The organism is Pseudomonas sp. PDM27 (genome assembly GCF_019219205.1).
GTDB classification, from domain to species: Bacteria; Pseudomonadota; Gammaproteobacteria; order Pseudomonadales; family Pseudomonadaceae; genus Aquipseudomonas; species Aquipseudomonas laurylsulfatiphila.
Window position 1 is genome coordinate 1 of sequence record NZ_JAHUWF010000015.1, and the last position, 57,671, is coordinate 57,671.

A 57,671-nucleotide genomic window follows, 5' to 3' on the forward strand; every position below is an offset into this window, starting at 1 on the left:
GTGTATTTGTGCAGTTACCTTTTAGGGCGTTTGAAAAGCGGTGAAAACCGCCTTTCAAACCCACAAAAACGTAAAGGATGTCCCCGGTTTCGTTTGTAAAGGATGTATCCGTTTCTACATCGCGAAGGCGGTATTCCTGTCACATGGATGTTGACAGTGCCGACGCCTTCGCGAGCAAGCCCGCTCCCACAGGAGGTTGGGTTATGGCAGCAGGATCACTTTGTCGCCGCTGCCCTGATTCACTTCGGCATAACGCTCCAGCCCTTCGGCCAATGGCGACTCGAACAAGCCCTGTGGCAACGGCAACAGGTCCTGGTCGAAGAACTTGCCGAACTGGTCAAGCATCGCCGCACAGGCCTGCACGCCGTACAGCAGCGAGTTGATCCCCACGACAGAGCCACCCTTGCGATACAACGCCAGGGCTGGCAGTTGCACGTGACCGTCCACGGGCGCGGCGATGATCGCAATGCGACCGAACGCGGCCAGGGCTGGCACCGAGGCCGGCAGCCAGAATCCGGTGGTGTCGAAAATCACCTCGGCACCGCCGGCATAGACCGTGTTGACCTGGGCCGCGAGCTCCTCGGGTTTATCCAGTTGCAGGGTTTGATAGCCCTGGTCCTGCAAGTCCTTGACCTGCTCCGGACGCCGCGCGGCCGCCAGTACCCGGGCTCCGCGCACCTTGGCCAAGGCCAGCGCGGCACTGCCGACCGCCCCGCCACCGATGACCAGCACACGGGTTTGGGCCGTCACCAGGCTGCGCTCCAGCGCATCCCACGCCGTGGTGTACGGCACACCGAGGCTGGCAGCCTGGGCGAAGCTCAGGTGCGCAGGTTTGAGCGCCACGCCATTGGCCGGCAGCTTGACGAACTGGGCATGGGAACCGTCGGCGAAAAAGCCCAGTTCGCGGCCCGTGCCCCAGACTTCCTGCCCCATCAGCGCCTGCGGGCCGGCCACCACCACCCCGGCAAAATCCCGACCGGGAATCCGCGGCAAGGTGGTGTAGGGAAAACGTCCCAGCACGTTCTTCACATCGCTGGGGTTGAGACCTGCGGCCTTGATCTCGACCAGCACTTCATCGGCGCCGGGAACAGGCGTAGGCACCTCCACGTAGCGCAGGGCCGAGAGATCACCGGTTTTATCGAATTGCAGAGCTTTCATGGGCGTATCCATCGAGTCGAAAAGGGTTCAGGAAATCCAGCCAGCCACCAGCTGGCGGCCCATCGGCCAGAGCTTTTCGCCGGCGAGCATGCCGAGCAGGCCCACCAGCGCGATGGCCGGGGGTGCGGGGGAACGAAAATCCAGGGCGCCGTAGAGCAGACCGACACCCAGGCCGATAGCCAGTGACAGGAGGTAGTTCATGGCAGATTCCGCAGCCATTGAGGTATGCGCCGAGTCTAGAGGCCGACGCCTTCGAGCATCGGCCAAGTGCTTCTGAATGTCGGCCAAAGCATGGCGTCGGCGAATTCAGTCCTGGCGTTGCGCCACAGGAAACTGCGAAGGGGCAACCCCCAGTTCACGACGAAACATGTCACTGAAGCTGCTCGGCGAATAGCCCAGCTCCCGGGCAATCGCGCTGACCGCAACGCCCTGGATCAACCCGGCCGCCGCCGTCGCCAGTTGCACCTGACGCCGCCACTCGGCGAAGCCCATGCCCAGACCGTCCTTGAACAGCCGCGCCAGGGTCCGCACGCTGGCACCGGCGTTATCGGCATGGTGTTCGAAAGGAATATCCAGTGAAGGCGAGGCCATGACCGCCTGACACACATTCATCAATCGCCGGTCGGAATCGTCCGGCAACGGGATTTTCAGCAGCGAGCGCCTGGCCCGCTTGAGTTCCAGCAGCGCCAGGCCCACCAGCGCGTCGTAATACTCGGGCGCTCCGTCGTTACCCTGCTCCACCAGCCCGACGATCAGCTCGCGCAGCAAACCGCCGACTTCGATGACTTGCACACTGTCATCCAGGGTCGCTGCCAGGGACGGCCGCAGGTAGATATTGCGCATTTGCAGGTCAGACACCACGCGAATCCCGTGGGGCACGCCCGGCGGCAGCCACACCGCCCGCTGCGGCGGCACCACCAACGCCTCATGCGGCGTCTCGACCCACATCACCCCGCTCATCGCATACAGCAACTGGCCCCAGACGTGCTCGTGAGGCTCGATGTACAACCCGCGCGGATAGGTGCGAGCCAGCGGTTGCACCGGCACATCGGTGTCACTCAGGTCAGGCGGTGCAGCGAGGGCCATGGTCTATGTTCATTGGGGTTCGGGAGGATTCCATGGTAACGGGGTGCCGAACTTGTCGCCAGCAACCCGCGGCATCCGACAATCCGAGTGAATTTTCCTGATGGCACGCGATCCTTTTATGTACAACAGGGAGGAACCGGGGCTTTATGAACAGTGCAAAATTATTCGTCATCGAGTACACACTCCATGGCACTCCGAAATCATTCATTATCCGACTGGATAAAATGGATAACGCAGAAGCCTGGCATTGGGCGAGCTGTGACGCGGGGGTGGGGCGAATTCCCCGCTTTGGACGCGAGAAGGTGCAAAAGACCAGCAAGCCGATGGCTGAAAAATTCGGCGTGGAAAACGTCAAGTGGCGGCCGGCGAACTGATCACTGGCAACCGTCAGGTCCGGGGGAAGCGATATGAGTGCGACATCCGTCAACAGCCCTGCACAGCTGGACTGCGGCCTGGACACACAGTCCGGCCGCATCACCAAAAGCGCGGAATGCCGGATCGGACTGGAAGCGGTCGAAAATGACCCGTTCTGTTTCGCCGTACGCGTCCCGGCGCCACTGCCGGAAGGTCTGGAGCAAGCCAGGACCCTGGTGCTGCGGGTTGAAGGGCGGCGCTTGCAGGGCACCGTTCGCCACAGCGAACGCCTGGAGGATGACAGCCTCAGACTGGAAGTGGAGCCGGACTAGGCTCCACTTTTACGTGTGCCGTGGTGTTCAGTGGGCACACTTGCAGCCTTGGGAAGCGCACTCCTCGCCATGCTCGTGATGCTTGGCGCAGGCTTCACAGCAATAGTGCTTGCCGTGACGCACGATCGGGTGCTCACCGAGTTTGCAGGAACACTTCGGACAATCGCATGTACGCTCAGTCATGGGTTTGACTCCTGTGAGTGGTGGTCGTCGGGGGGATGAAATACAACCCGTGCTGTTCAGTGTAGGGCTCGACTGCCACAGCGCAATGAACGCCGCTCAATGCAAGCGCCGCGCCGCTGCAGGAACTGATGGTTACTTATTGGGGGGAGGTGTTGCCGTCGACTCTTTACTGAACGATCGATCGCTCACTTGAGTCCTTGATAAATTATCCGTTTGTTAACAACAGGGAATGACGCGTAAGAGGCAATTCCACACTGATTATCTTTATTCCTGGACATCTTTATATAACCACCCTCCCCCCACTCCGGCCCCCGGCTATTTTTCACCAGCCAATAATCCTCGCCATCTTCGGTGCCATAACCAACAATAAGCACGGCGTAATTCAAGTCCTTCTCATTGCAACTGTCATCATTCAATACCCCGCCGGAGTAACTTCGAAAGTTGTCAGAGGCGTCAATCGCCGCCGCTACAGGCGCCTTGGCAACGGCCTGACGCAGTGCCTCCTCATCGCCCGCGGGTATATTCGTATAGGTCACCGTATTGGCCGCGACAGCCTTGATTACGCCAGCATTACAGTGCCCCCCACCGCCGCCCGCGTAGGGGTAATACTCTTCCGACTGAATATCGTTCTGCTTGACATAGTCATAGGTGTAATCCATCAGCCCGCCATCACAACCCTGATTACCTTGCTTACTACTGCAATCGAGGATTTGCTCCGCGGAAAGATCAACCAGTCTTTCCGTTTCCAAAAACAATGCGCCCTCCAGGGCACCCACGGCTGAAAAAGCATAACTGGAACCACAAGCCCCCAATTGCTTCACGCTGGTAACCGCTCCCCTGGTACGCCAGTCCACTGAGCTGGGTATGTCCATAGCCTGTGCCGTAACAACACAGCCGCCAACCAGGATGAAACATGAGAGTTGCCAAAACCTCATTCTTAGCCCCTGCTTTTTATAAATTTTTTCAGTTACCTCGCTACGTCAGTGAAATGAAAGATCAATCAGCCAAACCCAACAACTGTCAAATCTGACAGTTAATCAATACTGTTTAGCTATAAAAACCAGAGCAATTCGCATTGAAAAATATAACCGGGAGCAGGCTCGCTCCCGACGTTGCAAACCCGTCAGATTCGGAACTGCCCGACCAGGCTGCCCAGGCGCCGACCGAGCTCGGCCAGGCTGCGGGAAGTCTGCGCGCCGAGCTGGGTTTCGTCGGCGACGTTGTCCACCGCCACGGCAATCTGATGCACGCTGCGGTTGATCTCTTCGGCCACGGCGGTCTGTTCTTCAGCGGCGCTGGCGATCTGCGCGTTCATCGAATTGATGGTCGCGATCAACTGGGCCATGGTGTCCAGCGAAGCCCCCGCCTCGTTGGCCTGGGCCGAGGTACCGTCGCCCGCCTCGCTGGAGCGACGCATCGCCTCCACCGCCGACTGGGTGCCGGCCTGCAGGCGGTCGATCATGCCCTGGATTTCCTGGGTGCTGATTTGCGTGCGGCTGGCCAGCGCCCGCACTTCATCGGCCACCACCGCAAAACCGCGCCCGGCCTCGCCGGCACGGGCAGCTTCGATGGCCGCGTTGAGCGCCAGCAGGTTGGTCTGATCGGCAATCGAACGGATCACCCCCAGCACGCTGACAATCGATGACACGTCTTTTTGCAGGCTGTCGAGGGACACACCGCTGCTGCGGATGTCGTCCACCAGCGCATGGATCTTCTCGATGCTGCCAGCCACCACCCGCTTGGCCGCCTGGCCTTCTTCATCCGTCTGTTGGGCTGCCACCGCGGCGTTCTGCGCGCTCTTGGCCACTTCCTGGGCCGCCGCCGACATCTCGTTGATTGCCGTGGCTACCTGATCGGTTTCATGGCGCTGACGCTCCATGGCCTGATCAGAGCGATTGGCCTGGTCGGACACCTGGTTCACCAGCCCGGTCAGTTGCGTGGTCATTTCGCTGATCTGGCGTACCAGCCCGTGGATCTTGTCGACGAACCGGTTGAACGAGCCGGCCAATTCGCCCAGTTCGTCCTGGCTGGTGATGGTCAGGCGGCGGGTCAGATCGCCCTCGCCCGCCGCGATGTCGTCGAGGTTGGCTTTCATCAAATGCAACGGACGCAGAATGGTGTTGGCCAGCAACATCCCGGCAGCGGCGATCACCAGCAACACCACGACCGCCACGCCGACGATGCTCAGCACCATGCCTTGCATGCGCTCCTGGACCTTGGCTTCGACCACCGCCACTTGTGCTTCGATGCCGTCGAGGTTGACCGAGGTGCCGACCGCCATGTCCCACTTGGGCAGGTATTCGGTGTAGCCGAGCTTGGGCACCAGCACCTGGGTGTTGCCGGGCAATGGCGAGCTGTATTGCAGGTAATGCGTACCGTCCTTGGCCACTTTCACCAGGTCGCGGTTGACGTAGACACCGTTCGGGTCGCGGTTGTCCTTGAAGCTCTGGCCTACGCCTTCGGGGCTGTTGGCCTTGAACAGGCGCACGGTGTTGGAGTCGTAGCCGAAGAAGTAGCCGTCCTTGCCATAGGTGATGCTCGACAGCAACTTGATCACCTGGGCCCGCGCCGCCTCGTCGCCGGGGGTGGCCGCGTCATAAAGCGGCTTGATCGTGGTCATGGCCACGGCCACGTAGCTTTGCAGGGTCGCCTTGGCATCGCTGAGCAGGCGTTCGCGGGTCTGCTCGACCTCCTTGCGGGCCTGCTCCTGAAGAATGAACAGCGTGGTCAGGCTGATGACCAGCGCAAACAGCAGCACCGGGAGGACGGCAAGGGACAGGACTTTGGCCTTGAGGCTCATGCGCATGACGTTCACTCTTTTGTTTTTGTTGGCGTGGTTAAAAGCTTTAACGGCATGCCAGGTCAAAAGTTGAACGCGGTCATCAGCTCCGCAGAAGATCCCTGTGGGAGCGAGCTTGCTCGCGATGGCGGTGTGTCAGCCACATGGATGCTGACTGTTTCACCGCCATCGCGAGCAAGCTCGCTCCCACACTTTGATCCAGGGTGATCAGAAGGGAATTGGTTACAGAACCATCGCCGCAACCCAGCCAAACGCCAGCAGCGGCAGGTTGTAGTGCAGGAAGGTCGGGACCACGGTGTCCCAGATGTGATGGTGCTGGCCGTCGATGTTCAGGCCGGAGGTCGGGCCGAGGGTCGAGTCCGAGGCCGGCGAACCGGCGTCGCCCAGGGCACCGGCCGTGCCGACGATGCACACGATCGCCAACGGGCTGAAGCCCAGTTGCACGCACAGCGGCACGAAGATCGCCGCCAGGATCGGCACGGTGGAGAACGACGAGCCGATGCCCATGGTCACCAGCAACCCCACCAGCAACATCAGCAAGGCACCAATGCCTTTGCTGTGATCGATGTACGACGCCGACGACTCGACCAGCGTCTGCACTTGACCGGTGGCCTTCATCACTTCGGCAAAGCCCGAGGCGGCGATCATGATGAAACCGATCATCGCCATCATTTTCATGCCTTCGGTGAACAGGTCATCGGTGTCGCGCCATTTGACGATGCCCGACACCGAGAAAATCAGGAAGCCGACCAGTGCACCGATAATCATCGAATCGAGCAGCAGCTGAATGATGAACGCCGCGGCGATGGCCACGCCGGCCACCAACAGGCTCAGCGGGTTGTATTGCACCGCCACTTGCTCGACTTGCTCGATTTTCGCCAGGTCGTAGACCCGCTTCTTGCGGTAGCTGACAAACGCGATCAGCAGGCCCGCCACCATGCCCAGCGCCGGAATGCCCATGGCGTGGGTCACGTTGATGCCGCTGATGTCCACACCGCTGCGGGCGACGTTGGCCAGCAGGATCTCATTGAGGAAGATATTGCCGAAGCCCACCGGCAGGAACATGTAGGGCGTGATCAGGCCGAAGGTCATGACACAGGCGATCAGTCGACGGTCCAGTTGCAGCTTGGTCAGCACATAAAGCAGCGGTGGCACCAGCAACGGAATGAACGCGATATGGATCGGCAGGATGTTCTGCGAGGCGATGGCCACGACCCAGAGCAGGCCAATCAGCAGCCATTTGACCTGGCCGCCGCCGCTGGCGTGCTGGCGATCGACCATCGCCAGCGCCTTGTCGGCCAGCGCATGGGCCATGCCGGATTTGGCAATGGCCACGGCGAAAGCACCGAGCAACGCGTAGGACAACGCCACCGTCGCCCCGCCACCCAGGCCGCTGTTGAAAGCCTTGAGCGTCGCCTCGATGCCCAGGCCACCGGTCAGGCCACCTACCAGCGCACCGACGATCAGGGCGATCACCACATGCACGCGGGACAGGCTGAGCACCAGCATGATGCCGACCGCGGCAATGACTGCATTCATTTCGTAACCTCGTGACAAACGGAAAGAGTCCGCCCGGCAGTCTGCGTGAGCCGCCAGCGGATAACAGGAATGGGTTTTATTAGAGGGCGCGCACTTTGAATGAAGCAGCGGCAAGCTGCAAGCCTCAAGCCGCAAGCTTTTGTGTTTTCGGCTTGCAGCTTGAAGCTTGTCGCTCAAGAAAGCTGCTTTTATGCCGCTACAGTGCAAAGTCTCAGATATTTATCGAATAAGGACGCCTCCATGTCGCTCAGACAACTTTCCATTCAATGGAAAATCACCCTGCTGGCCGGGCTGTGCCTGGCGGGCATCGTGACCCTGCTGGTGGGTCTTTCGCTGTACCGCATGGAGCACAGCTCCGAGTTGGTGAAAGCCTCGAGCATGGAGATGCTGACCGAATCGGCCCAGGCCCGTATCGAGTCCCAGGGCGAGAACCAGGCACTGGGGATTCGCCAGCAGTTCATGGACGCCTATCAGTACGGCCACGGTTTCTCCCGGCAGGTGCTGTTTTTGCGCGAGCAGGCCGAAAAGCGCTTCCTCGATGCCTTCGACCTGCGCGAAGACCTGACCCGCCAGGTCAAGTCGGCCCTGCAGGCCAATCCGGACCTGCTCGGCCTGTCCCTGGTGTTCGAACCCAACGGGCTGGACGGCAAGGACGACCTGTTCGCCGGCCAGGCGGAACTGGGCAGCAACGACAAGGGCCGTTTCGCCCTCTACTGGTCGCAGCCGACGCCGGGCAAGCTGACGTCCATGGCGCTGCCGGAAAAGGACATGGCCGACACCAGCACCGGCCCCAGCGGCGAAGCGGCCAACGCCTGGTTCACCTGCCCGCGCTCCACGCTCAAGCCGTGCGTGATCGAACCCTACTTCTATGAGATCGACGGCCAGAACGTGCTGATGACCAGCATCGTTTTCCCGCTGATGGTCAACGGCAAGGTGATCGCCTCGCTGTCGGTGGACATCAACCTCAACAGCCTGCAAGCGGTCAGCCTGGGGGCCAGCAAGAAACTCTACGACGGCCAGACCAGTGTCAGCATCATCAGCCCGGCGGGCCTGCTCGCCGGCTACAGCCCGGACGCCAGCAAACTCAGCCAGCGCCTGGATACCGTCGACAAGGCCAGCGGTACCGAACTGCTGCGCATGCTGGCCGCCAGCAACAAAACCGCCAGCCTGCACAGCCATCAGCAATTGAAAGTGCTGGCCCCCTTCCAGCCGATTCCCGACGGCAAGTCCTGGGGCGTCCTGCTCGACGTGCCGGAGAAAGTCCTGGTCGGCCCCGCCGAAGCCCTGAAAAAGCAACTGGACGACAGCAACACCGCCGGCACACTGGTCGAGCTCGGCCTGGGCGTGCTCGCCGCGCTGCTGGGCCTGGTGCTGGTGTGGCTGATGGCCCGCAGCGTGACCCGACCGATTCTCGGCGTGGCGCACATGCTCGAAGACATCGCCAGCGGCGAAGGTGACCTGACCCGCCGGTTGGCCTACGACAAAAAGGATGAGCTGGGCCAGTTGGCCGGCTGGTTCAACCGCTTCCTCGACAAGCTGCAACCGATCATTGCCGAAGTGAAACGCTCGGTGCAGGACGCCCGCAGCACGGCGGACCAATCGTCCGCCATCGCCACCCAGACCAGCGCCGGCATGGAGCAGCAGTACCGCCAGGTTGATCAGGTCGCGACCGCCTCCCACGAGATGAGCGCCACCGCCCAGGACGTCGCCCGCAGCGCCGCGCAAGCGGCACACGCCGCCCGCGATGCCGATCAGGCGACCCGTCAGGGCCTGACCGTGATCGACCGCACCACCGCCAGCATCGACAACCTCGCCGCCGACATGAGCGCGGCCATGGTTCAGGTCGAAGGCCTGGCCGCCAACAGCGAGAAGATCGGCACGGTGCTGGAAGTGATCCGCGCGATTGCCGAGCAGACCAACCTGCTGGCCCTCAACGCGGCGATCGAAGCGGCCCGTGCCGGTGAAGCCGGGCGCGGTTTTGCCGTGGTCGCCGATGAGGTGCGCAACCTGGCGCGGCGTACCCAGGAGTCGGTGGAAGAAACCCGTCTGGTGATCGAACAACTGCAAAGCGGCACACAGGAAGTAGTGGGTTCGATGAACAACAGCCATCGCCAGGCCCAGGGCAGTGTCGAGCAAGTCGGCCAGGCCGTGACCGCGCTGCGCCAGATCGGCGACGCGGTGACCGTGATCAACGACATGAACATGCAGATCGCCAGCGCCGCCGAAGAGCAAAGCGCGGTGGCCGAGGAGATCAACAACAACGTGGCGACCATTCGCGACGTGACCGAGTCGCTGTCGGGCCAGGCCAATGAGTCGGCACGGGTCAGCCAGTCGCTCAACAGCCTGGCGAACCAGCAGCAGAGTCTGATGGACCAGTTCCGCGTTTAAGCCTCGCAAAATCCCCATGTGGGAGCGGGCTTGCTCGCGAATGCGGTGGGTCAATCAACAAAGATGTTGTCTGATCCACCGCATTCGCGAGCAAGCCCGCTCCCACATTTTTTCTGCGCGCTGGTCAATGAAATGGTGGCAAGTGGATATCTGCCGCAAGCCGATTATGCTTCATGGAACCTTGCAGCTTTTTCTGGCGTCAACTTGAATGCAAGCCACGTAATCCGATGACTTCAGCCCCAGGGCCTGGGTACGGCAAGTGTTGGTGAGAACTCCGGCCTACAACAAGAGCACGACGGAGAATACTCATGGCAGCAATCGACAATACAACCACGGGCAGCGCGCCCAACCACGGGATCACCAAGGAGGAACGCAAGGTCATCTTCGCGTCATCCCTGGGCACCGTGTTCGAATGGTATGACTTCTACCTGTACGGCTCCCTCGCGGCGATTATCGCCAAGCACTTCTTCGCCGGCGTCAACGAAACGACTTCCTTCATCTTCGCCCTGCTCGCCTTCGCCGCCGGCTTCGCCGTCCGGCCGTTCGGCGCCATCGTATTCGGCCGCCTGGGCGACATGATCGGACGCAAGCACACCTTCCTCATCACCATCGTGATCATGGGTGTCTCGACGGCCGTGGTGGGCTTGCTGCCCGGCTACGCGAGCATAGGCGTGGCCGCGCCGATCATCCTGATCAGCCTGCGTTTGCTGCAGGGCCTGGCGCTGGGCGGTGAGTACGGCGGCGCAGCCACCTACGTGGCCGAACATGCGCCCAAGGGCAAGCGCGGCTATTTCACCTCGTGGATTCAGACGACAGCCACCCTTGGCCTGTTTCTTTCACTGCTGGTGATCCTCGCCTGCCGTACCGCGCTGGGCACGGAAGCCTTCGAAGCCTGGGGCTGGCGGATTCCGTTCCTGCTTTCGATCCTGCTGTTGATTATCTCGGTGTACATCCGCCTGCAACTGAGCGAGTCACCGGTGTTCATGAAAATGAAGGCTGAAGGCAAGGCATCCAAGGCACCGCTGACCGAATCCTTCGCCCGCTGGGAAAACCTCAAGATCGTGATCATGGCCCTGCTCGGTGGCACCGCCGGCCAGGCCGTGGTCTGGTACACCGGGCAATTCTATGCGCTGTTCTTCCTGCTGCAGACGCTGAAGATCGACCCGCAGACCGCCAACTTGCTGATTGCCGGCTCGCTGCTGATCGGCACACCGTTCTTCGTCCTGTTCGGCAGCCTGTCCGACCGCATCGGCCGCAAGGGCATCATCATGGCCGGCTGCATCATCGCCGCACTGACTTACTTCCCGATCTTCCATGCGTTGACCCAATACGGTAACCCCGACGTGTTCGTTGCGCAGGAGAAGAACCCGGTCACGGTGGTCGCCAACCCCAACCAGTGCTCGTTCCAGTTCGACCCGGTAGGCAAGGCCAAATTCACCAGTTCCTGCGACCTGGCCAAGACCGTGCTGGCCAAACGGGCTATCCCCTACAAGAACGTCAACGCCGAGCCGGGCGCCGTTGCGCAGGTGCGCATCGGCGAGAAAGTGATCGAGAGCTTCGAGGGCACCGGCATGCCGGCCGCCGACTTCAAGGCCAAGAACGATGCCTTTACCGCCAATCTCGCCACCGCCCTCAAGGACGCCGGCTACCCCGAGAAGGCCGACCCGGCCAAGACCAACTACCCGATGGTGCTGTTGCTCCTGACGATCCTGGTGATCTACGTGACCATGGTCTACGGGCCGATCGCCGCCTGGCTGGTGGAACTGTTCCCGGCGCGCATCCGCTACACCTCGATGTCGCTGCCCTATCACATCGGCAATGGCTGGTTCGGCGGCTTTCTGCCGACGGTGGCGTTCGCCATGGTGGCGGCCACGGGGGATATCTATTACGGGCTGTGGTATCCGATCGTCATCGCGGTGATGACGGCCGTGCTGGGCATTTTCTTCATGCCGGAAACCAAGGATCGGGAGATTCATCACACCTGAGGCGGGGAGGTTCTATGTGGGAGCGGGCTTGCTCGCGAAAGCTGAGTGTCAGACAACATTGATGTTGATTGATCCACCGCCTTCGCGAGCAAGCCCGCTCCCACAATGGATCTCAGTGTTTGGGCAATTCGATGACGACCTTCAACCCGCCCCACTCGCTTTCCAGCAACGACAGTGTCCCGCCCCAGCTGTCGACGATGTCGCGCACGATGCCAAGTCCCAGGCCATGCCCATGGGTCTGCTCGTCCAGCCGCGTTCCCCGGCTGAACACCTGATCACGACGCTCTTCGGGAATGCCCGGGCCGTCATCTTCCACACTGAGTTCAAACCCGTTCGCCAACTCGGCGACACTCACGCGAACCTCGGCATCCGCCCATTTGCAGGCGTTATCCAGCAGGTTGCCCAACAGCTCCAGCAAATCTTCACGATCCCATGGCAATTGCAGGTCGGGCGGAGCGCGGTAGCTCAGCGCCAGGTGTTCGCCATGGATCATGTTCAGGGTTGCCAGCAACCCGGGAAGTTCGCCATCGCAATCAAACAGCGCGCCCGGCAACGCATCACCGGATAACCGCGCACGGTTGAGTTCCCGATTGAGCCGTTGCTCGACCTGCTGCAGTTGTTCCTTGAGGGTCTTGCGCAGCTGCGGGTGCGCCTCAAGCTGCTCGCTCGAGGCCAGGCTCAACAGCACCGCCAGCGGTGTTTTCAACGCGTGACCGAGGTTGCCCAGGGCATTGCGTGAGCGCTTGAGGCTGTCCTCGGTGTGGGCCAGCAAGTGGTTGATCTGCGCCACCAGTGGCTCCAGCTCCAGCGGTACCTGATCATCGAGTTGCGAGCGCTGGCCCTGTTGCAACTGCGCGATCTGCTCGCGGGCCTGTTCCAGTGGACGCAAGGCGCGGCGCACGGTTATCCGTTGCAGCAACAGAATCAGCAGCAACCCGGTCAAACCCAGGCCCAACCCGAGCTGTTGCACGCGCCGGAAGCTTTCACGTATCGGCGTGTAATCCTCGGCGACGCTGATGGAGATCGGCAACCCCAGGCGTCGATAGTCCGTACGCAACACCAGCAACTGCTGCCCTTCCGGCCCCAGCTGCAGATCGTCGTGCAGGCCGGGGTGATCGAGCGCCGGCAGTTCCTGATCCCATAACGAACGGGAACGCCAATGGCCATCGGTGAAATCGATGCGGAAATAATGCCCGGAAAACGGCCGCTGATAGGCCGGCGACAGACGTCGTTCATCCAGTTGCAAGCCTTGCGGCCCGCGCACCAGCGCCGCCAGCAGGCTCTCGCTGTCATTGCGCAACCCGGCTTCGAGGTAGCGCTGCAAACCCATTTCGAACAGCCACAGGCTGGTTTGCGCCAGCACCAGGCCAACGACCACCATCACGCTGATCAGGCCCAGGCTCAAGCGACGCTGGATCGATCTCACCGGTCTTGCCCGCCGAACAGGTAGCCCTGGCCACGACGGGTTTCGATCACGCTTTTGCCGAGCTTGCGGCGCAAATGGTTGACGTGGACCTCCAGCACATTGGAATCGCGCTCGGTTTCACCGTCGTAGAGGTGCTCGGCGAGGTGGCTTTTGGAGAGGATCTGTTCGGGGTGCAGCATGAAATAACGCAACAGGCGAAACTCCGCGGCCGTCAGCTGAATGTCCGCACCGTCGCGGACAACGCACTGGCGACCTTCGTCCAGGTGCAGCCCGGCGGCCTGGAGCGTCGGCTGGTTGACCTGGCCATGGGAGCGGCGCAGCAACGCCTGGATGCGCAAAAACAGCTCTTCGGGATGAAAGGGTTTGGTCAGGTAATCGTCGGCGCCGGCCTTGAGGCCTTCGATGCGTTCGGCCCAGGAATCCCGGGCCGTGAGGATCAGCACCGGCGTGGCCAGCCCCGCCGCGCGCCATTGCGCCAGCACCTCGAGCCCCGGCACGCCCGGCAGGCCAAGATCGAGGATGATCAGGTCGTAAGGTTCAGTGCTGCCCTGATGCACTGCGTCGCGACCGTCGGCCAGCCAGTCCACCGCATAACCCTGGCGGTTGAGACCGGCCAGCAGTTCGTCGGCCAGGGGCACATGGTCTTCCACCAGAAGCAAACGCATGGATCAGTCTTCCTTGTCTTTGAGTAAACGGCCGGTGGTGGCATCGATGTCCAGTTCGCGGACCACGCCTTCAGGGGTCAGCAGCTCGACTTCATAAATGTAGACGTCGTGTTTTTCTTCGAGCTCGGCCTCCAGCAGTTTCGCGCCGGGGTAGCGACCCATTGCCTGCTGCAGCAGTTGCTCCAGCGGCAGGATCACGCCCTGCTGACGCAGGCGCAGGGCTTCGTCCTGGTCCAGGTCGCGCGCCATCACTGCCGAGCAAAATGCCAGAAGCACCAGCGCCATCCGGCTGCCAGTGCATCGATTGGATAAAAACACCTTCATTACCAATCCTGATGATCCTTGAGAACCTGCCCGCTGACAGCGTCTAATTCCAGATCCCAGTTGATACCCTGGGGATCGCGCAGCTCTACCTTGTACAAGTACTTGCCGTAATGCTGTTCCAGCTCGGATTCATTGACGGTGGAGCCTGGATGCCTGGCCACTGCCTTGGCATTAAGTGTCTCGAACGAGACAATGGTACCAGCGTCGCGCAATCTCAGCGCTTCATCCGGGCCCAGTTCCCGGGCGTGGGCGATGCTCGCAGTCATGCCGAGGATGCACGCGGTGAACAGGGCTGTCGGGGTTTTCATGGGTGTCTCCGTATTGCTTCAGGTGCGGCCTGTGGACGACACCTTAACCGGATGAACTTAATTGAAACTGAATGGCCATCATTGGCCACAGCGCATTCCCTGTAGGAGCGAGCCTGCTCGCGATGGACCTTGGAACGCCGCGGGGTGTCAGGTTACCAGCGTAATCGTTGACGACCATCGCGAGCAGGCTCGCTCCTACAGGGGATGTGGTGTTTATATTTCCCCGCTTGCCAACATTCGAGACCGGTATGACCGCCATCCACATCAAGTTCCCTTCCCTGACCCTCAAGGCCGGTCCGCGGGCTTTTGCGCGCATCCGTGAGAGCGGCTTGAATGCCGCCGAGGTCGGCACCCTGCCCGGTGCGGCGGGCGGTCCGAAGGCGCTGGGGATTCAGGGGCTGGACCTGGCGCTGTTCGGCGAGTGGCTGCCGGCGGCACCGCGGGAGCGCTCGCTGATTGGTGCATCGGTGGGTTCCTGGCGCTTCGCCAGCGCCTGCCTGTCGGACGCCGCCGAGGGCATCCGGCGTCTCGGGCAGCTGTACACCGAGCAAAACTTTGCCAAGGGCGTGACCATGGCGCAAATCAGCCAGAGCTCGCGGCGCATGCTCGATGACCTGCTCGACGGTCGTGATGCCTCGATCCTCGGCAACAGCGCTTACCGCCTGAACATCATGGTGGTCAAAAGCCACGGTCTGCTCGCCGACGACCATCGCGGTCGCCTGGGGCTGGGCCTGTCCTCGGTCATCGCCGACAACCTGCGCGGCCGGGCGCGGCTGGCCCGGCACTTCGAACGCCTGATCATCCACGACCCACGCCTGGCGCCGCCGGTCGACGCCTTGAACGACTTCCCGTCGCGCTTCGTCGCGCTCAATGCCGGCAATTTGCGCCAAGCCCTGCTGGCTTCCGGCTCGATCCCGATGGTCATGGAAGGCGTGCGCGACCTGCCGGGCGCCGGTGCCGGCACCTTCCGCGACGGCGGTCTGCTGGACTATCACCTGGACCTGCCCTACAGCGGCAATGACATCGTGCTCTACCCGCATTTCACCGACCGGGTGATTCCCGGCTGGTTCGACAAGACCCTGCCGTGGCGCCGCGCCTGCGCGACCCGCCTGCAAAACGTGCTGCTGCTGGCACCGTCGAAGGAATACCTGGCACGCCTGCCCTACGGCAAACTGCCGGACCGTAACGACTTCAAGCGCTTCATGGGCGACGCCCCGAGCCGGCAGAAATACTGGCGCACGACGATGGATGAAAGTCGCCGCATGGGCGACGAATTCCTCGAACTGGCCGCCAACGGTCGCCTCGGCGAGCGCTTGCTGACCCTTTAGTCAGGACAAACTGGTAAACTCGCCGCCTGCCCGAATCGCCGCGGCGAACGCCACCTGAACAGAGCTGAAAAACTGTGGAAATCTTCAAAGAATTTACTTTCGAATCCGCCCACCGCCTGCCCCACGTACCGGACGGCCACAAGTGCGGGCGCCTGCACGGTCACTCGTTCAAAGTGGCGATCCACCTGAGCGGCGATCTTGATCCGCACACCGGCTGGATCCGCGACTTCTCCGAGATCAAGGCGATCTTCAAGCCGCTGTACGAGCGTCTGGACCACAACTACCTGAACGACATTCCCGGCCTGGAAAACCCGACCAGCGAAGTGCTGGCCAAGTTTATCTGGAATGAGATGAAGCCATTGCTGCCGGAACTCAGTGCGATTCGTATCCACGAAACCTGCACCAGCGGTTGCATCTATCGCGGCGAATAAAGACACCGCCCCCTTGTAGGAGCGAGCTTGCTCGCGATGGACGCCAGAGCACCGCGGGCTGCCAGATACCACGCGTAATCGTTGACGTTCTTCGCGAGCAAGCTCGCTCCTACAGGGGGAACAGCGTTTTGTCAGAGAAATAAAGAACAGCCTTCATCGGCTGTTTTTTTATGCCTATGCTTTTTGCCTCTTCCCCCGTCAAGAGGACAAGCCCATGACTGACTGGCCACTGCCCCAGACCTATCGCTTCAAAGGGCACTCCGTGCGCTACGCCGTACGCGGCGATGGCCCGCCGCTGGTGTTCGTGCATGGCACGCCCTTCTCCTCCTGTGTCTGGCACCGGATTGCCCCGCACTTCATCACCACGCACCGGGTGCACTATTTCGATTTGCTGGGCTACGGGCAATCCGAGAAAGTCGATGGCGACGTGTCCCTGGGTGTACAAAACGAATTGCTGGCACAGTTGCTGGAGCATTGGGGCCTGGATCGCCCCGACGTGGTGGCCCACGACTTCGGCGGCGCCACCGCCCTGCGCACGCATCTGCTCAACGGCAAGGATTACCGCAGCCTGACGCTGATCGATCCGGTGGCGCTGACGCCCTGGGGTTCGCCATTCGTGCAGCATGTGCGCCAGCATGAAGCGGCGTTCAGCGGACTGCCCGACTACATCCAGCGCGCCGTCGTGCCGACCTACATTCGCGGGGCCATCCAGCGCGACATCCCCGATGCCGAACTCGCCCCCTACGTTCTGCCGTGGCTGGGGGACCGGGGGCAAGCGGCGTTTTACCGGCAGATCGCGCAGATGGACGAGTGTTATACCCGTGAGGCCGAAGGCTTGTACCCGACGATTCGCTGCCCGGTGCAGATTCTCTGGGGTGAAGACGATCAGTGGATTCCCATCGAACGCGGGCGGGCCTTGCAGCAAATGATTCCCGGCGCGCAGTTCCATCCGATCCCCAACGCCGGTCATCTGGTTCAGGAAGATGCGCCTGAAGCCATAGTCGCCGCGTTGCTGCGTTTTCTGCCCCTGCAACAATCCTCCTGAACAAACCCAATCCCCTGTGGGAGCGAGCCTGCTCGCGAAGACAATGTCACCTCCGACCTCGAATTGGCTGACACGCCGCCTTCGCGAGCAGGCTCGCTCCCACATTGGATCAATGTCACTGGCGAGGACCGCCGTTGGCGAGCTAACGTAAAGGTATTGCCAATACGAATCGCTAAAAGGACTCGCCCGATGCACATCATCAACGCCCGTCTGCGCAACCAGGAAGGCCTGCATGAGCTGAACCTGGAAAACGGCCTGATCAGCAGCATCGCCCGCCAGATCGAGGCCCCGACCCTGGGCCCTGGCGACCTGGATGCCGGCGGTAATCTGGTGGTGCCGCCCTTTGTCGAGCCGCACATCCACCTCGACGCCACCCTGACCGCCGGCGAGCCGCGCTGGAACATGAGCGGCACGCTGTTCGAAGGCATCGAGTGCTGGGGCGAACGCAAGGCGACCATCACCCAGGAAGACACCAAGACCCGCGCCAAAAAAACCATCCAGGCCCTCGCCGCCCACGGCATCCAGCATGTGCGCACCCACGTCGACGTCACCGACCCGCAACTGACCGCGCTCAAGGCGATGCTCGAAGTGCGCGAGGAAAGCCGGCACCTGGTCGACCTGCAAATCGTCGCGTTCCCTCAGGAAGGCATCGAGTCGTACCGCAATGGTCGCGAGTTGATGGAAGAGGCGATCCGCATGGGCGCGGACGTGGTCGGTGGCATTCCGCATTTCGAGTACACCCGCGACCAGGGTGTCAGCTCGGTGAAGTTCCTCATGGACCTGGCCGAACGCAGCGGTTGCCTGGTCGACGTGCATTGCGACGAAACCGACGACCCGCATTCACGCTTTCTCGAAGTGCTCGCCGAAGAGGCCCGCAGCCGCGACATGGGTTCGCGGGTCACGGCCAGCCACACCACGGCCATGGGCTCCTACGACAACGCGTACTGCGCCAAGCTGTTCCGCTTGCTCGGGCATTCGGGGATCAGCTTTGTCTCCTGCCCCACCGAAAGCATCCACCTGCAAGGTCGCTTCGACAGCTTTCCGAAACGCCGGGGCGTGACCCGGGTCAACGAGTTGCTGGAAGCGGGCATGAACGTGTGCTTCGGCCAGGACTCCATCGTCGATCCGTGGTACCCCCTGGGCAATGGCAACATTTTGCGGGTGCTCGAGGCCGGGCTGCACATCTGCCACATGCTCGGTTATCGCAACCTGCAAAGCGCGCTGGACCTGGTGACGGACAACAGCGCCAGGGCCATGAACCTCGGCGAGCGCTATGGCCTGGAGCGCGGGCGGCCGGCGAACCTGCTGATTCTGTCGGCGGAGAGTGATTACGAGGTGATCCGCAGCCAGGGGTTGCCGCTGTACTCGGTGCGCGCGGGCAAGGTGTTGATGAAGCGGACGATGCCGGTGGTTGAGTTCAGTGAGCTGAGTTGAGTTTGGTGTTGACTGATCTGGCCTCTTCGCGAGCAAGCCCGCCCCCACAGTCAAAACCCTGTGGGAGCGGGCTTGCTCGCGAAGGCTATTTTGAAGTCAATCCATCATTCGAGCCGTACCAAACAGACTGACCCGACTCAACTCCCCCCGCTCCTCTTCCAGCAAGATCGGCGCCGTGCCACCCGGCATCGTCACCTTCACTTCCCCGGCCCTGACCCAACCCACGCGCCAGGCCGCACAGGCCACCGCACTGGCGCTGGTCCCCGACGACGCTGTCGGCCCCTCGCCGCGCTCGAATACCCGCGCGGCGATGTGTCCTTCGGACAAGCGCATCGCCCATTGCAGATTGATCCCCGCCGGACAGGGATTGCCTGCACCGACCGGCATGGCGTAGGCAATTCGCATCAACCCGTCAGCCAGCGCCGGTTCTCGCATCTGCTCAATACTCGGCAAGTCGTCGGCGTTTTCGACCAGCGTCACGCAATGCGGATTACCGACCCGCGCGAACTGGCTGCGTGACCATGCGCCATTGAGTGCCGACAGCGGTTTGACATGGCTGAGTTCGCGGCCATTCAACAGCGCCGTTTCAACGCCCTCGGCACTGACCGCCGATGGCCCGAAACCAGGCTGGCCAAGGTCGAGCCAGAAACCCTGCACGTCCTCGACTTCAGCCGCTTTCACCGAAGTCTGCCCCGGTGAAGGCGTGTCGGACTTGTCGTGGTGAACCCTGAGCAGGCAGGCTTCGTCGCCGGGTAAAAGCCCTTGGTCGCTCAATGCCTGGGAAAAAATCGTCAGCCCGTTGCCACTGCGTTCGGCCAGGGTGCCGTCGGTGTTGACGATCAACAGGTCAAAGGGTGGCGAGGACTGGAACGGTCCAACCAGCAGACCGTCGCTGCGATGATCCTTGCTGCCGGCCGGTTGTGTGCCGGGGGCCCAGTTGCAGCAGGCTTCGATGGCCGCCGCAGCCCATGCCTGACGAGTTTGCGCTGCGTGGCTGGCCTGCCCGGGCAAGTCGATGCCCTGGTGGCGTAAATCTTCGGGCGCTACCACGATGTAAATATTGCCCCGTGCATCGTACCTCTGCGCCATGGCGCCCTCCGTGTGTCATTGGAATGGCTCAACATATCGCGAAAAACAGCGGCGCTGTGCAAGGATGTCGCGCTGTTTGACCGTAAAACTTTCCGGGCACTGATCGAACCCTCGCCGGCCGATCACTGTCCGTTGAGGACGTGACGTTTTTTGCCAGGGATTGATATGACCAGCCTCAACAGCCAGACCACCTTCGTTCCCGGCCGCCTGGAACAGATGTCCACGCGCATCGCCTTTTTCATCGCCGGGTTCGGCATCGCCGCGTGGGCGCCGCTGGTGCCCTATGCCAAGGCGCGGGCCGGGCTGGATGAGGGCACCCTGGGTCTGTTGCTGCTGTGTCTGGGGGTGGGTTCGATCCTGGCGATGCCGATGGCCGGGATCCTGGCCACGCGGTTCGGCTGCCGGCGGGTGACGACCGGTGGGACCTTGCTGATCTGTGCCGCCCTGCCGCTGCTGGCCACGGTGTCATCGATTCCGGCCTTGATCGCGGCGCTGTTCATGTTCGGCGCGGGCCTCGGCACGGTGGATTCGACGGTCAACCTGCAAGCGGTGATTGTCGAGCGCGCCAGCGGCAAAAACATGATGTCGGGTTTCCACGGCCTGTTCAGCCTCGGCGGGATAGTCGGTGCGGCAGGCGTCAGCGGCTTGCTGGGCCTGGGGATTTCACCGCTGGGGGCCACGCTGGTGGTGGTCGTGATGCTGCTGATCGCCTTGGCCAGGGCCGTGCCGCACCTGTTGCCCTACGGCAGTGAGAGCTCAGGGCCGGCGTTCGCTGTGCCCCATGGCATCGTCCTGTTTATCGGTGGCATGTGCTTCATCGTGTTCCTCGCCGAAGGCGCGGCGCTGGACTGGAGCGCGGTATTCCTGGCACAGGAACGTGGCATCGACACGGCGTATGCGGGCCTCGGCTATGCGGCGTTTGCCTTGACCATGACGACCGGGCGTTTGACCGGCGACAAAATCGTGCGCCGGCTGGGTGCGACACGGGTGATTGTGTTCGGCGGGCTGACGGCTGCCGCGGGCTTGTTTCTGGCGACGTTCGCCTCGAGTTGGGAGGCGGCGCTGGTGGGTTACGCGCTGCTGGGCGCCGGTTGCTCGAACATCGTCCCGGTGCTGTACACCGCCGTGGGCAAGCAGACGGTCATGCCCGAGAGCATCGCCGTACCGGCCATTACCACCCTGGGTTATGCGGGCATTCTCGCAGGGCCTGCGCTGATCGGCTTTGTCGCCCATGGCGCCAGCTTGAGTTTTGCCTTTGCCTTGATGGCGCTGTTGCTGGTGGCGGTGGCGATTGGCGGGAAGGTGTTGAAGGTCTGAAAAGCTTCGCGAGCAGGCTCGCTCCCACAGGATTTGTGTCGTACACATGATTTGTGAACGATACGGTCATTGTGGGAGCGAGCTTGCTCGCGATGAATTCACCTCGGTCTATCAGAACCCGACACTGGCCTGCACAAAGAACGTCCGCGGCGCACCGACGTACATGCCCGAGTTGTTGTCGCTGGAGCGGGTGAAGTACTGCTTGTCGAAGATGTTTTTCACCCCGGCCCCCAGTTTCAGGTTCGACACCTGCGGGCCGAAGTCATAGCCGCTACGCACGTTCCAGGTCACGTAACCCGGAATGTCGCCGAACTGGCCGTCGGCGGAGCCTTCGGTGATGTAGTTGCCGTTGAAACTGCCATCGGCGTTCACCCCGGTGCCCGGCGAGCGCTGTTTCGACTGGGCGAACGCATCGAGATTCCAGGTCCAGCGGTTGATGTCGTAACGCAGGCCGGCGGTGGCCACCTGACGGGAGTAGAACGGCAGGTCACGGCCCTTGAAGCCCGGGATTTCACCTTCATAAGTGGCACGGGTGTAGGTGAAACCGGCGTTGGCGCTCAGGCCGTCGAGGCGTGGGTCCAGCGCCGCCATATCGTAGTGCACCGAGGTTTCGATGCCCTGGTGCTTGGTCGCGCCGAGATTGGTCCAGCCCACGTCATTGCTGATGTATTGCAGTTCGTCGTCGAAGTCGATGTAGAACAGCGTCACCTCGCCGCCCCACACGTCATCGTTGTAGCGCGTACCGATTTCGTAGGTCTTGGCCTTTTCCGGCTGCAGGCCGTTGGCAGGCTCATTACCGATACCGCCCTGCCCCAGCTGGAAATACTGCAGCGCGCCGAACGAGGTTTCGTAGTTGGCGAACAGCTTCCAGGCCTCGGACATGTGGTACATCACGCTCAGGGCCGGCAGCGGCTCGTTGCTTTCGATGCTGCGTTTTTTCTCCGGCACCGGTTTACCGGCCGTGTCGAGTACCGGGCGGTCATGCCAGTCGGTGTTGATGTGTTCGAAGCGAATACCCGGGGTGACGGTCCAGTTTCCCACGTCGATCTTGTTGTCGACGTAGACCGAATTGGCCTCGGTTCCACCGGTGCGGTCCTGATAGACATGGCCGTCCGCCCCCGGACGCACGACGGGCTCGTTGTTGACCAGCGCCACTCGGCTGGCCTCTTCGTGCATGGCTTCCTTCAGGTAGCGATAACCGACGCTGACTTCCTGGGTGGTCGGGCCGACATCGAAGACGTGGGAGACCCGTGGTTCGATACCGAAGGTGTAGTAGCTGCGCGGATAGGAATTGAGAGTCTTCAGGTCACGCGAGGCGATGGTGCTGCCACGAAAACTGTCGGTGTAGTAGGTCAGCACTTCGGCCTGGGTGCGATCGTCGATCTGCCGCGCCCACTTGAACGACACATCCTTGCGACGGCCGCTGAAGTTGTCGTAGTCGCGCACCGACTGGAACGGGTCGGCGTCGTACTGCGCCTGGGTCAGGCCGCCGGGCATGTCGGCCTTGGCGTCGTAGTAGTGGAAATTGAGGCTGAAATCGTCGACATCGGTCGGCGCCCAATGGGTCTTGAGGATCACGTCGTCGATGTCGTTGCCGTTGTTGCTTTCACGGTAACCGTTGCCGTTCACGCCGGAGTACAACAGCGCCACGCCCATGCCGTTGTCGGCGGTGCCGCCCATGAACGCCGTGTCGATGTGTTTCCAGCCACCGTGCTGCGAGGTTTCCAGGGTGGTGCCGATTTCCGCGGAGGCCTGTTCCGGGATCGCGCGGGTCACGAAGTTGATCACACCGCCGACGTTTTGCGGTCCGTAGCGCACGGAGCCGGCACCGCGTACCACGTCGATGCTGTCGAGGTTGCCGGAGGAAATCGGTGCCATGGACAGTTGTGGCTGCCCGTAGGGCGCGAACGCCGCCGGGATGCCGTCGATCAGCACGGTGGAGCGAGGCGACAGGCGCGAAGTCAGGCCACGCACGCCGACGTTGAGGGAAATGTCGCTGCCACCGGTGCCGTTGGCGTCCTGCACTTGCACGCCGGGAACCCGTTTCAACACCTCGCCGACGTTCATCGCGCCCTGCTCGACCATGGCTTCGCGGCGCACCACCGTTCGTGCGCCAGGGTGGTTCTGCACCAAGGCGGCATCGGCGTTATCGAGCCAGTCGCCCACCACCTTGATGTCGGTCACGCCCAGCTCCAGCGGGCCGTTGGCCGCCGAAGTCGGTGCCGGCATCAGGGTCACCGAACCTTCATCGATCTGGTATTGCAGGCCGCTGCCTTGCAGCAACTGGCGCAGTGCGTCTTCCGGGGAAATATTGCCTTCCACCGCCGGAGCCTGTTTGCCGGCGACCAGCTCAGGGCTGAAGAACACCTGAAGCGAGGTTTGCTGGCCCAACTGGCTCAAGGCTTGTCCCAAGGGTTGCGCCGGGATGCGGATGCCGTCGGCGGCAAAGGCCTGGGGTAGCGCAATGTTGACCGCCAGGGCGAGCGCCAGCGGCAACCAGGGGAATTTGTTGTTTTTAGCGGTGGAGTTTTTCACGTCGAACGTAATCCTGTGGATCGCAAAAGTGTGCGCTTGTTAATGCAAACCAGTTGCAGTTGAACAGGAAGACGATGAACTCGAAAAAAACCTGAATTTTATTTTGAAATTATTTCCTGGCTGCCATCGCCAAGGGTGCGCACGGCCACCGGCAGAATGCTCGGCAAGGCCTTGAGCAGTGCGTCGGTGTTGTCGGACTTGAACACGCTGGTCAGGCGCAGATCGCCGACCGCTGCGCTGGCGACCTTGAGCGGTTTCTCCCGATAACGTGAGACCTGCTCGGCGACGTCGGCCAGGCTGGCGTTGTTGAACACCAGTTTGCCGCTGCGCCAGGCGGTCATTTCCGCCGGGTTGACGGCGTAGGCGGCCGCGACCTTGCCCTGGGCATCGACGTGGGTGCCCAGGCCTGCTGTCAGATGGATGAAATCGTGATCGGCAGCCTCGCGCCCCTGGACCTTGACCGTGCCCTGCTCCACCACCACCCGGGTTTCGCTGGCGCCACGGCGTACGTCGAACCGGGTGCCGGTGACCGTGACCTTGCCGCTGCCCGACTCGACCACAAAGGGTCGGTGGGTGTCGTGCTCGACGCTGAACATCGCTTCGCCTTCACTTAGCTCAACGTGGCGTTGACCCTTTTCAAAACGCACCTGAATCCGGCTGCGACTGTCCAGATCCACCGCCGAACCGTCCGGCAACGCCACATGGCGCCGCTCATTCAGGGCCGTTGAAAACTCGGCCGTGTAAGGCGCCGGATGATTCAGGCTGCTGAACAGACCCAGGCCAAGCGCCACCGCGAGCACACTGGCGGCTACCGCGTAACGCAGTACCGGACGAGGTTTTTTCAGGGCTGGCGGGGTTTCACACAAGGCATGCAAACGCGCCGCCGGCAGCAAATCGGCGGCGCGCCACAACCCCTGGAGCATTTCGAATTCGTTTCGGTGTTGGGGGTGTTCGTCCAGCCAGGCCTGAAACCGGCGACGCACTTCGACATCGACGACAGGTTCCTGCAAACGTACAAACCATAGCGCCGCGTCATCGCGAACCGTTGTTTGCCCGCACGCACAATCACGAGTATCCATCATGGAAGTTCCTGTTGGGCCGGGGAAAAATCATCACACCGCATCGGCTTGGCGTAGGAGCTGCCGAAGGCTGCGATCTTTTGATCTTCGGCAACGCCAAGGCCGCCAAAAGATCGCAGCCTTCGGCAGCTCCTACGGGTAGGTTCATGGCCGCAGCACATCATGACTGCAACCCGTCCAGGCGATCGCGCAGGTGCCGAAGCGTGCGGATCATATACTTTTCCACCATGTTCTTGGACAGCCCCAGGCGTTCGGCGATTTCGGCCTGGGTCAGGCCCTCGATTTTCTGCCAGACAAACACCTTGCGGCAGTTGACTGGCAACTCGGTAAGCGCCCGCTCGATGGAATCAGCCAGCTGGATCGCGTGCATGAAATGCTCCGGGTCGCCGGTCGGCGACTCACTGAGATCGATCGCCTCTGACTCCATGGCGCCCCGCCGGTCCTCACGCCGATAACCATCCACGGCAATGTTGCGCGCGGTCTGGTGCAAATATGCCCGGGGCTGTTCCACCCGCGCCGAATCGGACTCAAGCACCCGCACGAAGGTATCGTGGGCCAGGTCCTCGGCCTGCTGACGATTCCTCAGGCGACGGGTCCAGGTACCAACCAACTCTTCGTAATGCTCGAAAAAGCCGTGTCTGCGGGGCAGCTTGAGGGTCATTGCGGTGTGCTGTGGAAACGGAGCGTGAATAGTAATGCTTCTTATTAAACCAAAGCAATCGCCACCCACCTCAAACACGCCCCCTGTAGGAGCTGCCGAAGGCTGCGATCTTTTGATCTTTCTTTTCAAAATCAAAGTCCAAAGATCGCAGCCTTCGGCAGCTCCTACAGGTAACGCAAAAAAGGCCGCTGATTGCTCAGCGGCCTTGTTCAATCCGACGGGTTACTCCGTCTTGCAGATGCCATCGAAGCCGTCATTCACAGGTCGGTAATTTCCTTGTGACGAGGCACCAGCATCTTCATCACACTCCACGCCACCAGATAGGCCAGCGCGCAGACGGCGAACATGATCATGTAGCCGGTACGGATTTCACCCACCGATTTGTAGTAGTCGAACACCCAGCCACCGATCTTGGTCAGCAAGACTCCGCCCAACCCACCCGCCATGCCGCCAATGCCGACCACGGACGCGACGGTCTTTTGCGGAAACATGTCGGACACCGTGGTGAAAATGTTGGCCGACCAGGCCTGATGCGCCGACGCGCCCACACCAATCAGCAACACCGGTACCCAGACGCTGATGTGACCCAATGGCTGTGCCAGCAGCACGACCAACGGGAAAACGGCAATCACCAGCATGGCTTTCATGCGACCGTCATACGGCTTGTCGCCACGGGCCATGAAATAGCTGGGGAACCAGCCGCCGCCTATACTGCCGACCATGGTCATGCTGTACAGCACGGCCAGTGGCACCACGATGGCTGCGCCTTTCAGGCCGTACTGCTCCGACAGGTAGGTCGGCAGCCAGAAGAGAAAGAACCACCACACACCATCGGTCATGAACTTGCCGAAGGCGAACGCCCAGGTCTGACGGTATTTCAGCAATTGGAACCACGAAACCTTTTTGCCGACGCCCGTCTGCACAGCAGCGCTGGCGGGGGAATCACTGCGGATGTGCGCCAATTCCTGCGCCGACAAGCGCTTCTGCTCCTCCGGCTTGTCGTACAACACCAGCCATACGCCCATCCAGATAAAGCCCAGCATGCCGATCACGATGAACGCCGTCTGCCAGCCCCACAGGCCAGCGATCAGCGGCACCGAAATGGGTGCCAGGATCGCGCCGACGTTGGCCCCGGAGTTGAAGATGCCGGTGGCGAAGGAGCGTTCCTTCTTCGGGAAATACTCAGCGGTGACCTTGATTGCGGTCGGGAAGTTGGCCGATTCACCGATCGCCAGCACGGCGCGCGACAGCATGAAGCCGGCGATCGAGACCGGGATGACCGCAATACCCAGCGCGCTACAGATGGCGGCAATACCCTCGCCCATGGGTTCTGCAAAGGCGTGCATGACGGCACCGGTCGACCAAATGCAAATCGCCACCACAAAAGCGGCCTTGGTGCCGATCTTGTCCACTACACGGCCCGCGAACAGCATGGAAATCGCGTAGGTGAACTGGAAGACGGCGGCAATGTTGGCGTAATCGGTGTTGCTCCAGCCAAACTGCCTCGACAGATCCGGCGCCAGCAGGCTGAGCACCTGGCGGTCGAGGTAATTGACGGTGGTTGCAAAAAACAACAACGCACAAATGGTCCATCGGTATTTACCGACAGACTGGCTGACGCGTTGCGCAGTAATGGGCTCGTTCAAGTTCATGGCATCACTTTATTGTAGATTTTTGGTGATGATCTCTCGGTGTAAAACGAGATCGATTGGGCCGCCGGGCTTCACTTCAATGCATCAGTCCACGACGAAACGGGCCCTATTCCGCCAAGGGATTGGGCCAACTGATTTCGGACAACTCATCAGACAACTCACTGAGAAACGGGGACCGATTGCTCAGCCTGCGTTTCTCACGCGAGTCAGTGACGGGTTGTCTCAGGTAACGGGCGCAAGGGTGTGTGCACATAGAAGCCGATGGCTGAACACGGGAACTTCAGGGGCGAGAGGGAGGCGATTGGATTCATGTTGAGGTCGACACTCTTTTTATTTTTAGTTTGGACGTTCATGTCATATGTCGTCGTATGACTTAAGCGATTTATAGCCAGTCCCATGGGCCACTGTCAACAAGAAAACTCCTTAGACCTGAACGGCCTGACCGCCCTGAAAATGCGACATATAATCGAATAAACCCATAAAACAGGCTCCTGGACACAGGTACCGCGACGCGTCGCTCGTTCCCTTGTGAGTTTTGAAAGGGGGTCATCGACCCTTCATCGTTGTACGACAACTGATAGAAAAACAGTCAGAATCCGCCCGACTACGCTCAATCAGGCACAGATCCAAAGGTTTTTGGCAGGATTCCCAATGCAGCCATTCACCGGCTGTAGCAAAGTGCGGGCATGGCTGTTATCGGCTTTTCCGAAGGAACCCAGAATGTTCACCTCCCTTGCATTGCGAAACAGAAAACCGCTGGCCCGCCTCGCCCTGGCTATCACGCTGGGCACACTCGGCCTGCCTTACTGGGCGGGCAATGCCCAGGCCCACGGCGGTCATGCCGACATGGTGCCGCTGCAAGAGGGTCTGGAGGCCTTTGGTGCCACGGTGAAATGGGACGACTACGCCAACCTGTTCACCATTGCCAAGGACGGGGTCTATCTCAAGGTCAAGCCCGACAGCAAAGTGGCGATGCTCAACGGCAAGCGCATCGAGCTGACGGTGCCGGTGGTGTTCAAGGACCATAAGGCGTTCATGTCCACCGACTTCATCAACCAGGTGTTCCAGTCCGGGCTGGACAAGACCTTCGTCGTCGAGACCCGCCCCAACCCGCTCAATCCCCTGAGCGCCGCCGAAATCACCACGGCCGTGGACATCGTCAAGAAATCGGACAACTACAAGCCCGGTTTCCGTTTCACCGAAGTCTCGGTCAAGGCGCCGACCAAGGATCAGGTATGGAACTTCGCCCTCACCGGGCAGAACGTCACCCAGCCGCGCGAGGCCTCGATCGTGGTGCTCGACGGCAAACACGTGATCGAAGCCCTGGTGGATCTCGACACCAAGACACTCAAGTCCTGGAAGCCGATCGAAGGCGCCCACGGCATGGTCTTGCTGGACGACTTCGCAACGGTGCAATCGGCCGTCGAGAGCAGCCCGGAATACGCCCAGGCCCTGGCCAAGCGCGGCATCAACGACGTGAAGAAGGTTGTGGCGACGCCACTGACCGTCGGTTACTTCGACGGCAAGGACGGCCTGGCGCAGGACAAGCGCCTGCTGAAAATCGTCAGCTACCTCAACACCGGTGACGGCAACTACTGGGCGCACCCGATCGAGGGCCTGGTGGCGATTGTCGACCTGGAACAGAAGAAACTGATCAAGATCGAAGACGACGCGCTGATTCCGGTGCCGATGAAGCCGACGCCGTATGACGGACGCGGACGCCAGGGCGTCGCAGTCAAACCGCTGGAAATCATCGAACCCGAGGGCAAGAACTACACCATCAGCGGCAACAGCATTCACTGGCAGAACTGGGACTTCCACGTTCGCCTCGATTCACGGGTCGGGCCGATCCTGTCCACCGTCACCTATGACGACAAGGGCAAGAAACGCAAAATCATGTACGAAGGCTCGCTGGGCGGCATGATCGTGCCTTACGGCGACCCGGACATCGGCTGGTACTTCAAGGCCTACCTCGACTCCGGCGACTACGGCATGGGCACCCTGACCTCGCCGATCGCCCGCGGCAAAGACGCCCCGGAAAACGCCGTGCTGCTGGACGCCACCATCGCCGACTACACCGGTGCACCGACCGCGATCCCCCGTGCCATGGCAGTGTTCGAGCGCTACGCCGGGCCTGAATACAAACACCAGGAAATCGGCCAGCCCAACCTCAGCACCGAGCGTCGTGAACTGGTGGTGCGCTGGATCAGCACCGTCGGCAACTACGACTACATCTTCGACTGGGTCTTCCAGCAGAACGGCACCATCGGCATCGACGCCGGCGCCACCGGCATCGAAGCGGTCAAGGGCGTGAAGTCCAAAACCATGCACGAAGACACCGCCAAGGAAGACACGCGCTACGGCACCCTGCTCGATCACAACATCGTCGGCACCACGCACCAGCACATCTACAACTTCCGCCTCGACATGGACGTGGACGGCGAGCAGAACTCACTGGTGGAAGTGAACCCGGTGGTGCAGCCCAACGACCGTGGCGGCCCGCGCACCAGCACCATGCAGACCGAAACCAAAGTGGTCGGCACCGAGCAACAGGCGGCGCAGAAATTCGACCCGTCGACCGTGCGCCTGCTGACCAACTTCAGCAAGGAGAACAAGGTCGGCAACCCGGTTTCCTATCAACTGATTCCGTACGCCGGCGGCACCCACCCGGTGGCCAAGGGCGCCAACTTCGGCAAGGACGAATGGCTCTACCACCGCCTGAGTTTCATGGACAAGCAACTGTGGGTGACCCAATACAACCCCGAGGAAAAATACCCGGAAGGCAAATACCCGAACCGCTCGGACAAGGACTCGGGCCTGGGGCAGTTCACCCAGGACAACCACTCCATCGAAAACACCGACGACGTGGTCTGGCTGACCACCGGCACCACCCACATCGCCCGCGCCGAGGAATGGCCGATCATGCCGACCGAGTGGGTGCATGTGCTGCTCAAGCCGTGGAATTTCTTTGATGAAACGCCGACGTTGAACCTCAGCATCCCGAAGTAAACAGGTCGAATGCAATACCTGTAGGAGCGAGCCTGCTCGCGAAGATCTCAAAGACACTGCGTTTATCCAGAATTCGCGCGTTATCGTTGACGACCATCGCGAGCAAGCTCGCTCCTCCAGATTCCCAGCTGGTACTCAGCGCGCCGGTGATTGTCATTGATGTTTTGACAGGGGCAGGCCGGTTTCCGGATCGAGGCCTTTTTCCTCACTGAGTTCGCGAATCATCTCCTCCGAAGGTTTCTCCGGAGGTGGTGTGGAGTCCCTTTTTTTCAGCCATTCGAAGGTGCCGTCCCAGTCCGGGAGTTTGGCGGGGGGGAGCGGGACGATGCTGTCGATGTCGGGGACCTTGGCACCAAGGTCTTCAAAGCGGTCGAGGAACTCCTCGATTATTGCGTAGCGTCGGGAGCGCTCTGGATCCTCAGCCAGCGCAAAATAATACAACCGGTCTTTTGGATCTGGTGTTGCAAACCCTCCGCTCAAGAACCCGGCACTATTACTACTGCCATTTCGGGTGCCGGACTGAAAACCCTCAATAGCTTCAGGATAAGAGTGCCGCACCTTTGAAAACATTCCGTAATGGTAAGCGCTCTGCGCATGCCCCTGATTCATCGCGCAACGACGCATATCAAGAACTACTTGTTTCGCAGGCGTAATCCCTTCAAGCAACTTCGACACGTAAAACTGCGCATCGGGGTTGCCCAAGTCCGCAGCTCTTCGAAAATATGCATGTGCTCGACTGGTATCCTGTTTGACCCCATATCCAAGCTCCAGGTAATGCCCCATATTGTAGTAGCCGCCTGGAACACCTGCCGAAATGAGCGACTCGACAATATCGATGACTTCCTTGCCAGGCTCATCACTTTTAATCATGCCTTGTGATATCAACGTATGCAGATTGGTGCCAGCCTTGTAGCTGCCCGCTGCGTAACCTAATCGATAAAATCTGGCAATCTGTTGATAGTCCTTTTGAGCAACCCCTGAATCAAGGAATCGTGCATAGTTATAAAGGCTCTGAGCACTTTCACTAACAGGCGGCAGGCGTTCTGATTCTTTAACACAGGTAAACTGCAATTTACCCAAGGCATAGGCCATATGATCATCTGTGATATCCAAACCTTCCTCCTTTTTACACCCTTCAAGACCCACCAATAAAAAAGCCAAAAACACAACCCTGAAAAACATTATCAATCCTTGTAAGTTCGACTAGGGCTTTCCCTTCTGAACTCAGTCAGAGAACTCATCGGAGACTCTAAATTTTCGCTATTGCTGCGATTTGCAGCGTTGTAACCCGCGATCCTAGTCCAAGTATTAAAAGCAACTCTAATATCATCCCCCGCTCCCTGCTCATCCGTATGTATCCCCCACAACTGCTTCCTCAAAGGCTTGGCAACCGCCGGATCTTCAACACAGATATTCAACTCACTGTCGACTTCCATGCTGCGCGTATTGATGTTGGCCGACCCCAAAGTGGTGAACACGTCGTTGACGATCATCAACTTGCTGTGGATATACACATCCAGCCAGTTGCCGGGTGGTGAGTCCGGAGCGACCAGGGTGCATACCACGACCTTCAGGCCCGGAATCTCTTCGGGCAGCACGGGCTTTGCATTTTCCTGAGGAAGACTGTCCACCAATTCCTCGTAATGTTGCTGCGCCGCTTTCAGTCGAGCCTCGATGGGTTCGTAGGCCCGACTGACCCATTCGCCGTGAATATGGCCATAACCGCGGTTGAACAAGGTGGATTCGCGCTGGGCGTCGAGGACCTTCTGCCTGGCTTGAGCGACTTGTTCCTGAAGTTCATCGCGGCGCTCCAGCCGGGAGACCTCGGGGATGACATCCGGACGCCCCAGCTGCCTGAGCATCCGGTAGGTGTTGACCGTGCCATCGCCCATGCCTTCATTGGAGGAGTTGGTCACGACAAACAGATAGATCGGGCCGTGCACGGCCGTGTTTCGACCCCAGGCCACCTGGACCGCTGCAGCTTTTTTGATTTCCTCGGCCAAGGGCGGCCAACGGAAGTACTGGTTCTCCAGATACAAAAACTGCGTCGCATTCCTTACCGCTTGCAGGTAGTTCGCCTTGATGTCTTGCCGACCTTCCTGAAACTGCGTTCGCAAGACCTGCGCCATCATTCGCGGGCCGAACCCCGCCCGTGGCCTGAGCGCGCTGGCAATGGCCTTTCTCGGAGTCAGCAGATCGATACCTGTTTCATGCAACCAGGCCTGGGCGAAATTGTGGTTGAGGTACTCAAGGACCGGGCCGGTCACACGGCTGGAAATGTCCTGGCGCGGGGTTTCGCCATTGCGCCCCGTTTGTGCGTGCATCTTTGCGGCGCTGTGATCGTTCTTGTCCCAGTAGGCATCCAGCATGTTATGCCCCATGACAAAGCCGACGGCGGTATCGGGCGTTTCGTAATCGACGAGCACCATCTTCTGATGGTGTGTCGGGATCATGGACATCGCACCGGCGGTGGCCGCTTTGTTGAATCTCGAACGCTGGCCGTCTGCGCTGTTCAACGCAACCTGCCAGGCAATTTCCACGCGGTCCGTCAGGTTCAGGTCCCGCGCGACGAACTCGATGTTCTCGAACGCTTCCTTGCCAAAGCTGAAGGCCTTGGCCAGCCAATCGCCCCTCGCGCGGGAGAGGGCCCCCAGTGGCGTATGGCTTTCGAACCAGGAGCGTCGCTTGACGTCGGTCTTCGTCGCCCGGCGATACCATTCCCAGTCGAACTCGCGCTGGGCATCGTTGCGGCCACCTGACATGAACGAGGCCAGGTTGCGGCCCGGTGTCATGTTTTCAGCGAATGCCGCCGTCAGGTGCAGACTATCGGACCAGCACAATATGCGTACCTTGACACCTTTAGCCGCCACCATGCCCAGCAGTTGGCCGATGCACAGTGAACTGCTGTCCCCGCGCTTGAAGTACATCGATGGCTGAAAGCCCCAGCAGATGATTTCCACGTTGCTTTTGGCCGCCAGGATGGCGTCATAGACCGCGCCGAATGCGCGCTCGCCGTTAACCAGCGGCTCGAAGGTAGCGGGTACCGGGTCGTATTCGGTGCGCTGCACGAACCACGGCAGGTTGAGTTGGCAGGAGTTGGTTTTGCTGGTGGCGATCGGGACGATGATCGTGGGAGTGGCCATCTTCAAGCCTCCGATTTTTTTTTTGGGGGGGGGAAGTAGGGTATTGGCCGCCCGCAAGCCCGAACCGGGCAGCCATTGTGCTGAAGCGAATCTGTCAATCGAGGTCCAAGGCAGGCAAAACAGTCCGGGGAGCCGAACGTTAATGACGGCAGGCAACGGTCACAAGTCGGCGCATTCCTGAAAAGGTGTAGGTCGAGTCCTGACATGGCGTAGTACCCGTCCGAGAGACTAAACCTCAACGAGGTTACGAACCGGCAAATACACCGACATTCGAAGCTGCTGGTGCGGATAGAGTTTCAGCGAGGCAGGATTCGCAATGAGCTGTTGATACCGGGTCGATGAAACGCCAACCTTGAACCTCAGCACCCCGAAGTAAACGGTAAACACAATACCTGTGGGAGCGGGCTTGCTCGCGAAAGCGGTATGTCATTGACATTGACGTCGACTGACACGACGCCTTCGCGAGCAAGCCCGCTCCCACAGGGTTAATCAGTGTTCAGGTAATTCCATCAGTGTGTCAGGCCTCATCCCGATCGTTGATCCTCTATCCAAGCGCATCGATCCGGTCCAGCGCCTGGTTCACCGCCAGCTCCCCCAACAGAATGACTTGCGCGATGCCTAGCAGGGTATTTCGACTTGTCCCTTCCGTTCGATCCGCCAGATCCATGGTCATGACGTTGGCAGATGCCAGTGACTCGCAGGCATGGGCCAGCAGGGTTGCGGTATCGAGTTCCGGGTTGACGATGAACATCGTGCTGAGTTTGCGCGGGGTGGCCATGATGTTGGCGGCAGAGGGGATGGGGTCGGATGGGGATGTCGGATCAGTGTCCGGCGGATCCGGCGTCACTTTAACCATAAGCTGATTACTCCTGAATGGAGCCGCCAACTCTTCTCTACTAAAAAGAAGGGTGGCGGCTGTACGCAGGTTAGTAGACCGGGGAGATCAGCATTTACCGGCGCGCCGAAGCGCCCTGCGCACAGCCACCATCAAGTTCAGGGATGGGGATACCTGACTGACAGAGCCTATGCACTTTACTGATAACACCACGGGCTACTAAACCCGATCACTGACAATCAGTGACGCGGAGCAAGTTACCGAGCGGCCCCAAGGCGCACAAGCCGGCGGATTCTGGGGTATGTGTAGGCAACGACGCAAGGCGCTGTGGCTTTCGCGAAGTAACCTTGAGGGCTTTTAAACGAGCAGGGTTTGCGCTCTGCAGTAGCGTTCGACCCGAACGGTTTGACCCGGTCAAAAAGCAGCCGCGGCACTGGGTGCCGACAAAATAACGAACGGTCCTACAAGTGCACCAACACTCGGAAGCATCCTACGCACCCAGCAGAAGCATCCGTGGAACTTCTTCGATGAAACGCCGACGTTGAACCTGAGCGCTCCGGAATAACCGCAAAAGATCGCAGCCTTCGGCAGCTCCTACATTGATCGCGTGTTAACCCGATCCTGTAGGAGCTGCCGAAGGCTGCGATCTTTTAAAGCGCCCAACAGAAATCACGCATACCGCTTGCGATACTCCCCCGGCGCAATGCCGAAGCGCGACTTGAACGCGGTGGAGAAGTAGCTCGAATCGGAAAACCCCCACGAATACCCCAGCACCGACAACTTCTGCTCCTTGCCCGATTGGCGCAGGGATTCGGCGCACAGGTCCAGGCGACGGTTCTTGATGTAGCGCGCCACCACCAGTCCCTTCTTGGCAAACATTCGGTACAGGCCACGGGTGGACATGCCGACTTCCCGCGCCAGCCATTCCGGGCACAGGTCTTCGGAGCGAATGTTTTCGTCGATGCAGGTGAGCGTCTTGCGGAAGATCCGCTCATGGGCATCGGTGCAGTCGTCGGCCTGGCTGATCGCCGGGCGCAGCAGGCTGACGATCGCCTCCAGGGTCGCTTCGCTTTCCTGGCGGGTCAGGTGCTGCTGGCGGGTGGCGTCGAGGATCAGCCGGTGCGAGAGCATGGCGATGGGCGAGGTCGCGGCAATCCGGTGGCCGCACTTGACCGGGTTGAAGCGCAGGGTTTGCTCGACCAGTTGATACGGCAGGATCAGCGACAACTGCCGGGAGTTTTCGCCGTAGGTGAAATCGCTGGGGCGCGAGGCATCGATCAGCGTGATATCGCCGGGGGACAGCAAGACCTTGTCGTCGCCCTGGGCCATGCCCGCCGTGCCGTCGAGCTGGAACACCGCGAAGTACTTGCCGCCCTCACCCGCCGCGACTTCCTGGGGCGTACGGTACAAACGCGCCTGGCACACGTCGACGAAACTGAGTTTGAGCGCATCGCTCTGGTATTCGCGGATGCGCCCGGCAAATTCGCTGCCCAGGGGTTGTGCGTTGAAGGCGCCACAGATCTGGTTGATCTGATGGATCCACTGGTCGAACCCATCCTGGCGCTGTGCTGTTGTAGAAATCATGTCAGGCCTCACGCAGGCTTATTTTTATTGTCTACGTCAATCCACACGACACCGGATGCTTCAAGTCTCCTGAACCGCACCACTCCCTGAACAATGACGTGCTACTTCAGTCCGCCAAAACGCCGATAGAAGCTTTCACCGACATCCGGCAACGGGCCGTCGGCCGTTTCCAGTGCAGCGTTCAGCCATTCTTCGGCCTTGGCGTAGATCAAACGGTAAATGTTGCGGCACAACTGGCGGGCGGCGCGGCCTTCCCAGTCGCCGGGCAGCAACTCGTCCGGCAGTTGCGGGTCGCGCAGCAGCAGCTTGCGGTACTCGTGAATCAACAGCACCCGCGCCAGGAAGCAGTCGGCCGGTTGCAGGTTTTCCTGCTCGCGCAGGGCTTGCCACAACGGCCGGAACAACTGGATGAACTCGCTGTAATGCGCGGCCAGCTCCTCGATGTTCCAGCTCTCGCGTACCTGCAGGCGCAGGGCCTTGGAGGCCAGGACGTCCTGGGCGGTGGTTTCGAAGACGATGGTGTCCTCCTGGGCGCCGAGGTCGAGCAGGGTCGCGTTGACGTCGGACCGGTCGCTGCGCGGACAGGCCAGCACCACCGGCGAAATCGCGCCGAAGCCTTGCCATTCCAGTTCCTCGCGCACCTGTTTGCGTTTGTCCTGGGTCAGTTGCGAGAGCATCACCAGGCACCAGGAACCATCCCAGGCCGGCATCGTGGTGCTGTAGACCCGCTTGAAGGCCTTGTCGAAACGGCGACGACCGGTGCCGGTCAGGCTGTAGTAACTGCGGCGACCGACTTTCTCGGCGGTCAGCCAGCCTTCCTTGGTCAGGCGAAAAATCGAAGTGCGGATCAGCCGTTCGTTGATGCCGATGGGTTCGAGCAACTGAATCAGGCTGCCCAGCCACACGGTGCCGCCATGGGGTTCGATGGCATCCCCGTACAACGTGATGATCAAGGAACTGGCGCGGATCGGCGTCTGCTCCTGGAAGCGGGTAATCAGGTGGTTCAAGGGAGTCAGGGACGACATGGGCGTTCCGTGCAAAAAAAGAAAAGGAATATACCGAAAGCTAATGGGTTAATCCCAATCCCTTGTGGGAGCGGGCTTGCTCGCGAAGGCGGTATGTCAGTCGATAAATTTGTCGTCTGACACTCCGCTTTCGCGAGCAAGCCCGCTCCCACAGGGGACCTGTGTTCACGAAACACTGCCTTTTGGCCGCAACCCACTGTCACTGATACGCGGGCGATCCGGTTCCGGTTCGCTCAGCGGCTCGCACACCTGCATCTGCTCGAGGCAACGCTGGGCCAGTTGCTGATACTCCCGGGTGCCGGCCTGCTTCCACGCCACTTCCTGATCGCTGAGGCTGCGCTTGATGCTGGCCGGTGCGCCCATGACCAGCGACTGTTCCGGGCACTCGAAGCCGGCCTTGACGAACGCCGCCGCCGACACGAATGAACGCGGGCCGATCCGGGCGTTGTCCATCACCACCGCATTCATGCCCACCAGCGCATCGGCGCCAATCCGGCATCCGTGCAGCACCGCGCCGTGGCCGATGTGGCCGTTGCGCTCCACCACCGTGTCGCTGTCGGGGAAACCGTGCATCACGCAGGTGTCCTGCAGGTTGGCGCCCTCCTCCAGCACGATCCGCCCGAAGTCCCCGCGCAGGCTGGCCAACGGCCCCACATAGCAATGCGGACCGATGATCACATCGCCGATCAATACGGCAGACGGGTGCACATAAGCGCTCGGGTCAACCACCGGAGTCAGGCCATCAAGGCTGTAGCAGGTCATGGCAGGTTCCTTCGCAAAGCGATGCAAATAATGGCCTATTTTGTATCACATCACTTTTACCAGCACAAAGACTAAAAACCGTATCACTTGAAACTCACCTTTCCGACGAAAACCAATGCGCCCCTAAAAACACTACAAAGCCCAATGAACTCAGGGGAAAATCCATTATCAGCGCCCCTTCAACAGAAAGACATAAAATCGAAAACCACACAATTAGGACACATTAAATCAATTTTATTATTGCATTTGCGTATCACGTTGTAGCTATACTTGGGCAAAACCGGCCCCCGAGGCCGATCCAATAACGAGCCGGCACCACGCCGAGCGTGCACCCTGAGGGCATCCGCCATGCCTCTGACCCTTGCCGTCGAATTGATCGAGCCTGGCGTCCGCCTGATTACCCTGCAGCGCCCGCAAGCCCTGAACGCCTTGACCACCGAGTTGCTGGGCGAACTGGCCGCTGAACTGAACGCCGCGCAAGCCGACCCCGACACCCGCGCCGTGGTCCTCACCGGCAGCCGCAAGGCCTTCGCCGCCGGCGCCGACATCAAGGAAATGGCCGAACGCAACCTGGTCGGCATCCTCGACGACCCGCGCCAGGCCTCGTGGCAAACCATCACCCGTTTCAGCAAACCGCTGATCGCCGCGGTCAACGGCTTCGCCCTCGGCGGTGGCTGCGAATTGGCGATGCACGCCGACATCATCATTGCCGGGGAAGACGCGCGCTTCGGCCAGCCGGAAATCAACCTCGGGATCATGCCCGGCGCCGGAGGCACCCAACGTTTGTTGCGCGCCGTCGGCAAATCCATGGCCATGCAGATGGTCCTCACGGGTGAACCGATCGACGCCCGCCAGGCACAGCGCGCCGGCCTGGTCAGCGAAGTGACTCAACCGGAGTTCACCGTCGACCGCGCCCTGCACATCGCCCGCGGCATTGCCGCCAAGGCGCCACTGGCCGTACGCCTGGCCAAGGAAGCGCTGCTCAAGGCCATGGACACCGACCTGGCCAGCGGCCTGCGCTTCGAGCGCCACGCCTTCACCGTGCTGGCCGGCACCCGCGACCGCGACGAAGGCATTGCGGCCTTCCAGGAAAAACGCGCGCCGACCTTCACCGGCCAGTAATCCAACGAATTCGAACGACTGCCAAGAGAACGCCCAGACCATGAACTTCGAACACATCCTGTTTTCCATCGACGCCGGCGTCGCCCTGCTCAGCCTCAACCGGCCAGACCAGCTCAACAGCTTCAACACCCAGATGCATGGCGAAGTGAAGGAAGCGCTCAAACAAGTGCGGCAGAACCCGGACGTGCGCGTTTTACTGCTGACCGGTGAAGGTCGCGGCTTCTGCGCCGGGCAGGACCTGAGCGACCGCAATGTCGCGCCGGGCAGCGCCGTGCCGGACCTGGGCGAATCCATCGAGAAGTTCTACAACCCGCTGATCCGCCAGTTGCGCGACCTGCCGCTGCCGGTGATCTGTGCGGTCAACGGCGTCGCCGCCGGCGCCGGCGCCAACATCCCGCTGGCCTGCGACCTGGTGCTGGCGGCGCGTTCGGCCAGTTTCATCCAGGCGTTCTGCAAGATCGGCCTGATTCCCGATTCCGGTGGCACCTGGACCTTGCCACGCCTGGTCGGCATGGCCCGAGCCAAAGCCCTGGCCTTGCTTGGCAATCGCCTGAGCGCCGAACAGGCCGAGCAATGGGGCCTGATCTACCAGTGCGTGGACGACGCCGACCTGCGCGACGAAGCGCTGAAACTGGCCCGCCACCTCGCCACTCAACCCACCTACGGCCTGGCGCTGATCAAACGCAGCCTCAACGCCAGCCTGAGCAACAGCTTCGACGAACAGTTGGAACTGGAGCGCGACCTGCAACGCCTGGCCGGGCGCAGCGAGGATTATCGCGAAGGCGTCGGCGCCTTCATGGAAAAACGCACCCCAAGCTTCAAGGGACGCTGAGTCATGACCGCATTGAACACCTCTGCACGCATCGCCGTGATCGGCGCCGGGGCCATGGGCGCCGGCATCGCCCAGGTCGCGGCCCAAGCCGGCCATCCGGTGTTGCTGCTGGACAACCGTCCCGGCGCGGCGGCGCAGGCCATCGAAGGCATCGATCGACAACTGGGCAAACGGGTCGAAAGCGGCAAGCTGTCCGCCGAGTCACGCAGCGCAACCATTGCCCGCCTGCAAGCGGTGGAAGCCATCGATGCCCTGGCCGATTGCGAGCTGATCATCGAAGCCATCGTCGAGAACCTCGAGGTCAAGCGTGCACTTTTCCGCCAGCTCGAAGGCATCTGCGGCGAACACTGCATTCTCGCCAGCAACACCTCGTCGCTGTCGATCACCAGCATCGCCGCGCAGCTTGCACATCCGGAGCGCCTGCTCGGCCTGCACTTCTTCAACCCGGCGCCGGTCATGGCGTTGGTGGAAATTGTTTCCGGCCTGGCCAGCGATCCGGCATTGGCTGAATGTCTCTACGACACCGCCAAGGCCTGGGGCAAAAAACCGGTGCATACCCGCTCCACGCCGGGCTTCATCGTCAACCGCGTGGCCCGGCCGTTCTATGCCGAAAGCCTGCGGATGCTGCAGGAAGGCGCGGCCGACTGCCCAACCCTGGATGCGTTGATGCGCGAAGCCGGCGGCTTTGCCATGGGCGCGTTCGAGCTGACCGATCTGATCGGCCACGACGTCAACTACGCCGTGACCTGCTCGGTGTTCGACGCTTATTACCAGGACACGCGCTTCCTGCCGTCGCTGATCCAGAAAGAACTGGTGGACGGCGGCCGTCTGGGACGCAAGAGCGGCCAGGGTTTCTACCGCTACGCCCAAGGCGCGGAACGCCCGCAAGCCGCTGAAATCAGCAGCGATGCGATAGTCGAGGTCTGTGCCGTGGAGGGCAACCTCGGTATAGCACAAGGCTTGCTCGCACGCTTGCGTGAACAAGGCGTCGAGATCGTCCAGCGTGATGGTCAAGGTTTGCTGCGGGTCGGTGACGCCGTGCTGGCCTTGAGCGATGGGCGCATGGCCTGTCAGCGGGCTCGTGAAGACGGGCTGCGCAACCTGATCCTGCTGGATCTGGCGTTCGATTACGGCAATGCCAAACGCATCGCCATCAGCCATGCGGCTGGCATCGATCCGCAGGCCCTCAAACAAGGCGTGGCCCTGCTGCAACGGGCCGGCCTCAAGGTCAGCCTGCTCAGCGACAGCCCGGCCCTCGCCGTCCTGCGTACCGTGGCGATGCTCGCCAACGAAGCCGCCGATGCCCTGCTGCAGGGCGTCGCGTCGGCTGCCGACATCGATCTGGCGATGCGCGCCGGGGTCAATTATCCACAGGGGCCGCTGGCCTGGGCCGATGCCATTGGCCTGTCGCACGTTCTGAACGTGCTGGAAAACCTGCAAGCCAGTTATGGCGAAGAACGCTACCGGCCGTCGCTGCTGCTGCGCCGTCGCGTCGCCGAAGGGAGAACATTCCATGACTAACCATGAAGCCATGACCCTGGCCAGTGAATGTGCACAATCGCTGTTCCAGCGCGACGCCGCCAGCCAGGCCATGGGCATGCGCCTGCTCTCGGCCGGCCCCGGTTGCGCGCGAGTGGGCATGACCGTGCGCGCCGACATGGTCCAGGGCCACGGCACCTGCCACGGCGGCTACCTGTTCGCCCTCGCCGATTCGGCGTTCGCCTTTGCCTGCAACAGCTACAACGAGGCCACCGTGGCCATCGGTTGCAGCATCGACTACATCGCCCCGGCCCGCCTGGGTGACACGCTGAACGCCGACTGCATAGAGCAGAGCCGTTCCGGGCGCACTGGCAACTACGACGTACGCATCGAAAACCAGCAGGGCCAGTTGATCGCCCTGTTCCATGGCAAATCCTACAAAGTGCGCGGCCCGGTGCTGACGCAGGAGAACCCGAATGAATGACGCCCTGATCATCGACGCCGTCCGCACCCCGATAGGCCGCTACGCCGGGGTCCTGAGCAGCGTGCGCGCCGACGACCTCGGTGCGGTGCCGCTGCGCGAACTGCTGCGCCGCCACCCGCAAGTCGACTGGAACACGGTCGACGACGTGATCTACGGCTGCGCCAACCAGGCCGGCGAAGACAACCGCAACGTTGCGCGCATGTCGGCGCTGCTGGCCGGGTTGCCGGTCAGCGTGCCCGGCACCACGCTCAATAGGCTGTGTGGCTCAGGGCTGGACGCGGTGGGCACGGCTGCCCGGGCGATTCGCAGCGGCGAAACCGGGTTGATGCTGGTCGGCGGTGTCGAATCGATGTCCCGCGCACCGCTGGTGATGGGCAAGGCCGAGCAGGCGTTTTCCCGTTCGGCGGAAATCTTCGACACTACCATCGGCTGGCGTTTCGTCAATCCGCTGATGAAAAAGGCCTATGGCATCGACTCCATGCCGGAAACCGCGGAGAACGTCGCCGAACAGTTCAACATCTCCCGGGCCGACCAGGACGCCTTCGCCCTGCGCAGCCAGCAGCGTGCAGCGACCGCCCAGGCCAACGGGCGCCTGGCGAAGGAAATCGTCGCCGTGGAAATCCCGCAGCGCAAAGGCCCGGCCAAAGTGGTCGAGCACGACGAACATCCACGGGGCGACACCACGCTCGAACAGCTTGCCAAACTGGGCACGCCGTTCCGCGAAGGCGGCAGCATCACCGCCGGCAACGCTTCCGGGGTCAACGACGGCGCCTGCGCGCTGCTGCTGGCCAGTCCGCAAGTCGCCAAGCGCCACGGCCTGACCGCCCGCGGCCGGGTCGTGGCCATGGCCACTGCCGGCGTCGAACCACGGATCATGGGCATCGGCCCGGTGCCGGCCACACGCAAGGTGCTGGAAGTGGCCAACCTGAGCCTGGCCGACATGGACGTGATCGAACTCAACGAAGCGTTTGCCGCACAGGGTCTGGCGGTGCTGCGCGAGCTTGGCCTGAGCGACACCGATCCACGGGTCAATCCCAACGGCGGCGCCATCGCCCTCGGCCACCCGTTGGGTATGAGCGGCGCGCGACTGGTGACCACCGCCCTGCATGAGCTTGAGGAACGGAACGGCCGCTACGCCCTGTGCACCATGTGCATCGGCGTCGGCCAAGGGATCGCGCTGATCATCGAGCGTCTATCCCACTAAAGAATCGCGATTCCCGAGGAGCCGAGAGGTATCCTTGGGGCATGCACTCAAAGCCCTTGTGCAAAAGGGCTGGAACACAAAAACAATTCGAGTGAACACATGAACATGCCAATTGCCCAAGCCGTGCTGAACCCTGTGCTGGACCCGCTGGAAACCGCCAGCATCGACGAGCTGCGCCAGCATCAGCTCGAGCGCCTGCGCTGGAGCCTGAACCACGCCTACAACAACGTGCCGCTGTACCGTCAGCGTTTCGATGCGCTGGGCGTGCACCCGGACGACATCAAGTCCCTCGACGACCTGGCGAAATTCCCTTTCACCACCAAGTCCGACCTGCGCGACAACTACCCCTACGGCATGTTTGCCGTGCCGATGAACGACATCGTGCGCCTGCACGCGTCCAGCGGCACCACCGGCAAACCGACCGTGGTCGGCTACACCCAGAACGACATCGACACCTGGGCCAACGTGGTGGCCCGCTCGATCCGCGCCGCCGGTGGCCGCCGTGGCGACAAGGTGCACATTTCCTATGGCTACGGCCTGTTCACCGGCGGCCTCGGCGCGCACTACGGCGCCGAACGCCTGGGTTGCACGGTGATCCCGATGTCCGGCGGCCAGACCGAAAAACAAGTGCAACTGATCAAGGATTTCCAGCCGGACATCATCATGGTCACGCCGTCGTACATGCTCAACATCGCCGACGAAATCGAGCGCCAGGGCATCGACCCGCACAAACTGGCCCTGCGCCTGGGCATCTTCGGCGCCGAGCCGTGGACCGCCGAACTGCGCAGCGCCATCGAAGCGCGCCTGGGCATCACCGCCCTGGACATCTACGGCCTGTCGGAAATCATGGGGCCGGGCGTCGCCATGGAATGCGCCGAAACCAAGGACGGCCCAACCATCTGGGAAGACCATTTCTACCCGGAAATCATCGACCCGATCACCGGCGAAGTACTGCCGGACGGCCAGATGGGCGAACTGGTGTTCACCTCCCTGAGCAAAGAAGCCCTGCCGATGATCCGCTACCGCACCCGCGACCTGACGCGCCTGCTGCCGGGTACGGCGCGACCGATGCGCCGCATCGACAAAATCACCGGACGCAGCGACGACATGCTGATCATCCGCGGGGTCAACGTGTTTCCGACACAGATCGAGGAACAGGTACTCAAAGTCAAACAACTCGCCGAGTGCTACGAGATCCATCTATATCGCAATGGCAACCTGGACAGCGTTGATGTGCATGTCGAGCTCAAGGCTGAGCACCAGCACCTGAGCGAAGAACAGCAGAAGGCTGTTTGCGGGGAATTGAGCAAACACATCAAGACGTATATCGGGATCAGTTCGCGGATTGTCTTGCAGCCTTTTCATTCGATCAAGCGATCCGAGGGCAAGGCTTGCCACGTGTTGGATAAACGTCCGAAAGCATGACTGCTGCACCCTTTATGGCCCCGCTTATTGCGGGGCTTTTTTTTGCCGGGGCTTTGCTGACTCTGGAGCCGAGCACAATCCCTGTGGGAGCGAGCTTGCTCGCGATGGCGGCCTGACTGCCGGCCTGTCTTTTGTTGATTGCGTACATATCCGTTTCTTCGGTAACGGCCTCCTATGGTTCCGCTCTTACAGCGGGTCACTTGGAAAAGCCTGTAGGAGCGAGCTTGCTCGCGATGGAGGTCAACGATGATGCGGGAAGCCTGGCACCCCGCGGTGCTCTCAGGTTTTTCGCGAGCAAGCTCGCTCCTACAGAGCCCGCCGCCATCGGCCATCCATGGCCGGCGGCGGCTAACCCGGCATCCATGCCGGGTTGCCCACTGCGCAGAACCTGCGCTCGGCCTCACGAGGGGGTGTACACCGCAACAGCGTCCGAGGCGGCCTACCGGCCGGCCTGGTTCTGATGCAAGCGCATTCCCCTGTAGGAGCTGTCGAGTGCAACGAGGCTGCGATCTTTTGGAGGTGATACATCCACAAAATTCCAGTCGGCTGTCGGGCCGCCTTCGCGAGCAAGCTCGCTCCCACAGGAACTGAGTACATCAGCAAGGTTTCTGCCGGTCGGTAGTCCGCCATCGCGAGCAAGCTCGCTCCCACAGAAAAGCAAAGACAGAGCGGCATACACAGACGCTCTTCACCACTCAACAGGCCGAGCGTTAGCTCGCCTGCCGCTCTTGATCTTGATCCACCCGCCCCCTCGGCAGGCTGAGCGCAGGTGTTCATCCGGGGATGGGCGCGCAGCGCCGTTCGACGCAGTCGAACTCATTGCATGTAGGTCGAAGCGAAGCCGACCGGAGGGCAATGCCCCCGGATGAATACCGGAGCGAAGGAACGCCGAGCCTAAGCGAGGGGCCGTACGTTCGGGGCGAGCGTTTTTTTGGTTACTTTTTTTAGGCGCTTGTAAAAAAAGTGACTCGCCGTAAGGGCGAAACCGCCAGCCGCCATTACCGCAGCAATGGATATGTACGCGGCCAACAAAAGACAGGTCGGCTGTCAGGCCGCCTTCGCGAGCAGGCTCGCTCCCACAGGTGCCCCCCCCAAAAAAGCACCCACCCACCAAAGCGATACAAAAAACAAATACGACACGTCATTTTGTGTTTGATATTAAATTCTGTATCGCTTATAAAGTCCCCATGCCCCAGAACAGATTCAAGGCGGGAACTCAAAAATGTACGCACAGCTCGTAGAAACAGGCGTAAAGCGCATCAAGAACCTCTCGGAAATGTCCGACCAGGAACGCGCCTTCCAGGAAAAAATCGATTCAGAAATCAAGATCGAAGCCAAGAACTGGATGCCAGATGCCTACCGCCAGACCCTGATCCGGCAGATTTCCCAGCACGCCCACTCCGAAATCGTCGGCATGCTGCCCGAAGGCAACTGGGTCACCCGCGCGCCGTCGCTCAAACGCAAACTGCAACTGATGGCCAAGATCCAGGACGAAGCCGGCCACGGCCTGTACCTGTACAGCGCCATGGAAACCCTCGGCGCCGACCGTGATGAAGAGATCGCCAAACTGCACAGCGGCAAGGCCAAGTACTCGAGCATCTTCAATTACCCGACGCTGAACTGGGCCGACATGGGCGCGGTGGGCTGGCTGGTGGATGGCGCGGCGATCGTCAACCAGGTGGTGCTGCAGCGCACCTCCTACGGCCCGTATTCCCGGGCGATGATCCGTATCTGCAAGGAAGAGAGCTTCCACCAGCGCCAGGGCTACGAAATCCTCCTGACCATGATGCGCCACGGTAACCAGGCGCAAAAAGACATGGTCCAGGACGCGATCAACCGCCTGTGGTGGCCGTCGCTGATGATGTTTGGCCCAAGCGACGAACACTCGCCGAACAGCGCCCAGTCCATGGCCTGGAAAATCAAGCGCCAGAGCAACGACGAACTGCGCCAGCGCTTCATCGACCAGACCATCCCGCAGCTGGAACTGCTGGGCTGCACCTGCCCCGACCCGGACTTGAAGTGGAACGCCGAGCGCGGCCACTACGATTTCGGCGAAATCCAGTGGAACGAATTCTACGAGGTGCTCAAGGGCAACGGCCCGTGCAACCAGGAACGCGTCGCCGCCCGCCGCAAGGCGATCGAAGACGGCGCCTGGGTTCGCGAAGCCGCCGTCGCCCACGCCCGCAAAAAACAAAACAAGAACGCCGCCTAAGACAACCGTCCCCCCTGTAGGAGCGAGCCCGCTCGCGATGGTCGTCAACGTTAACGCTGGTTGCCTGACACCCCGCGGTGCTCGCGGGTACATCGCGAGCAAGCTCGCTCCTACAGAGCCTCAATGTGGAGTAACTGAAATGTCCGAGTGGACCCTCTTCGAAGTCTTCGTGCGCAGCAAGCACGGCCTGAACCACAAGCACGTCGGCAGCGTGCATGCCGCCGACACCACCATGGCCATCGAAAACGCGCGCGAGCTCTACACCCGTCGCAGCGAAGGCGTGAGCCTGTGGGTGGTGCCTTCGGCATTGATCACCGCTTCGTCGCCGGATGAAAAAGACCCGCTGTTCGATCCGTCGGACGACAAGGTCTACCGCCACGCCAGCTTCTATGAGCTGCCGGCCGAAGTCGGGCACATGTGAGGTCGACCATGGACAACAAGACTGATCTGATCGAATACCTGCTGCGCCTCGGCGACAGCGCCCTGATCCAGGGCCAACGCCTGTGCCAGTGGTGCGGCAAGGCACCGGCACTGGAAGAAGAGCTGGCACTGATGAACGTCGGCCTCGACCTGGTGGGCCAGGCGCGCAACTGGCTGGAGTACGCCGCCGAACTGCTGAACGACGGCCGCGACGCCGATCACCTGGCGTTCCGTCGCGACGAGCGCGCTTACCGCAATCTGCTGCTGGTGGAACAACCCAACGGCGACTTCGCGGTGACCATGCTCAAGCAGTTCCTCTACGACGCCTGGCACTTGCCGGTGTTGCAGGGCCTGAGCCAGTCCAGCGACGAACGCGTCGCCGGGATCGCCGCCAAGGCGGCAAAGGAAGTGACCTATCACCTGCGCCGCTCCGGCGAGTGGATCGAGCGTATGGGTGACGGCACCGAGGAAAGCCACCGGCGCATGCTCGCGGCGATTCCCGAGGTCTGGCGCTTCACCGTCGAACTGATCGCCGCCGACGACAGCGAGCAGCGCCTGTGCGACGCCGGCATCACCCCGGACATCGCCAGCGTGGCCGCCCAGTGGCAAGCCAAGGTCGAGCAGATCTTCGCCAGCGCCACCCTGCCCGTGCCCGCTGCGCCGAGCTATTTCTACCTGAATGCCCGCAAGGGCCTGCACAGCGAACACCTGGGCATCCTGCTGGCCGAAATGCAGTGCCTGCCACGAGCGTACCCCGATGCAACCTGGTGAGCTGATCGCCAGCGACCTCGGCGCCCGGCCGGCGGGGCCGACCGACCTGGCCGCCGCCTGGGCGATTCTGGCTGAGGTCATGGACCCGGAAGTGCCGGTGGTCAGCGTGGTTGACCTGGGCATCGTCCGCGACCTGGACTGGCAGGCCGGCCACCTTCACGTGGTGGTCACGCCGACCTACTCCGGTTGCCCGGCCACCGAAGTGATCGAGAGCGACATCCGTGACGCCCTGGAACTCGCCGGGTTCAAGGCGCCGCAACTGGAGCGCAAGTTGACCCCGGCCTGGACCACCGACTGGATCAGCGCCAGCGGCCGTGAACGCCTGCACGCCTACGGCATCGCACCGCCCGAGGGCAGCACCAGCAAGCGCAGCCTGCTCGGCGAAAGCCCGCAGGTTGTGTGCCCGCAATGCGGCAGCGCCCACACCGAGGTCCTCAGCGAGTTCGGCTCCACTGCCTGCAAGGCGCTGTACCGCTGCGTCGATTGCCGGGAACCGTTCGACTATTTCAAGTGCATCTGAGCGGCGAATCGGCCGTCCCAGCTGGAGAACAACAATGAGCAAATTTCACAGCCTGACCATCAAGGACGTGCGCGCCGAGACCCGTGACGCGGTGTCCATCGCCTTCGAGATTCCGCAGCACCTGCAAGACAGCTTCCACTTCACCCAGGGCCAGCACCTGGTGATGCGCACCCAACTGGACGGCGAAGAAGTACGCCGCTCCTATTCGATCTGCACCGGGGTCAACGACGGTGAACTGCGTATCGCGGTCAAGCGTGTGGCCGGTGGACGCTTTTCGGCGTTTGCCAACGAACAGCTCAAGGCCGGGCACACCCTGGAAGTGATGCCGCCTGCCGGGCATTTCTGCGTCGAGCTCGACCCGGCTCGCCACGGCAACTACCTGGCCGTGGCCGCGGGTAGCGGGATCACGCCGATCCTGTCGATCATCAAGACCACCCTGGAAACCGAACCCCACAGCCGCGTCACCCTGCTGTACGGCAACCGCTCCAGCTCCGGCGCGCTGTTCCGTGAGCAACTGGAAGACCTGAAGAACCGCTACCTGCAACGCCTGAACCTTATCTTCGTGTTCAGCCGCGAGCAGCAGGACGTCGACCTGTACAACGGCCGGATCAACGCCGAGAAGTGCGAGCAGTTGTTCACCCGCTGGCTCGACGTCAAGGCGCTCGATGCGGCGTTTATCTGCGGCCCGCAGGAAATGACCGAGACCGTGCGCGACAGCCTCAAGGCCAAGGGCATGCCAGCCGAACGCATCCATTTCGAACTGTTCGCCGCCGCCGGCAGCGAGCAAAAACGCGCCGCCCGCGAAGCCGCCCGCCAGGTCGATGCGGCGGTCAGCCAGATCACCGTGATCAGCGACGGCCGCGCCCTGGCCTTCGACTTGCCACGCAACAGCCAGAGCATCCTCGACGCCGGTAACGAGCAAGGTGCGGAACTGCCCTACTCGTGCAAGGCCGGCGTGTGCTCGACCTGCAAGTGCAAGGTCATCGAAGGCGAAGTGGAAATGGACAGCAACCACGCCCTGGAAGACTACGAAGTGGCCGCCGGCTACGTGCTGTCGTGCCAGGCGTTCCCGATCAGCGACAAGGTGGTGCTGGATTTCGATCAGCTTTGATCGGCCCGCACCGCCCCCCTGTAGGAGCGAGCTTGCTCGCGATGGTCGTAAACGATGACGCGGGTTGCCTGATACCCCGCGGCGATCTCAGGTTCATCGCGAGCAGGCTCGCTCCTACAGAGGTCGCGCCGTACTTGCTTCACCACCCAAAACAAAAACAACAAAGGAGCGCGCGTCATGACACCCCAGGAAATAGAACTCATCCGCCAGCACCCGGATTTCATCCAGCTGGTTCGTCGCAAACAGAAGCTGTACTGGTCACTGAGCCTGGCCATGCTGGTGATCTATTACGGCTTCGTGCTGCTGGTGGCTTTCTCCCCTTCTACCCTCGGCCAATCCCTGAGCGGCGGCGTGACCACCGTGGGCATGCTGGTGGGTGTCGTGATCGTCGGGCTGGCCTTCGCGCTGACCGGTTTCTATGTCTATCGCGCCAACAATGTGATCGATCCTTTGAATGAAAAACTCAAGCAGGAGTGCGCCCGATGAGCCGCCTTCTCGCCTTGTTCCTGCTGCCGCTGGCGGTGGTCACTGATTTGGCAGTGGCCGCCGACGGCGTCTCCCGCCCACTGAACTGGAACGCCATCGGCATGTTCCTGGTGTTCGTCCTGTTTACCCTCGGTGTGACGCGCTGGGCGGCACTTCGCACCCGCTCCGCCGCCGACTTCTACACCGCCGGTGGCGGCATGACCGGCTTCCAGAACGGCCTGGCGATTGCCGGCGACATGATCTCGGCCGCCTCGTTCCTCGGCATCTCCGCAATGATGTTCCTCAATGGCTACGACGGACTGCTCTACGCATTGGGCGTGCTGGCCGGCTGGCCGATCATCCTGTTCCTGATTGCCGAACGCCTGCGTAACCTCGGCAAGTACACCTTTGCCGACGTGGTGTCCTATCGCCTGGAACAGACCCCGGTGCGCCTGACCTCGGCCTTCGGCACCCTGACCGTGGCGCTGATGTACCTGGTGGCGCAGATGGTCGGCGCCGGCAAGCTGATCGAGTTGCTGTTCGGTATCGACTACCTCTATGCGGTGATGCTGGTCGGCGTGCTGATGGTGTTCTACGTGACCTTCGGCGGCATGCTCGCCACCACCTGGGTGCAGATCATCAAGGCGGTGATGCTGTTGTTCGGCACCAGCTTCATGGCGTTCATGGTGCTCAAGCACTTCGGCTTCAGCACCGAGGCGATGTTTGCCGGCGCCACCGCCGTGCATGCCAAGGGCAACGCGATCATGGCCCCCGGCGGCTTGCTGTCCAACCCGGTCGATGCGATTTCCTTAGGGCTTGGCATGATGTTCGGCACCGCCGGCCTGCCGCATATCCTGATGCGCTTCTTCACCGTCAGCGATGCCAAGGAAGCGCGTAAAAGCGTGTTCTACGCCACCGGTTTCATCGGCTACTTCTACTTGCTGCTGATCATCGTCGGCTTCGGCGCCATCGTCATGGTCGGCACCGATCCGGCGTTCCGTGACGCCAGTGGCGCGATAATCGGCGGCGGCAACATGATCGCCGTGCACCTGGCCCAGGCAGTAGGCGGCAACCTGTTCCTCGGTTTCATCTCGGCGGTCGCCTTCGCCACCATTCTGGCGGTGGTTGCCGGGCTGGCACTGTCCGGCGCCTCGGCGGTGTCCCATGACCTGTATGCCTGCGTGATGCGCAAGGGCCAGGCCACTGAACAGCAGGAAATGCGCGTATCGCGAATCGCCACCCTGTGCATCGGTGTGCTGGCGATCATCCTCGGCCTGCTGTTCGAGTCGCAGAACATTGCCTTCCTCTCGGGCCTGGTGCTGGCCATCGCCGCATCGGTGAATTTCCCGGTGCTGTTCCTCTCGATGTACTGGAAAGGCCTGACCACCCGCGGCGCCGTCCTCGGCAGCCTGTCCGGCCTGGTCTCGGCGATTGTCCTGCTGGTGCTGAGCCCGGCGGTGTGGGTCAACGTGATGCATCACGACAAGGCGCTGTTCCCGTACTCCAACCCGGCGCTGTTTTCCATGAGCCTGGCGTTCTTCAGTGCATGGCTGTTTTCCGTCACCGACACCTCGCCCCGTGCAGCCCTTGAGCGCGGTCGTTATCTGGCGCAGTTCATCCGTTCGATGACCGGCATCGGTGCCACCGGCGCCAGCAAACACTGAATATTGGCAGGGAATAAAAATAATGAAGCCCGCACGTAACGCACCTCGTGAATCGCTGTTTTCGCTGGCCGTCGCATTAAGCCTGCCCATGTTCGCCCCCAGCGCCATGGCCGACTTCATCGGCGACAGCAAGGCCCGCATTGATATGCGCAACCACTACATCAACCGCGACTTCCGTCAGCACAACGCGCCGCAATCCAAGGCCGAGGAATGGGCCCAGGGTTTCACGGCGCGTGTCGAATCCGGATTCACCGACGGCACCTTCGGTTTCGGCCTCGACGCATTGGGGGAGCTGGGGCTCAAGCTCGACTCCAGCCCGGATCGCCGTGGCACCGGGCTGCTGCCGTTTGGCCCGCAGAGCCATGAGCCCGACGACGAGTACAGCGAACTGGGCCTGACCGGCAAATTGAAAGTATCCAAAAGCGTGTTGAAACTCGGCACCCTGCAACCCTTGTTGCCCGTGGCCACTTACAACGACACACGCCTGCTGGGTTCGACCTTTGAAGGTGGCTTGCTCACCAGCCAGGAAATCGACGGCGTGACGGTGAATGCCGGACGCCTGACCAAGGCCAACCTGCGGGACTCCTCCAGCAACGATGACATCGGCTACGGCGCCGCCACCAGCGATCATTTCGACTTCGGCGGCGGCAGCTACGCGTTCAGTCCGCAACTGAACCTGAGCTACTACTACGGCAAGCTCGACCAGATCTATCGCCAGCAATTCGCCGGACTGCTGCATACGCAAGCGCTGGGCAGCGGCTTCAGCCTGCGCAGCGATGTGCGCTACTTCGACAGCCGGGGCGACGGTGCCGAACGCGCCGGGCGCATCGACAACCGCAACTTCAACAGCATGTTCACGGTGTCCCACGGTGCCCACAAGGTCAGTGCCGCCTACCAGCAACTGTCCGGCGACAGCGCCTTTCCGTTCCTCAACGGCGGTGACCCCTATGTGGTCAACCTGGTGACGTTCAACACCTTTACCCGCGCCGAGGAGGATTCCTGGCAGCTGCGTTACGACTATGACTTCGCGGCGCAAGGCATTCCCGGCCTGACCTTCATGACCCGCTACACCGACGGCCGCCACGTCAAGGCAGGTAGCGTCGACAACGGTCGCGAATGGGAGCGTGACACCGATATCAGCTACGTCATCCAGAGCGGTGTGCTCAAGAACGTCAGCCTGCGCTGGCGCAACGTGACCTTCCGTTCCGGCAATGGCTTGACGACCGACCTCGATGAGAACCGCTTGATCGTCGGCTACACCCTGGCGCTTTGGTAATTCCGAAAGGGCGCGGTCGCGGCCGCGCCACAACCCTTCATCACCTGGAGCAATCGTGATGCCCTCTTCACCTGCAACTCTGCAAAGCTTCATCGCCGGCCGCTGGATCGGCCAACACGGCGCACAAATCCTGCGCAGCGCCATCGACGGCCATGAAATCGCCCGTACCCATGAAGAACGCCCGGACTTCGCCGAAGCCATCGAGCACGGCCGTCGCCAGGGCATCAGCGGCTTGATGGCGCTGGACTTCCAGCAGCGCGCCCAGCGTCTCAAGGCCCTGGCCCTGTACCTGAGCGAGCGCAAGGAACAGCTCTACGCGATCTCCCACCACAGCGGCGCGACCCGTGCCGACAGCTGGATCGACATCGAGGGCGGCAACAGCACGCTGTTCACCTACGCCAGCCTCGGTTCGCGGGAACTGCCGTCGGGCAACGTCGTCCACGAAGGCCCGGCGCTGCAACTGAGCAAAATGGGCACCTTCGCCGGTACCCACATCCTCGTGCCGCGCGGTGGCGTGGCCGTGCACATCAATGCCTTCAACTTCCCGATCTGGGGCATGCTGGAGAAGTTCGCGCCGAGCTTCCTCGCCGGCATGCCGTGCATCGTCAAACCGGCCAGCGCCACCAGCTACCTGACCGAAGCCGTGGTGCGCCTGATGGATGAGTCCGGCCTGCTTCCGGCGGGCAGCCTGCAACTGATCATCGGCGGCACCGGCGACCTGCTCGACCGCCTGCAGGGCCAGGACGTGGTGACCTTCACCGGTTCCGCCGACACGGCGGCCAAGCTGCGGGTCAATCCGAACCTGATCCGCAACTCGGTGCCGTTCACCGCCGAAGCCGACTCGCTGAACTGCGCGATCCTCGCCCCGGACGTAACCCCGGACGACGAAGAGTTCGAGCTGTTCATCAAGGAAGTCGCCCGGGAAATGACCACCAAGGCCGGGCAGAAATGCACCGCCATCCGCCGCGCCATCGTGCCGGCCAAACACATAGACGCGGTCGCCACGCGCCTGCGTGATCGCCTGGCCAAAGTGGTGGTCGGCGACCCGTCGGTGGAAGGCGTGCGCATGGGCGCACTGGCTTCCCACGATCAGCAGAAAGACGTGGCCGAGCGCCTGGAAGCCCTGTTGCAGAGCAGCGACATGCTGTTCGGCGCCCGCGACGGTTTCGAACCGCGTGGTGAACATGTCGACAAAGGCGCGTTCTTCGCCCCGACCCTGTTGCAGGCCCGTGACCCGCATGCCGAGGGCGGTGCCCATGACATCGAAGCGTTCGGCCCGGTCAGCACCCTGATGGCCTACGACGATCTCGACGAAGCCCTGGCCCTGGCCGCGCGCGGCAAAGGCAGCCTGGTGGCCAGCCTGGTGACCAAGGATCCGCAGATCGCTGCCAAGGCGATTCCGGTGGCGGCAGCCTTACACGGGCGCCTGCTGGTGCTGGATCGCCACTGCGCCGGCGAATCCACCGGTCACGGCTCGCCACTGCCACAACTCAAGCACGGCGGCCCGGGCCGCGCCGGCGGCGGTGAAGAACTCGGCGGCCTGCGCGCGGTGAAACACTACCTGCAACGTGCGGCGGTGCAAGGTTCGCCAACCATGCTGGCGGCGGTCACCGGCGAATACGTGCGCGGCGCCAAGGTCATCGAAACCGACGTGCATCCGTTCCGTCGCCATTTCCAGGACCTGCAGATCGGCGAGTCGCTGCTGACTCACCGCCGCACCGTCACCGAAGCGGACCTGGTGAACTTCGGCTGCCTGTCGGGCGACCACTTCTACATGCACTTCGACGACATCGCGGCCAAGGAATCGCAATTCGGCAAGCGCATCGCCCACGGTTACTTCGTACTGTCGGCGGCGGCCGGGTTGTTCGTATCCCCCGGCGTCGGCCCGGTGCTGGCCAACTACGGCCTGGACACCCTGCGCTTCATCAACCCGGTGGGCATCGGCGACACCATCCAGGCGCGCCTGACCTGCAAACGCAAGATCGACCAGGGCAAAAAGAGCCCGCAGGGGGTACCGCAAGGGGTGGTGGCGTGGGATGTGGAGGTGACCAACCAGTTGGGTGAACTGGTGGCCAGTTATGACATTTTGACCCTGGTGGTCAAACGCGAAGAGTAAGGGTCAAGCGCAAAAGATCGCAGCCTTCGGCAGCTCCTACAGGGATCGGGTACATCCGGGTGTACGCCACCCCTGTAGGAGCTGCCGCAGGCTGCGATCTTTTGACTTTTGATGCGTGTCTCCCTGACGTACCACCGGTTTCCTCACTTCACCTCTCGATGGTTGATGAGATCAATTTGGGCATGATTGCGGCTGCGGCAAATGCCAGATGACGAGGGGTTTGCGTGCCTTTATTCGCGGCGTTTTTATGGGCAAGTTACTGCTTGTTTAAAAGGCTGCGAGGTTACTTCACGAAAGCTACAACGCCTTGCGTCGTTGCCTACAGTTACCCCAGAATCCGCCGGCTTGTGCGCCTTGGGGCCGCTCGGTAACTTGATTCGCGTCACTGATTGTCAGTGATCGGGTTTAGTCGCCCGGGCAAGGTTAAAGCGGTCGCATGAGTATCATCAGTCAGGTATCAGCCTGCGCTCGATGGTGGCTGTGCGCTTGGCGTCTTCGGACGCGCCGGTTTTTGCTTTCCTTGCCGGTCGACTAACTTGCGCACAGCCGCCACCCCTACGTTTAGTCGCGAAATGGTGCGGCCCTACTATGAAAGGGAAGCATTTATGATCAAACCCACACCGAATCCGCCGAACAACTATTCGGAAACGCCTTCCGAGCGCATCCCCTCATTCGCCGACATACAGACCACTCCACGCAAACTGTGCACGATGTTTTTCGTTAACCCTGAACTCGATACCGAAAGCCTTCTGGCTCATGCCTGCGAGTCACTGGCTTCGGCCAATGTCATGACCATGGATCTGGCAGACCGGACGGAGGGATCGAGTCGCAATACGCTGCTGGGTATTGCGCAAGTCATCATGCTGGGGGAATTGGCGGTCAATCGGGCGTTGGATCGCGTCGATCCGTCTGAGTAGATGATCAAAAGATCGCAGCCTGCGGCAGCTCCCAAAGGGTTTCAGGGATGCCCATGAATTTGTAAGCCAACCTCGAACCACTGTGGGAGCGAGCTTGCTCCGGGCGGCGTTCCGACGATGGCGTCCTGACTGGCGACATTGATGTTGGCTGTACCGGCCTCATCGCGAGCAAGCTCGCTCCCACAGGTTATTGGGAAACCTGAAAAGTCAGTGCTTGCGCAACCACTCGATAAACAACGCAAACAACTCCGACTGCGACCCCACCTCCAGCTTCAGGTACAGGTTCTTGCGGTGCATGCGCACGGTTTCCGGCGAGATGTTCATCTGGCTGGCCGTGGACTTCACCGAATGCCCGCGCAATACCATGTGCGCCACTTCCCGCTCGCGTTCGGTGAGCAACTCACAACCGAAGTTCTCGAACGCCGCCTGCACGCGATGCTTGAGATCATCGCGCAGGCCTTGCTCGTCATCACGCTCGATCCCGGCACTGCGCAGCAGTCCACGCTGGCTGAATTCGCTGATGAATTCACGCACCAGGGGTTCGACGGCTCGCAGCAGGTTCAACTGTTCGTCGCTCAGGCATTCACCGCCGAAACCCTGATAGAGGCTGACGGAAATCTTCGTGTCATTGCCGGTATCGACGATGTAGTAGCTGTCTTCCGAACAGCCCGCCTTCAGGTAATAGGATTTGTAGTAGTCACTGTCGAAGAAGTTGTCCGGGGCGATTTCCTCCAGGTGATAGAACCCTTGCGCCAACCCCTGCTCCACCGCCAGGCAGAAGGGGTCGAGCAAATACCCCCCGGAAAAATAGCGTTCAAGAATCGAGACCTGATACTCCTGGGCAATCCCGCGCTGATGCAGCAGCTGTGGTGCGCGGTCCTTGCGCTCCAGGCTGATCATCATCGACTCCACGGACACCAGCTGCGCCAACGCCGACGCCAGGTACCGCAGGGCGTCAGGCTCATCGACATGGGCGAATGCCTCGCGCATTCCCCCATGCCATTTGTGCAGCGCCCCGAAGGGCATCGCGATCAGCGTATCGTCGTCTGGTTTGCTCATGCCCCGCAGTCTAGCGGGTGCGCAGGCCCTTGGTAAAAGCCTGTTTAGCGAGTTCATTGGCCGCCATACTGACCGCTGGCCTGAAGCTCAGCGGCCACTTCGACAATGCAATCGCGCAAGGTCTCGACGATTTCATCGACCTGGGCAAACGTCAGGATCAGCGGTGGCGACATCACGTTGAGGTGCATGATCGGCCGCACCAGCAAACCCCGGGCTTGCGCCCGCACGTGGATCTTCTCGCCGATGTTGATCTCGTCGGGGAACAGCGCCTTGGTGCGTTTATCGGCGACGAACTCCACGCAGGCCATGAGTTTCTGGCAGCGCACATCCCCCACCAGCGGCAAGTCCCGCAGGGTTGCCAGGCGCTCTTCCAGATAAGCGCCCACCGTGTCGACATGGGCCAGCAGGTTTTCCCGCTCGATGATTTCGATGTTCTTCAGCGCCGCCGTGCAGCACACCGGGTGACCGCTGTAGGTGAAGCCGTGGGTGAAGCAGCGGCCCTTGCCCGGCTCGGCGATGACTTTCCAGATACGCTCGGAAAAGATGCACGCGCCCAGCGGCAGGTAGGCCGAGGTCAGGCCCTTGGCGGTGGTGATGATGTCGGGCTGCACGTCGAATACATCCCAGGAAGCGAAGAACTTGCCGAGGCGCCCGAACGAGGTCACCACTTCGTCGGCGACGAACAGGATGTCGTAGCGCTGGCAGACGTCCCACATGCGCTTGAGGTAGCCCCGGGGCGGAATGATCACCCCGCCCGAGCCCATGATCGGTTCGGCAAAGAAAGCGGCGACCTTGTCCGTGCCGATGGCCAGGATCTTGTCTTCGAACTCCTTGACCAGGAACTCGAGGAACTGCGCCTCGTCCATGCCGTCGGGCGCGCGGTACGGGTTGGGGTTGGAGACGTGGTGGATCAGCGGGTTGGCGTAATCGAACTCCGGCACCCGGTCGGCGGCCTTGTTGCCGATCGACATGGTCAGGGTGGTGGAGCCGTGATAGGCGTTGAACCGGGCGATGACGTGCTTCTTTTCCGGCTTGCCGCGGCAGTTCTGGTAGTACTGGATCAGCCGGTACGCGGTGTCCACGGCGGTGGAGCCGCCGGTGGTCAGGAACACATGGT

At 61.4% G+C, this 57,671-nt stretch carries 49 protein-coding genes and 3 pseudogenes (1 of these 52 running past the window's edge); 27 read left to right on the plus strand and 25 right to left on the minus strand.

Going from position 1 to position 57,671, the window contains the following annotated elements; all coding sequences use genetic code 11:
* Positions 1–201: 201 nt before the first annotated feature.
* From KW838_RS25230 to KW838_RS25240, 3 genes are all read right to left on the minus strand, one after another.
* Positions 202–1,158, minus strand: a complete 957-nt coding sequence (locus KW838_RS25230) for a zinc-binding alcohol dehydrogenase family protein (RefSeq protein ID WP_218503872.1) — start codon at positions 1,156–1,158, stop codon at positions 202–204.
* A 27-nt stretch (positions 1,159–1,185) separates the two neighbouring features.
* On the minus strand, positions 1,186–1,359 hold the full coding sequence (locus KW838_RS25235) for a DUF1427 family protein (protein ID WP_218503873.1): 174 nt from the start codon (positions 1,357–1,359) through the stop codon (positions 1,186–1,188).
* A 105-nt stretch (positions 1,360–1,464) separates the two neighbouring features.
* Positions 1,465–2,244, minus strand: a complete 780-nt coding sequence (locus tag KW838_RS25240; RefSeq protein ID WP_218503874.1) for a helix-turn-helix transcriptional regulator — start codon at positions 2,242–2,244, stop codon at positions 1,465–1,467.
* A gap of 146 nt (positions 2,245–2,390) precedes the next feature.
* On the opposite strand from KW838_RS25240, the gene KW838_RS25245 reads away from it, so the two are divergent.
* Entirely contained in the window at positions 2,391–2,618 is a 228-nt protein-coding gene (locus KW838_RS25245) for a DUF6555 family protein (RefSeq protein ID WP_102701839.1), read from the plus strand.
* 33 nt (positions 2,619–2,651) lie between these two features.
* A complete protein-coding gene (locus tag KW838_RS25250; protein WP_218503875.1) occupies positions 2,652–2,930 on the plus strand; it encodes a hypothetical protein in 279 nt (92 codons plus the stop codon).
* Positions 2,931–2,957: 27 nt separating this feature from the next.
* On the opposite strand, the gene KW838_RS25255 is transcribed toward KW838_RS25250, so the two are convergent.
* The 5 genes and pseudogenes from KW838_RS25255 to KW838_RS25270 form a co-directional block, all read right to left on the minus strand.
* Complete coding sequence (locus KW838_RS25255; RefSeq protein ID WP_007971983.1) at positions 2,958–3,113, minus strand: metallothionein; 156 nt, start codon at positions 3,111–3,113, stop codon at positions 2,958–2,960.
* Between the two features lie 185 nt (positions 3,114–3,298).
* Positions 3,299–3,967, minus strand: coding sequence for a C1 family peptidase (locus KW838_RS25260; protein ID WP_218503876.1), 669 nt, complete (start codon positions 3,965–3,967; stop codon positions 3,299–3,301).
* A gap of 269 nt (positions 3,968–4,236) precedes the next feature.
* The gene (locus KW838_RS29980) at positions 4,237–5,058 is read right to left on the minus strand and encodes a methyl-accepting chemotaxis protein (protein ID WP_371317891.1); all 822 of its coding nucleotides are present in this window, start codon (positions 5,056–5,058) and stop codon (positions 4,237–4,239) included.
* Between the two features lie 36 nt (positions 5,059–5,094).
* Positions 5,095–5,919 (minus strand): annotated as a pseudogene (locus KW838_RS29985) (cache domain-containing protein); the annotation flags it as partial.
* Positions 5,920–6,135: 216 nt separating this feature from the next.
* Positions 6,136–7,452 carry a Na+/H+ antiporter family protein gene (locus tag KW838_RS25270; protein ID WP_218503878.1) on the minus strand — a complete coding sequence of 439 codons (1,317 nt, stop codon included), beginning with the start codon at positions 7,450–7,452 and terminating at the stop codon, positions 6,136–6,138.
* A 459-nt stretch (positions 7,453–7,911) separates the two neighbouring features.
* Between KW838_RS25270 and KW838_RS29990 the strand changes: the two are divergent.
* From KW838_RS29990 to KW838_RS25280, 3 genes and pseudogenes are all read left to right on the plus strand, one after another.
* Positions 7,912–8,982, plus strand: a pseudogene (locus tag KW838_RS29990) (HAMP domain-containing protein); the annotation flags it as partial.
* Positions 8,983–9,246: 264 nt separating this feature from the next.
* A pseudogene (locus tag KW838_RS29995) lies at positions 9,247–9,840 on the plus strand (methyl-accepting chemotaxis protein); the annotation flags it as partial.
* A gap of 308 nt (positions 9,841–10,148) precedes the next feature.
* A complete protein-coding gene (locus KW838_RS25280) occupies positions 10,149–11,825 on the plus strand; it encodes an MFS transporter (protein ID WP_218503880.1) in 1,677 nt (558 codons plus the stop codon).
* Positions 11,826–11,937: 112 nt separating this feature from the next.
* On the opposite strand, the gene KW838_RS25285 is transcribed toward KW838_RS25280, so the two are convergent.
* The 4 genes from KW838_RS25285 to KW838_RS25300 are packed head-to-tail and all read right to left on the minus strand — an operon-like array spanning position 11,938 to position 14,548.
* Positions 11,938–13,251, minus strand: coding sequence for a sensor histidine kinase (locus KW838_RS25285; protein ID WP_218503881.1), 1,314 nt, complete (start codon positions 13,249–13,251; stop codon positions 11,938–11,940).
* Positions 13,248–13,916, minus strand: a complete 669-nt coding sequence (locus KW838_RS25290) for a response regulator transcription factor (RefSeq protein WP_102702350.1) — start codon at positions 13,914–13,916, stop codon at positions 13,248–13,250. The genes KW838_RS25285 and KW838_RS25290 overlap by 4 nt, the downstream gene beginning before the upstream one ends.
* A 3-nt stretch (positions 13,917–13,919) precedes the next feature.
* Entirely contained in the window at positions 13,920–14,240 is a 321-nt protein-coding gene (locus KW838_RS25295; RefSeq protein ID WP_218503882.1) for a PepSY domain-containing protein, read from the minus strand.
* Positions 14,240–14,548, minus strand: coding sequence for a PepSY domain-containing protein (locus KW838_RS25300; RefSeq protein WP_218503883.1), 309 nt, complete (start codon positions 14,546–14,548; stop codon positions 14,240–14,242). The genes KW838_RS25295 and KW838_RS25300 overlap by 1 nt, the downstream gene beginning before the upstream one ends.
* 248 nt (positions 14,549–14,796) lie before the next feature.
* On the opposite strand from KW838_RS25300, the gene KW838_RS25305 reads away from it, so the two are divergent.
* The 4 genes from KW838_RS25305 to codA all read left to right on the plus strand — a co-directional run bounded on the left by KW838_RS25305 (position 14,797) and on the right by codA (position 18,786).
* Positions 14,797–15,876: a patatin-like phospholipase family protein gene (locus tag KW838_RS25305; RefSeq protein ID WP_218503884.1), complete on the plus strand. Its 1,080-nt coding sequence runs from the start codon at positions 14,797–14,799 to the stop codon at positions 15,874–15,876.
* A gap of 74 nt (positions 15,877–15,950) precedes the next feature.
* The gene (queD, locus tag KW838_RS25310; RefSeq protein WP_003223505.1) at positions 15,951–16,307 is read left to right on the plus strand and encodes a 6-carboxytetrahydropterin synthase QueD; all 357 of its coding nucleotides are present in this window, start codon (positions 15,951–15,953) and stop codon (positions 16,305–16,307) included.
* 214 nt (positions 16,308–16,521) lie between these two features.
* The gene (locus tag KW838_RS25315; protein WP_218503885.1) at positions 16,522–17,352 is read left to right on the plus strand and encodes an alpha/beta fold hydrolase; all 831 of its coding nucleotides are present in this window, start codon (positions 16,522–16,524) and stop codon (positions 17,350–17,352) included.
* A gap of 189 nt (positions 17,353–17,541) precedes the next feature.
* Positions 17,542–18,786 carry a cytosine deaminase gene (gene codA, locus KW838_RS25320; RefSeq protein ID WP_218503886.1) on the plus strand — a complete coding sequence of 415 codons (1,245 nt, stop codon included), beginning with the start codon at positions 17,542–17,544 and terminating at the stop codon, positions 18,784–18,786.
* Positions 18,787–18,882: 96 nt separating this feature from the next.
* Here the strand turns inward: codA and KW838_RS25325 are convergent, their stop codons facing one another.
* Complete coding sequence (locus KW838_RS25325; RefSeq protein ID WP_218503887.1) at positions 18,883–19,875, minus strand: diaminopimelate epimerase; 993 nt, start codon at positions 19,873–19,875, stop codon at positions 18,883–18,885.
* Positions 19,876–20,040: 165 nt separating this feature from the next.
* Between KW838_RS25325 and KW838_RS25330 the strand changes: the two genes are divergently transcribed.
* On the plus strand, positions 20,041–21,192 hold the full coding sequence (locus KW838_RS25330) for an MFS transporter (RefSeq protein WP_102702358.1): 1,152 nt from the start codon (positions 20,041–20,043) through the stop codon (positions 21,190–21,192).
* Between the two features lie 111 nt (positions 21,193–21,303).
* On the opposite strand, the gene KW838_RS25335 is transcribed toward KW838_RS25330, so the two are convergent.
* The 4 genes from KW838_RS25335 to KW838_RS25350 form a co-directional block, all read right to left on the minus strand.
* Positions 21,304–23,727, minus strand: coding sequence for a TonB-dependent receptor (locus KW838_RS25335; protein WP_218503888.1), 2,424 nt, complete (start codon positions 23,725–23,727; stop codon positions 21,304–21,306).
* 98 nt (positions 23,728–23,825) lie between these two features.
* Positions 23,826–24,809 (minus strand): FecR family protein, encoded by a 984-nt coding sequence (locus tag KW838_RS25340; protein ID WP_218503889.1) that lies wholly within the window; start codon positions 24,807–24,809, stop codon positions 23,826–23,828.
* 157 nt (positions 24,810–24,966) lie between these two features.
* On the minus strand, positions 24,967–25,467 hold the full coding sequence (locus KW838_RS25345; protein ID WP_008021652.1) for a sigma-70 family RNA polymerase sigma factor: 501 nt from the start codon (positions 25,465–25,467) through the stop codon (positions 24,967–24,969).
* 257 nt (positions 25,468–25,724) lie between these two features.
* Positions 25,725–27,119, minus strand: a complete 1,395-nt coding sequence (locus KW838_RS25350; RefSeq protein WP_102702362.1) for an MFS transporter — start codon at positions 27,117–27,119, stop codon at positions 25,725–25,727.
* 720 nt (positions 27,120–27,839) lie between these two features.
* Between KW838_RS25350 and tynA the strand changes: the two genes are divergently transcribed.
* The gene (tynA, locus tag KW838_RS25355; RefSeq protein ID WP_218503890.1) at positions 27,840–30,128 is read left to right on the plus strand and encodes a primary-amine oxidase; all 2,289 of its coding nucleotides are present in this window, start codon (positions 27,840–27,842) and stop codon (positions 30,126–30,128) included.
* A 153-nt stretch (positions 30,129–30,281) separates the two neighbouring features.
* Here the strand turns inward: tynA and KW838_RS25360 are convergent, their stop codons facing one another.
* From KW838_RS25360 to paaY, 6 genes are all read right to left on the minus strand, one after another.
* Positions 30,282–31,310 (minus strand): sel1 repeat family protein, encoded by a 1,029-nt coding sequence (locus tag KW838_RS25360; RefSeq protein ID WP_218503891.1) that lies wholly within the window; start codon positions 31,308–31,310, stop codon positions 30,282–30,284.
* 2 nt (positions 31,311–31,312) lie between these two features.
* Positions 31,313–33,271, minus strand: a complete 1,959-nt coding sequence (locus tag KW838_RS25365; RefSeq protein ID WP_218503892.1) for a phospholipase D-like domain-containing protein — start codon at positions 33,269–33,271, stop codon at positions 31,313–31,315.
* Positions 33,272–33,815: 544 nt separating this feature from the next.
* Positions 33,816–34,127 carry a DUF6124 family protein gene (locus KW838_RS25370; RefSeq protein ID WP_218503893.1) on the minus strand — a complete coding sequence of 104 codons (312 nt, stop codon included), beginning with the start codon at positions 34,125–34,127 and terminating at the stop codon, positions 33,816–33,818.
* 648 nt (positions 34,128–34,775) lie between these two features.
* A complete protein-coding gene (feaR, locus tag KW838_RS25375; protein WP_102702673.1) occupies positions 34,776–35,690 on the minus strand; it encodes a transcriptional regulator FeaR in 915 nt (304 codons plus the stop codon).
* A gap of 101 nt (positions 35,691–35,791) precedes the next feature.
* A complete protein-coding gene (gene paaX / locus KW838_RS25380) occupies positions 35,792–36,715 on the minus strand; it encodes a phenylacetic acid degradation operon negative regulatory protein PaaX (protein WP_007972019.1) in 924 nt (307 codons plus the stop codon).
* Between the two features lie 165 nt (positions 36,716–36,880).
* Positions 36,881–37,477, minus strand: coding sequence for a phenylacetic acid degradation protein PaaY (paaY, locus tag KW838_RS25385; RefSeq protein ID WP_218485379.1), 597 nt, complete (start codon positions 37,475–37,477; stop codon positions 36,881–36,883).
* A gap of 348 nt (positions 37,478–37,825) precedes the next feature.
* Here paaY and paaF point away from each other — a divergent pair, with 348 nt between their 5' ends.
* The 16 genes from paaF (at position 37,826) to KW838_RS25465 (ending at position 55,495) form a co-directional block, all read left to right on the plus strand.
* Positions 37,826–38,599, plus strand: a complete 774-nt coding sequence (gene paaF / locus KW838_RS25390) for a 2,3-dehydroadipyl-CoA hydratase PaaF (RefSeq protein ID WP_007972021.1) — start codon at positions 37,826–37,828, stop codon at positions 38,597–38,599.
* Positions 38,600–38,639: 40 nt separating this feature from the next.
* Positions 38,640–39,431 (plus strand): 2-(1,2-epoxy-1,2-dihydrophenyl)acetyl-CoA isomerase PaaG, encoded by a 792-nt coding sequence (gene paaG, locus KW838_RS25395; protein WP_007972022.1) that lies wholly within the window; start codon positions 38,640–38,642, stop codon positions 39,429–39,431.
* Between the two features lie 3 nt (positions 39,432–39,434).
* On the plus strand, positions 39,435–40,952 hold the full coding sequence (gene paaH, locus KW838_RS25400; protein WP_102702676.1) for a 3-hydroxyacyl-CoA dehydrogenase PaaH: 1,518 nt from the start codon (positions 39,435–39,437) through the stop codon (positions 40,950–40,952).
* Positions 40,945–41,394, plus strand: coding sequence for a hydroxyphenylacetyl-CoA thioesterase PaaI (paaI, locus tag KW838_RS25405; RefSeq protein ID WP_102702677.1), 450 nt, complete (start codon positions 40,945–40,947; stop codon positions 41,392–41,394). Before paaH ends, paaI begins: the two co-directional genes overlap by 8 nt.
* Positions 41,387–42,598 carry a 3-oxoadipyl-CoA thiolase gene (pcaF, locus tag KW838_RS25410; protein WP_102702678.1) on the plus strand — a complete coding sequence of 404 codons (1,212 nt, stop codon included), beginning with the start codon at positions 41,387–41,389 and terminating at the stop codon, positions 42,596–42,598. Before paaI ends, pcaF begins: the two co-directional genes overlap by 8 nt.
* Positions 42,599–42,697: 99 nt before the next feature.
* The gene (gene paaK / locus KW838_RS25415) at positions 42,698–44,023 is read left to right on the plus strand and encodes a phenylacetate--CoA ligase PaaK (RefSeq protein WP_218503894.1); all 1,326 of its coding nucleotides are present in this window, start codon (positions 42,698–42,700) and stop codon (positions 44,021–44,023) included.
* A 1,222-nt stretch (positions 44,024–45,245) separates the two neighbouring features.
* Entirely contained in the window at positions 45,246–46,235 is a 990-nt protein-coding gene (paaA, locus tag KW838_RS25420; RefSeq protein ID WP_218503895.1) for a 1,2-phenylacetyl-CoA epoxidase subunit PaaA, read from the plus strand.
* Between the two features lie 139 nt (positions 46,236–46,374).
* Positions 46,375–46,656: a 1,2-phenylacetyl-CoA epoxidase subunit PaaB gene (gene paaB / locus KW838_RS25425; RefSeq protein ID WP_007943393.1), complete on the plus strand. Its 282-nt coding sequence runs from the start codon at positions 46,375–46,377 to the stop codon at positions 46,654–46,656.
* A gap of 8 nt (positions 46,657–46,664) precedes the next feature.
* Positions 46,665–47,426: a 1,2-phenylacetyl-CoA epoxidase subunit PaaC gene (paaC, locus tag KW838_RS25430; RefSeq protein ID WP_218503896.1), complete on the plus strand. Its 762-nt coding sequence runs from the start codon at positions 46,665–46,667 to the stop codon at positions 47,424–47,426.
* Positions 47,413–47,946, plus strand: a complete 534-nt coding sequence (gene paaD / locus KW838_RS25435; protein WP_218503897.1) for a 1,2-phenylacetyl-CoA epoxidase subunit PaaD — start codon at positions 47,413–47,415, stop codon at positions 47,944–47,946. Before paaC ends, paaD begins: the two co-directional genes overlap by 14 nt.
* Before the next feature lie 34 nt (positions 47,947–47,980).
* The gene (gene paaE, locus KW838_RS25440; protein WP_218503898.1) at positions 47,981–49,057 is read left to right on the plus strand and encodes a 1,2-phenylacetyl-CoA epoxidase subunit PaaE; all 1,077 of its coding nucleotides are present in this window, start codon (positions 47,981–47,983) and stop codon (positions 49,055–49,057) included.
* A 177-nt stretch (positions 49,058–49,234) separates the two neighbouring features.
* Positions 49,235–49,543, plus strand: coding sequence for a DUF485 domain-containing protein (locus KW838_RS25445; RefSeq protein ID WP_007978006.1), 309 nt, complete (start codon positions 49,235–49,237; stop codon positions 49,541–49,543).
* Positions 49,540–51,186, plus strand: a complete 1,647-nt coding sequence (locus tag KW838_RS25450; protein WP_102699242.1) for a cation acetate symporter — start codon at positions 49,540–49,542, stop codon at positions 51,184–51,186. Before KW838_RS25445 ends, KW838_RS25450 begins: the two co-directional genes overlap by 4 nt.
* 22 nt (positions 51,187–51,208) lie before the next feature.
* Positions 51,209–52,462 (plus strand): OprD family porin, encoded by a 1,254-nt coding sequence (locus KW838_RS25455; protein ID WP_218503899.1) that lies wholly within the window; start codon positions 51,209–51,211, stop codon positions 52,460–52,462.
* Between the two features lie 58 nt (positions 52,463–52,520).
* Entirely contained in the window at positions 52,521–54,578 is a 2,058-nt protein-coding gene (gene paaZ / locus KW838_RS25460; protein WP_218503900.1) for a phenylacetic acid degradation bifunctional protein PaaZ, read from the plus strand.
* A gap of 605 nt (positions 54,579–55,183) precedes the next feature.
* Positions 55,184–55,495, plus strand: coding sequence for a DUF6124 family protein (locus tag KW838_RS25465; RefSeq protein WP_218503901.1), 312 nt, complete (start codon positions 55,184–55,186; stop codon positions 55,493–55,495).
* 207 nt (positions 55,496–55,702) lie between these two features.
* Here KW838_RS25465 and KW838_RS25470 read toward each other — a convergent pair whose 3' ends face one another.
* Together KW838_RS25470 and KW838_RS25475 are read right to left on the minus strand one after the other, a co-directional pair.
* Positions 55,703–56,611: a LuxR C-terminal-related transcriptional regulator gene (locus KW838_RS25470; protein WP_218503902.1), complete on the minus strand. Its 909-nt coding sequence runs from the start codon at positions 56,609–56,611 to the stop codon at positions 55,703–55,705.
* Positions 56,608–57,671 carry the 3' portion of an aminotransferase gene (locus KW838_RS25475; protein WP_218503903.1) on the minus strand. 355 nt of this gene lie beyond the right edge of the window, so only the last 1,064 of its 1,419 coding nucleotides appear in the window; its start codon lies off the right edge, out of view; the stop codon is at positions 56,608–56,610. Before KW838_RS25475 ends, KW838_RS25470 begins: the two co-directional genes overlap by 4 nt.

What these genes read in the sequence shown, in the direction of transcription:
- codA (WP_218503886.1), top strand. Translation starts at nt 17,542, where the DNA reads ATGCACATCATCAACGCCCGTCTGCGCAACCAGGAAGGCCTGCATGAG.
- KW838_RS25255 (WP_007971983.1), bottom strand. Translation starts at nt 3,113, where the DNA reads ATGACTGAGCGTACATGCGATTGTCCGAAGTGTTCCTGCAAACTCGGT.
- paaB (WP_007943393.1), top strand. Translation starts at nt 46,375, where the DNA reads ATGTCCGAGTGGACCCTCTTCGAAGTCTTCGTGCGCAGCAAGCACGGC.
- paaC (WP_218503896.1), top strand. Translation starts at nt 46,665, where the DNA reads ATGGACAACAAGACTGATCTGATCGAATACCTGCTGCGCCTCGGCGAC.
- KW838_RS25290 (WP_102702350.1), bottom strand. Translation starts at nt 13,916, where the DNA reads ATGCGTTTGCTTCTGGTGGAAGACCATGTGCCCCTGGCCGACGAACTG.
- KW838_RS25345 (WP_008021652.1), bottom strand. Translation starts at nt 25,467, where the DNA reads ATGACCCTCAAGCTGCCCCGCAGACACGGCTTTTTCGAGCATTACGAA.
- KW838_RS25240 (WP_218503874.1), bottom strand. Translation starts at nt 2,244, where the DNA reads ATGGCCCTCGCTGCACCGCCTGACCTGAGTGACACCGATGTGCCGGTG.
- KW838_RS29980 (WP_371317891.1), bottom strand. Translation starts at nt 5,058, where the DNA reads ATGACCACGCAACTGACCGGGCTGGTGAACCAGGTGTCCGACCAGGCC.
- KW838_RS25455 (WP_218503899.1), top strand. Translation starts at nt 51,209, where the DNA reads ATGAAGCCCGCACGTAACGCACCTCGTGAATCGCTGTTTTCGCTGGCC.
- KW838_RS25370 (WP_218503893.1), bottom strand. Translation starts at nt 34,127, where the DNA reads ATGGTTAAAGTGACGCCGGATCCGCCGGACACTGATCCGACATCCCCA.
- KW838_RS25340 (WP_218503889.1), bottom strand. Translation starts at nt 24,809, where the DNA reads ATGATGGATACTCGTGATTGTGCGTGCGGGCAAACAACGGTTCGCGAT.
- paaX (WP_007972019.1), bottom strand. Translation starts at nt 36,715, where the DNA reads ATGTCGTCCCTGACTCCCTTGAACCACCTGATTACCCGCTTCCAGGAG.
- KW838_RS25305 (WP_218503884.1), top strand. Translation starts at nt 14,797, where the DNA reads ATGACCGCCATCCACATCAAGTTCCCTTCCCTGACCCTCAAGGCCGGT.
- paaA (WP_218503895.1), top strand. Translation starts at nt 45,246, where the DNA reads ATGTACGCACAGCTCGTAGAAACAGGCGTAAAGCGCATCAAGAACCTC.
- KW838_RS25450 (WP_102699242.1), top strand. Translation starts at nt 49,540, where the DNA reads ATGAGCCGCCTTCTCGCCTTGTTCCTGCTGCCGCTGGCGGTGGTCACT.
- KW838_RS25325 (WP_218503887.1), bottom strand. Translation starts at nt 19,875, where the DNA reads ATGGCGCAGAGGTACGATGCACGGGGCAATATTTACATCGTGGTAGCG.
- KW838_RS25365 (WP_218503892.1), bottom strand. Translation starts at nt 33,271, where the DNA reads ATGGCCACTCCCACGATCATCGTCCCGATCGCCACCAGCAAAACCAAC.
- KW838_RS25330 (WP_102702358.1), top strand. Translation starts at nt 20,041, where the DNA reads ATGACCAGCCTCAACAGCCAGACCACCTTCGTTCCCGGCCGCCTGGAA.
- paaE (WP_218503898.1), top strand. Translation starts at nt 47,981, where the DNA reads ATGAGCAAATTTCACAGCCTGACCATCAAGGACGTGCGCGCCGAGACC.
- paaI (WP_102702677.1), top strand. Translation starts at nt 40,945, where the DNA reads ATGACTAACCATGAAGCCATGACCCTGGCCAGTGAATGTGCACAATCG.
- KW838_RS25250 (WP_218503875.1), top strand. Translation starts at nt 2,652, where the DNA reads ATGAGTGCGACATCCGTCAACAGCCCTGCACAGCTGGACTGCGGCCTG.
- KW838_RS25270 (WP_218503878.1), bottom strand. Translation starts at nt 7,452, where the DNA reads ATGAATGCAGTCATTGCCGCGGTCGGCATCATGCTGGTGCTCAGCCTG.
- KW838_RS25295 (WP_218503882.1), bottom strand. Translation starts at nt 14,240, where the DNA reads ATGAAGGTGTTTTTATCCAATCGATGCACTGGCAGCCGGATGGCGCTG.
- paaZ (WP_218503900.1), top strand. Translation starts at nt 52,521, where the DNA reads ATGCCCTCTTCACCTGCAACTCTGCAAAGCTTCATCGCCGGCCGCTGG.
- feaR (WP_102702673.1), bottom strand. Translation starts at nt 35,690, where the DNA reads ATGATTTCTACAACAGCACAGCGCCAGGATGGGTTCGACCAGTGGATC.
- KW838_RS25235 (WP_218503873.1), bottom strand. Translation starts at nt 1,359, where the DNA reads ATGAACTACCTCCTGTCACTGGCTATCGGCCTGGGTGTCGGTCTGCTC.
- KW838_RS25315 (WP_218503885.1), top strand. Translation starts at nt 16,522, where the DNA reads ATGACTGACTGGCCACTGCCCCAGACCTATCGCTTCAAAGGGCACTCC.
- paaF (WP_007972021.1), top strand. Translation starts at nt 37,826, where the DNA reads ATGCCTCTGACCCTTGCCGTCGAATTGATCGAGCCTGGCGTCCGCCTG.
- KW838_RS25230 (WP_218503872.1), bottom strand. Translation starts at nt 1,158, where the DNA reads ATGAAAGCTCTGCAATTCGATAAAACCGGTGATCTCTCGGCCCTGCGC.
- KW838_RS25350 (WP_102702362.1), bottom strand. Translation starts at nt 27,119, where the DNA reads ATGAACTTGAACGAGCCCATTACTGCGCAACGCGTCAGCCAGTCTGTC.
- KW838_RS25300 (WP_218503883.1), bottom strand. Translation starts at nt 14,548, where the DNA reads ATGAAAACCCCGACAGCCCTGTTCACCGCGTGCATCCTCGGCATGACT.
- paaD (WP_218503897.1), top strand. Translation starts at nt 47,413, where the DNA reads ATGCAACCTGGTGAGCTGATCGCCAGCGACCTCGGCGCCCGGCCGGCG.
- KW838_RS25280 (WP_218503880.1), top strand. Translation starts at nt 10,149, where the DNA reads ATGGCAGCAATCGACAATACAACCACGGGCAGCGCGCCCAACCACGGG.
- paaY (WP_218485379.1), bottom strand. Translation starts at nt 37,477, where the DNA reads ATGACCTGCTACAGCCTTGATGGCCTGACTCCGGTGGTTGACCCGAGC.
- pcaF (WP_102702678.1), top strand. Translation starts at nt 41,387, where the DNA reads ATGAATGACGCCCTGATCATCGACGCCGTCCGCACCCCGATAGGCCGC.
- tynA (WP_218503890.1), top strand. Translation starts at nt 27,840, where the DNA reads ATGTTCACCTCCCTTGCATTGCGAAACAGAAAACCGCTGGCCCGCCTC.
- paaK (WP_218503894.1), top strand. Translation starts at nt 42,698, where the DNA reads ATGAACATGCCAATTGCCCAAGCCGTGCTGAACCCTGTGCTGGACCCG.
- paaH (WP_102702676.1), top strand. Translation starts at nt 39,435, where the DNA reads ATGACCGCATTGAACACCTCTGCACGCATCGCCGTGATCGGCGCCGGG.
- KW838_RS25465 (WP_218503901.1), top strand. Translation starts at nt 55,184, where the DNA reads ATGATCAAACCCACACCGAATCCGCCGAACAACTATTCGGAAACGCCT.
- KW838_RS25245 (WP_102701839.1), top strand. Translation starts at nt 2,391, where the DNA reads ATGAACAGTGCAAAATTATTCGTCATCGAGTACACACTCCATGGCACT.
- paaG (WP_007972022.1), top strand. Translation starts at nt 38,640, where the DNA reads ATGAACTTCGAACACATCCTGTTTTCCATCGACGCCGGCGTCGCCCTG.
- KW838_RS25470 (WP_218503902.1), bottom strand. Translation starts at nt 56,611, where the DNA reads ATGAACTCGCTAAACAGGCTTTTACCAAGGGCCTGCGCACCCGCTAGA.
- KW838_RS25445 (WP_007978006.1), top strand. Translation starts at nt 49,235, where the DNA reads ATGACACCCCAGGAAATAGAACTCATCCGCCAGCACCCGGATTTCATC.
- KW838_RS25360 (WP_218503891.1), bottom strand. Translation starts at nt 31,310, where the DNA reads ATGTTTTTCAGGGTTGTGTTTTTGGCTTTTTTATTGGTGGGTCTTGAA.